The organism is Flavobacterium sp. GW823-FHT06G12 (genome assembly GCF_058794775.1).
Genome location: NZ_JBXAHE010000001.1, coordinates 807,762 through 865,432, shown reverse-complemented (window position 1 = coordinate 865,432; position 57,671 = coordinate 807,762). Strand labels below are relative to the sequence as shown.

Annotated in this window: 55 protein-coding genes (2 of these 55 cut by a window edge); 18 read left to right on the top strand and 37 right to left on the bottom strand. The window is 33.0% G+C overall.

From position 1 onward, the window contains the following. The 10 genes from argH to AC1Q5Z_RS03750 all read right to left on the bottom strand — a co-directional run. Positions 1-1,123: the 5' portion of an argininosuccinate lyase gene (argH, locus tag AC1Q5Z_RS03795; RefSeq protein WP_492443843.1), read on the bottom strand. It extends 158 nt beyond the left edge of the window; the window shows 1,123 of its 1,281 coding nt (coding positions 1-1,123); it begins with the start codon at positions 1,121-1,123; its stop codon lies beyond the left edge, outside the window. Positions 1,124-1,184: 61 nt separating this feature from the next. Then, positions 1,185-2,255 carry a M20 family metallo-hydrolase gene (locus AC1Q5Z_RS03790; RefSeq protein WP_343585686.1) on the bottom strand — a complete coding sequence of 357 codons (1,071 nt, stop codon included), beginning with the start codon at positions 2,253-2,255 and terminating at the stop codon, positions 1,185-1,187. 277 nt (positions 2,256-2,532) lie between these two features. After that, on the bottom strand, positions 2,533-3,309 hold the full coding sequence (gene argB, locus AC1Q5Z_RS03785) for an acetylglutamate kinase (protein WP_198856065.1): 777 nt from the start codon (positions 3,307-3,309) through the stop codon (positions 2,533-2,535). Positions 3,310-3,402: 93 nt separating this feature from the next. Then, positions 3,403-4,356: an N-acetylornithine carbamoyltransferase gene (locus tag AC1Q5Z_RS03780; RefSeq protein WP_492443842.1), complete on the bottom strand. Its 954-nt coding sequence runs from the start codon at positions 4,354-4,356 to the stop codon at positions 3,403-3,405. 87 nt (positions 4,357-4,443) lie between these two features. Further along, complete coding sequence (gene proB / locus AC1Q5Z_RS03775) at positions 4,444-5,205, bottom strand: glutamate 5-kinase (protein WP_343585679.1); 762 nt, start codon at positions 5,203-5,205, stop codon at positions 4,444-4,446. 98 nt (positions 5,206-5,303) lie between these two features. Beyond that, the gene (locus tag AC1Q5Z_RS03770) at positions 5,304-6,497 is read right to left on the bottom strand and encodes a glutamate-5-semialdehyde dehydrogenase (protein ID WP_492443841.1); all 1,194 of its coding nucleotides are present in this window, start codon (positions 6,495-6,497) and stop codon (positions 5,304-5,306) included. A 105-nt stretch (positions 6,498-6,602) separates the two neighbouring features. After that, on the bottom strand, positions 6,603-7,742 hold the full coding sequence (locus AC1Q5Z_RS03765; protein ID WP_343585677.1) for an aspartate aminotransferase family protein: 1,140 nt from the start codon (positions 7,740-7,742) through the stop codon (positions 6,603-6,605). Between the two features lie 79 nt (positions 7,743-7,821). Then, on the bottom strand, positions 7,822-8,799 hold the full coding sequence (gene argC, locus AC1Q5Z_RS03760; RefSeq protein WP_492443840.1) for an N-acetyl-gamma-glutamyl-phosphate reductase: 978 nt from the start codon (positions 8,797-8,799) through the stop codon (positions 7,822-7,824). Continuing rightward, positions 8,792-9,985 (bottom strand): argininosuccinate synthase, encoded by a 1,194-nt coding sequence (locus AC1Q5Z_RS03755; RefSeq protein WP_073409232.1) that lies wholly within the window; start codon positions 9,983-9,985, stop codon positions 8,792-8,794. The genes argC and AC1Q5Z_RS03755 overlap by 8 nt, the downstream gene beginning before the upstream one ends. A gap of 64 nt (positions 9,986-10,049) precedes the next feature. Then, entirely contained in the window at positions 10,050-10,685 is a 636-nt protein-coding gene (locus AC1Q5Z_RS03750) for a GNAT family N-acetyltransferase (RefSeq protein ID WP_008463114.1), read from the bottom strand. A 201-nt stretch (positions 10,686-10,886) separates the two neighbouring features. Between AC1Q5Z_RS03750 and AC1Q5Z_RS03745 the strand changes: the two genes are divergently transcribed. Next, a complete protein-coding gene (locus AC1Q5Z_RS03745; protein WP_492443839.1) occupies positions 10,887-11,150 on the top strand; it encodes a hypothetical protein in 264 nt (87 codons plus the stop codon). Between the two features lie 2 nt (positions 11,151-11,152). Here AC1Q5Z_RS03745 and AC1Q5Z_RS03740 read toward each other — a convergent pair whose 3' ends face one another. Further along, a complete protein-coding gene (locus tag AC1Q5Z_RS03740) occupies positions 11,153-13,423 on the bottom strand; it encodes a M1 family metallopeptidase (RefSeq protein ID WP_492443838.1) in 2,271 nt (756 codons plus the stop codon). Between the two features lie 185 nt (positions 13,424-13,608). Here AC1Q5Z_RS03740 and AC1Q5Z_RS03735 point away from each other — a divergent pair, with 185 nt between their 5' ends. The 3 genes from AC1Q5Z_RS03735 to AC1Q5Z_RS03725 all read left to right on the top strand — a co-directional run bounded on the left by AC1Q5Z_RS03735 (position 13,609) and on the right by AC1Q5Z_RS03725 (position 15,679). Continuing rightward, on the top strand, positions 13,609-14,460 hold the full coding sequence (locus tag AC1Q5Z_RS03735; protein ID WP_492443837.1) for an aldose 1-epimerase family protein: 852 nt from the start codon (positions 13,609-13,611) through the stop codon (positions 14,458-14,460). Between the two features lie 8 nt (positions 14,461-14,468). Beyond that, positions 14,469-15,017 (top strand): GNAT family N-acetyltransferase, encoded by a 549-nt coding sequence (locus AC1Q5Z_RS03730; RefSeq protein WP_343588890.1) that lies wholly within the window; start codon positions 14,469-14,471, stop codon positions 15,015-15,017. A 107-nt stretch (positions 15,018-15,124) separates the two neighbouring features. Next, positions 15,125-15,679, top strand: a complete 555-nt coding sequence (locus AC1Q5Z_RS03725) for a DUF3575 domain-containing protein (protein WP_343588889.1) — start codon at positions 15,125-15,127, stop codon at positions 15,677-15,679. Between the two features lie 3 nt (positions 15,680-15,682). Here the strand turns inward: AC1Q5Z_RS03725 and AC1Q5Z_RS03720 are convergent, their stop codons facing one another. Beyond that, the gene (locus tag AC1Q5Z_RS03720) at positions 15,683-15,907 is read right to left on the bottom strand and encodes a VF530 family protein (RefSeq protein ID WP_278022034.1); all 225 of its coding nucleotides are present in this window, start codon (positions 15,905-15,907) and stop codon (positions 15,683-15,685) included. A 106-nt stretch (positions 15,908-16,013) separates the two neighbouring features. Next, positions 16,014-16,652: a hypothetical protein gene (locus tag AC1Q5Z_RS03715; RefSeq protein ID WP_343588888.1), complete on the bottom strand. Its 639-nt coding sequence runs from the start codon at positions 16,650-16,652 to the stop codon at positions 16,014-16,016. Between the two features lie 140 nt (positions 16,653-16,792). On the opposite strand from AC1Q5Z_RS03715, the gene smpB reads away from it, so the two are divergent. The 3 genes from smpB to AC1Q5Z_RS03700 all read left to right on the top strand — a co-directional run bounded on the left by smpB (position 16,793) and on the right by AC1Q5Z_RS03700 (position 19,062). Continuing rightward, positions 16,793-17,248 (top strand): SsrA-binding protein SmpB, encoded by a 456-nt coding sequence (smpB, locus tag AC1Q5Z_RS03710; RefSeq protein WP_095927676.1) that lies wholly within the window; start codon positions 16,793-16,795, stop codon positions 17,246-17,248. An 80-nt stretch (positions 17,249-17,328) separates the two neighbouring features. After that, entirely contained in the window at positions 17,329-17,967 is a 639-nt protein-coding gene (locus AC1Q5Z_RS03705; RefSeq protein WP_492443836.1) for a hypothetical protein, read from the top strand. An 87-nt stretch (positions 17,968-18,054) separates the two neighbouring features. Then, positions 18,055-19,062 (top strand): helix-turn-helix domain-containing protein, encoded by a 1,008-nt coding sequence (locus tag AC1Q5Z_RS03700; RefSeq protein WP_343588886.1) that lies wholly within the window; start codon positions 18,055-18,057, stop codon positions 19,060-19,062. Positions 19,063-19,092: 30 nt separating this feature from the next. On the opposite strand, the gene AC1Q5Z_RS03695 is transcribed toward AC1Q5Z_RS03700, so the two are convergent. Then, positions 19,093-19,734, bottom strand: a complete 642-nt coding sequence (locus AC1Q5Z_RS03695; RefSeq protein WP_177209989.1) for a protein-L-isoaspartate(D-aspartate) O-methyltransferase — start codon at positions 19,732-19,734, stop codon at positions 19,093-19,095. A gap of 120 nt (positions 19,735-19,854) precedes the next feature. Between AC1Q5Z_RS03695 and AC1Q5Z_RS03690 the strand changes: the two genes are divergently transcribed. The 9 genes from AC1Q5Z_RS03690 to AC1Q5Z_RS03650 all read left to right on the top strand — a co-directional run bounded on the left by AC1Q5Z_RS03690 (position 19,855) and on the right by AC1Q5Z_RS03650 (position 28,336). Further along, positions 19,855-20,856, top strand: coding sequence for an RDD family protein (locus tag AC1Q5Z_RS03690; RefSeq protein ID WP_343588885.1), 1,002 nt, complete (start codon positions 19,855-19,857; stop codon positions 20,854-20,856). Between the two features lie 110 nt (positions 20,857-20,966). After that, complete coding sequence (locus AC1Q5Z_RS03685; protein WP_095927680.1) at positions 20,967-21,932, top strand: Gfo/Idh/MocA family protein; 966 nt, start codon at positions 20,967-20,969, stop codon at positions 21,930-21,932. Positions 21,933-22,024: 92 nt separating this feature from the next. Next, positions 22,025-22,912, top strand: coding sequence for a 3-hydroxyacyl-CoA dehydrogenase family protein (locus tag AC1Q5Z_RS03680; protein WP_095927681.1), 888 nt, complete (start codon positions 22,025-22,027; stop codon positions 22,910-22,912). Positions 22,913-22,961: 49 nt separating this feature from the next. Next, a complete protein-coding gene (locus tag AC1Q5Z_RS03675) occupies positions 22,962-23,558 on the top strand; it encodes a hypothetical protein (RefSeq protein WP_492443835.1) in 597 nt (198 codons plus the stop codon). Then, positions 23,555-24,211 carry a YggS family pyridoxal phosphate-dependent enzyme gene (locus AC1Q5Z_RS03670; RefSeq protein WP_492443834.1) on the top strand — a complete coding sequence of 219 codons (657 nt, stop codon included), beginning with the start codon at positions 23,555-23,557 and terminating at the stop codon, positions 24,209-24,211. The genes AC1Q5Z_RS03675 and AC1Q5Z_RS03670 overlap by 4 nt, the downstream gene beginning before the upstream one ends. A gap of 51 nt (positions 24,212-24,262) precedes the next feature. Next, entirely contained in the window at positions 24,263-25,624 is a 1,362-nt protein-coding gene (locus tag AC1Q5Z_RS03665) for an exonuclease domain-containing protein (protein WP_492443833.1), read from the top strand. A 28-nt stretch (positions 25,625-25,652) separates the two neighbouring features. Continuing rightward, positions 25,653-26,492, top strand: a complete 840-nt coding sequence (locus AC1Q5Z_RS03660) for an ion transporter (RefSeq protein ID WP_343588881.1) — start codon at positions 25,653-25,655, stop codon at positions 26,490-26,492. Between the two features lie 152 nt (positions 26,493-26,644). After that, positions 26,645-27,574, top strand: coding sequence for a tRNA (adenosine(37)-N6)-dimethylallyltransferase MiaA (miaA, locus tag AC1Q5Z_RS03655; protein ID WP_343588880.1), 930 nt, complete (start codon positions 26,645-26,647; stop codon positions 27,572-27,574). A 15-nt stretch (positions 27,575-27,589) separates the two neighbouring features. After that, entirely contained in the window at positions 27,590-28,336 is a 747-nt protein-coding gene (locus tag AC1Q5Z_RS03650) for an acyl-[acyl-carrier-protein] thioesterase (RefSeq protein WP_492443832.1), read from the top strand. A 193-nt stretch (positions 28,337-28,529) separates the two neighbouring features. Here AC1Q5Z_RS03650 and AC1Q5Z_RS03645 read toward each other — a convergent pair whose 3' ends face one another. The 18 genes from AC1Q5Z_RS03645 to AC1Q5Z_RS03560 form a co-directional block, all read right to left on the bottom strand. After that, on the bottom strand, positions 28,530-29,060 hold the full coding sequence (locus tag AC1Q5Z_RS03645; protein ID WP_343588878.1) for a hypothetical protein: 531 nt from the start codon (positions 29,058-29,060) through the stop codon (positions 28,530-28,532). Continuing rightward, complete coding sequence (gene prfH / locus AC1Q5Z_RS03640; protein WP_492443831.1) at positions 29,047-29,736, bottom strand: peptide chain release factor H; 690 nt, start codon at positions 29,734-29,736, stop codon at positions 29,047-29,049. The genes AC1Q5Z_RS03645 and prfH overlap by 14 nt, the downstream gene beginning before the upstream one ends. Then, positions 29,724-30,335, bottom strand: a complete 612-nt coding sequence (locus AC1Q5Z_RS03635) for a hypothetical protein (RefSeq protein WP_343588876.1) — start codon at positions 30,333-30,335, stop codon at positions 29,724-29,726. Before AC1Q5Z_RS03635 ends, prfH begins: the two co-directional genes overlap by 13 nt. A gap of 15 nt (positions 30,336-30,350) precedes the next feature. Further along, positions 30,351-31,742: an RtcB family protein gene (locus AC1Q5Z_RS03630; RefSeq protein WP_343588875.1), complete on the bottom strand. Its 1,392-nt coding sequence runs from the start codon at positions 31,740-31,742 to the stop codon at positions 30,351-30,353. Continuing rightward, positions 31,732-32,493 (bottom strand): hypothetical protein, encoded by a 762-nt coding sequence (locus tag AC1Q5Z_RS03625; RefSeq protein WP_343588874.1) that lies wholly within the window; start codon positions 32,491-32,493, stop codon positions 31,732-31,734. The genes AC1Q5Z_RS03630 and AC1Q5Z_RS03625 overlap by 11 nt, the downstream gene beginning before the upstream one ends. 511 nt (positions 32,494-33,004) lie before the next feature. After that, entirely contained in the window at positions 33,005-33,721 is a 717-nt protein-coding gene (locus AC1Q5Z_RS03620; RefSeq protein ID WP_095927693.1) for a response regulator transcription factor, read from the bottom strand. Between the two features lie 3 nt (positions 33,722-33,724). Next, a complete protein-coding gene (locus tag AC1Q5Z_RS03615) occupies positions 33,725-35,311 on the bottom strand; it encodes a sensor histidine kinase (RefSeq protein WP_198856091.1) in 1,587 nt (528 codons plus the stop codon). Between the two features lie 59 nt (positions 35,312-35,370). Then, a complete protein-coding gene (coaE, locus tag AC1Q5Z_RS03610) occupies positions 35,371-35,967 on the bottom strand; it encodes a dephospho-CoA kinase (protein WP_286966082.1) in 597 nt (198 codons plus the stop codon). 2 nt (positions 35,968-35,969) lie between these two features. After that, positions 35,970-36,968: a glycosyltransferase family 2 protein gene (locus AC1Q5Z_RS03605; RefSeq protein ID WP_343588873.1), complete on the bottom strand. Its 999-nt coding sequence runs from the start codon at positions 36,966-36,968 to the stop codon at positions 35,970-35,972. Between the two features lie 126 nt (positions 36,969-37,094). Continuing rightward, positions 37,095-38,285, bottom strand: coding sequence for an enoyl-ACP reductase FabV (gene fabV, locus AC1Q5Z_RS03600; protein WP_492443830.1), 1,191 nt, complete (start codon positions 38,283-38,285; stop codon positions 37,095-37,097). A gap of 21 nt (positions 38,286-38,306) precedes the next feature. Continuing rightward, the gene (locus tag AC1Q5Z_RS03595) at positions 38,307-38,828 is read right to left on the bottom strand and encodes a tetratricopeptide repeat protein (protein ID WP_198856095.1); all 522 of its coding nucleotides are present in this window, start codon (positions 38,826-38,828) and stop codon (positions 38,307-38,309) included. A gap of 9 nt (positions 38,829-38,837) precedes the next feature. Continuing rightward, positions 38,838-40,490, bottom strand: a complete 1,653-nt coding sequence (gene recN, locus AC1Q5Z_RS03590; RefSeq protein ID WP_492443829.1) for a DNA repair protein RecN — start codon at positions 40,488-40,490, stop codon at positions 38,838-38,840. Positions 40,491-40,548: 58 nt separating this feature from the next. Beyond that, positions 40,549-41,433, bottom strand: coding sequence for a type IX secretion system protein PorD (porD, locus tag AC1Q5Z_RS03585; RefSeq protein WP_278022050.1), 885 nt, complete (start codon positions 41,431-41,433; stop codon positions 40,549-40,551). Positions 41,434-41,505: 72 nt separating this feature from the next. Next, positions 41,506-42,720 (bottom strand): bifunctional phosphopantothenoylcysteine decarboxylase/phosphopantothenate--cysteine ligase CoaBC, encoded by a 1,215-nt coding sequence (gene coaBC, locus AC1Q5Z_RS03580; protein WP_492443828.1) that lies wholly within the window; start codon positions 42,718-42,720, stop codon positions 41,506-41,508. A 7-nt stretch (positions 42,721-42,727) separates the two neighbouring features. Continuing rightward, the gene (locus AC1Q5Z_RS03575) at positions 42,728-43,045 is read right to left on the bottom strand and encodes a DNA-directed RNA polymerase subunit omega (protein WP_008463064.1); all 318 of its coding nucleotides are present in this window, start codon (positions 43,043-43,045) and stop codon (positions 42,728-42,730) included. A gap of 9 nt (positions 43,046-43,054) precedes the next feature. Then, positions 43,055-43,849, bottom strand: a complete 795-nt coding sequence (locus AC1Q5Z_RS03570; protein ID WP_198856099.1) for an outer membrane protein assembly factor BamD — start codon at positions 43,847-43,849, stop codon at positions 43,055-43,057. Between the two features lie 139 nt (positions 43,850-43,988). Then, positions 43,989-44,870, bottom strand: coding sequence for a 4-hydroxy-tetrahydrodipicolinate synthase (dapA, locus tag AC1Q5Z_RS03565; RefSeq protein ID WP_343588870.1), 882 nt, complete (start codon positions 44,868-44,870; stop codon positions 43,989-43,991). A 13-nt stretch (positions 44,871-44,883) separates the two neighbouring features. Next, a complete protein-coding gene (locus tag AC1Q5Z_RS03560) occupies positions 44,884-45,396 on the bottom strand; it encodes a DUF6913 domain-containing protein (RefSeq protein WP_492443827.1) in 513 nt (170 codons plus the stop codon). Positions 45,397-45,443: 47 nt separating this feature from the next. On the opposite strand from AC1Q5Z_RS03560, the gene AC1Q5Z_RS03555 reads away from it, so the two are divergent. Together AC1Q5Z_RS03555 and AC1Q5Z_RS03550 are read left to right on the top strand one after the other, a co-directional pair. Further along, on the top strand, positions 45,444-46,223 hold the full coding sequence (locus tag AC1Q5Z_RS03555; RefSeq protein WP_198856102.1) for a 5'-nucleotidase C-terminal domain-containing protein: 780 nt from the start codon (positions 45,444-45,446) through the stop codon (positions 46,221-46,223). Between the two features lie 91 nt (positions 46,224-46,314). Further along, positions 46,315-47,226: a bifunctional metallophosphatase/5'-nucleotidase gene (locus AC1Q5Z_RS03550; RefSeq protein WP_198856103.1), complete on the top strand. Its 912-nt coding sequence runs from the start codon at positions 46,315-46,317 to the stop codon at positions 47,224-47,226. Here the strand turns inward: AC1Q5Z_RS03550 and AC1Q5Z_RS03545 are convergent. The 5 genes from AC1Q5Z_RS03545 to AC1Q5Z_RS03525 all read right to left on the bottom strand — a co-directional run. Beyond that, positions 47,213-47,905 (bottom strand): lysoplasmalogenase family protein, encoded by a 693-nt coding sequence (locus AC1Q5Z_RS03545; protein ID WP_198856104.1) that lies wholly within the window; start codon positions 47,903-47,905, stop codon positions 47,213-47,215. The genes AC1Q5Z_RS03550 and AC1Q5Z_RS03545 overlap by 14 nt on opposite strands. Further along, entirely contained in the window at positions 47,895-49,898 is a 2,004-nt protein-coding gene (ligA, locus tag AC1Q5Z_RS03540) for an NAD-dependent DNA ligase LigA (RefSeq protein ID WP_198856105.1), read from the bottom strand. The genes AC1Q5Z_RS03545 and ligA overlap by 11 nt, the downstream gene beginning before the upstream one ends. A 243-nt stretch (positions 49,899-50,141) precedes the next feature. Next, complete coding sequence (locus AC1Q5Z_RS03535) at positions 50,142-52,079, bottom strand: OmpA family protein (protein WP_492443826.1); 1,938 nt, start codon at positions 52,077-52,079, stop codon at positions 50,142-50,144. A gap of 11 nt (positions 52,080-52,090) precedes the next feature. Beyond that, positions 52,091-53,023, bottom strand: coding sequence for a PorP/SprF family type IX secretion system membrane protein (locus AC1Q5Z_RS03530; protein ID WP_198856107.1), 933 nt, complete (start codon positions 53,021-53,023; stop codon positions 52,091-52,093). 47 nt (positions 53,024-53,070) lie between these two features. Then, on the bottom strand, positions 53,071-57,671 hold the end of the coding sequence (locus AC1Q5Z_RS03525) for an Ig-like domain-containing protein (protein WP_492443825.1). It continues 6,505 nt past the right edge of the window; the window shows 4,601 of its 11,106 coding nt (coding positions 6,506-11,106); the start codon falls outside the window, past its right edge; its stop codon occupies positions 53,071-53,073.

Here is a 57,671-nt window from a genome sequence, read left to right as displayed (position 1 = left end):
CAACCATTTCGTTTAAAGTATCTACAGTAAACAAATAATCGTATTTTTTATCTTCTAAAATATGATCTTTTACAGTGATATCTTTTATCGAGAAAATTGCAATATCCAGACAAGATTTCAAAGTTTGAATCGTTGGAAATAAACCTTCTTTTAAAAGCTGTAAATCTCTGTGATACCCGCTTGGAAGATTATTGGTAATTAAAGTAATTTCGTACGGAAGAGCCTGAATCTTGTTGCATTTTCCTCTGATTAATTCGAAAACATCCGGATTCTTTTTGTGAGGCATAATGCTAGAACCTGTTGTAAGATGCGCCGGCAAACCGATAAAATCAAAGTTCTGACTCATATACAAACAAACGTCCATCGCAAATTTTGATAATGTTCCTGCAACGCTTGTCATGGCAAAAGCAACAGTTTTCTCAGCTTTTCCACGACTCATTTGTGCGGCAACAGCATTGTATTTTAAAGTTTCAAAACCTAATTCTTTTGTTGTAAATGTTCTATTGATTGGAAATGAACTTCCATAACCAGCAGCAGAACCTAATGGATTTTGATCTACAATTTTAGAAGCTGCGTTCAACATAGTTACATCATCAATTAAGCTTTCAGCATAAGCAGAAAACCACATTCCAAATGAAGAAGGCATTGCGATTTGTAAATGTGTATAACCTGGCAATAATACGTTTTGATGTTTTTCTGCCGATTCCATCAATAAGTCAAACAAGGTCTTTACTTGTTCTTTTATCGCTTTTAATTCATCTTTTAAATACAAATGAACATCTACTAAAACCTGATCGTTACGAGAACGTGCCGTATGGATTTTCTTTCCTGCATCGCCTAGTTTTACTGTTAAAAGATATTCGATTTTAGAATGCACATCTTCGAAACTATCTTCGATTTCGAAATTTCCAACTACGATATCAGCGATGATTTCGTTTAATGCATCAACTAAAGATGTTGTTTCTTCTTGAGTCAATAAACCGATCTGTCCCAACATTTTGGCGTGTGCGATTGAACCTAAAGCATCGTATTTTGCTAAAACCAAATCCAATTCTCTGTCGTTTCCGACTGTAAATTGTTCGATTTGTTTATCTGTTGGTATTCCTTTTTCCCAAAGTTTCATAGGTCATATTTTTACAAACCCGACAGGTTTTAAAAAACTGTCGGGTTTAATTTCATTTCAATTATAATTTAAAGAAATCAGTTAGTATTTTGATATACAAATCGACTCCTTCTTCAATTTCATTTACAAAAATAAATTCGTCTGCTGAGTGCGAACGCAACGTTTCTCCTGGCCCTAATTTTAAAGACTGACAACTTAAAACCGACTGATCTGAAAGTGTTGGCGAACCGTAAGTTGTTCTTCCTAATGCGATTCCTGCTTGAACCAAACCGTGCGAAACCGGAATAGAAGAAGCATTTAAGTGCATTGATCTTGGTGTTACTTCTGCGTTTACATTTGCTTTAACCACTTCTAGAATTTCAGCGTTTGTATAACGATCTGTTACGCGAATATCTACAACCAAATCACATTCTGACGGCACTACATTATGCTGCTTTCCTGCATTAATCTGCGTTACTGTCATTTTTACAGGACCTAAAACATCTGAAATTTTGTCGAATTTATAGTTTTTAAACCATTCCATTACTGGAATTGATTTGTATAAAGCGTTATCGTCATTTTGATGTGCGGCATGGCTTGCAGTTCCTTTTACTTTTACATCAAGAACTAATAACCCTTTTTCTGCAACTGCCAATTGCATTAAAGTTGGTTCTCCAACAATCGCGCAATCTAGTTCTGGTAAGCTTTTTAAAACGCTGTTCAAACCATTTTTCCCGCTGCTTTCTTCTTCTGCAGAAGCTACAATTACAATATTATGAGAAAGGTTTTGATTTTCATAGAAATGGACAAATGTTGCTAGCAATGAAACTAAACATCCTCCTGCGTCATTACTTCCTAAACCGAATAGCTTTCCATCTTTTTCAATCGCTTTAAATGGATCGTTGGTGTAAGCTTGATTTGGGCGTACAGTATCGTGATGTGAGTTTAGTAAAAGTGTTGGTTTGTTTTCGTCGAAATATTTGTTGAAAGCCCACACATTGTTGTTTTCTCTCTTGAAAGGAATTTCATTCTGATTGAACCAATTTTCGATTAAAAGAGCCGTCTGGTCTTCTTCACTTGAAAATGAAGGGGTTTCGATTAGACTTTTTAATAAACTAATTGCTTCCTGGGTAAGCGTATCTATATTTTTCATTTTGTTGTGCTCTTGCCACAAAGGCGCTAAGTCGCTAAGTTTTTTTAAGCTTTTACTTTCTTAACTAAATAATATGCGACATTTTTAATTTGCGCAAATTTCCAAAATTAAATTTTAAAAGTACTGCGCAACTCTGTTTTTTTGCCACTAATTACACGAATTTTCGCAAATTATTTTTTTGTTTTAGATTTAAAATCAAAATGATTTTTTTAATATTCATCTAAAATTATTTTCTCTTTTAACAGATAAAATTAGTGTCAATTCTTGGCGACAATTTTTATAATGTAATCGTTGTATGCGGAATATCTGAGTTTTGAAGCATTTTATGATGCCCAATTTTGATTTTCTGTACGCCTCTTGATAAACTATTGAAACAGTTGTCCAATTTTGGAATCATTCCAGAATGGATTACTTTTTCTTCTTTTAGTTTATTGTATAATGGCTCGTTGATTTCTGTTATTACAGATGAATCGTCTTCTGAATCTTGTAAAACGCCTTGTTTTTCAAAACAATATGTTAGCGTCACATCAAAAACTTCAGATAAAGCAATTGATAATTCACTTGCAATCGTATCAGCATTGGTGTTTAATAATTGTCCATTTTTGTCGTGTGTAATCGCACAGAAAACGGGAACAACTCCAGCTTCCAATAAAGTTGCAAGTAATTTGGTATTAACTTGTTTTACATCGCCTACAAATCCGTAATCAATTGTTGGGTGATTCCTTTTTGTTGACTGAATTAAATTTCCGTCAGCTCCAGAAAAACCAATTGCGTTATTGTCTTTTGCCTGCAATTGCGCCACAATATGTTTATTGATTTGTCCAGCGTAGATCATCACTACAACATCAAGCATTGGAGCATCTGTAATTCGGCGTCCGTCAATCATTTGCGGAACTAAACCAATACTCTGTGCCATTTTTGTAGCCGATTTTCCTCCGCCGTGAACTAAAACTTTATAGCCTTCAATTTTAGAAAAATCGGTTAAAAATTGTTCTAATTCTGTTGGATTATCGATGATGTTTCCACCTATTTTTATTACGGTAACTTTCTTCATGAGGTTCTAAGTTGCTAAGGTTCTAAGGGACTAAGGTTTTTGCTCATGGTTTCTTAGCATCTTAGAAACTTAGAACCTTAGCACCTCAAAAAACTATATTTTTTTAAGAATCTTTTGTAAAACTAATTGTGCTGAATACGTTCTGTTATTCGCTTGTTCGATTACGATTGAATTTTCTCCGTCTAAAACTTCGTCGCTTACAATTACGTTACGACGAACTGGAAGACAGTGCATGAATTTTCCATTATTGGTTAGAGCCATTTTTTCGGCCGTAACTGTCCAGTTTGGATCGCTGTTGGTTACTTTTCCGTAATCGTTGAAGTTGCTCCAGTTTTTTACGTAAACGAAATCGGCATTTTCGAAAGCTTTATCTTGATCGTATTCGATTTTGCAATCTTGTGTGATTTCTGGGCTTAACTCGTAACCTTTTGGATGTGTGATTACAAAATCCATATCTTTTTGCATCTGCATCATTTCTACAAATGAATTAGCAACTGCCTGCGGCAAAGCTTTGGGATGCGGCGCCCAAGAAAGAACTACTTTTGGTTTGTCTTTGTGTCTAGGTTTGAATTCTTCCATTGTAATCGCGTCAGCCAACGACTGTAATGGGTGACGAATAGCACTTTCCATATTTACGATTGGCACAGTAGCATATTTCAAAAATCCTGAAATTACAGTTTCCTGATAATCTTTTTCTTTATCAACCAAACCTGCGAAAGCACGGATTGCAATAATATCACAATATTGAGAAACTACTTCTGCTGCTTCTTTGATATGCTCTGAAGCACCAGAATTCATCACAGCTCCGTCTTCAAATTCTAATGTCCATCCTTCGTTGGTAAAGTTCATTACCATAACGTTCATTCCTAAGTTCATTGCCGCTTTTTGAGTACTCAAACGCGTTCTTAAACTCGGATTGAAGAATAACATTCCCAAAGTTTTATTCTTTCCTAAACTCTGATTTTTAAGCGGATTCTTTTTGATTTTGATCGCTTGTTTTACCCATTTTGATAATGAGTTGATGTCTTTTATTGAGATATAGTTCATGTCTTTTTTAATTAATTTAGATAATGTGATAATTAGAAAATTTGATAATTGTGCATTATCTAATTAACTAATTTTCTAATTGACTCATTAGATTATTTTTGTAAAAGGAATTTCGTCTTTTAATGCCTTTAAAATAAAATTATCATTTAATCCATTTACAATCCAGGTTTCGATATTTGCTGCTTTTGAAATGGCAGCTGCTTCTATTTTAGATTGCATTCCTCCTGTTCCGTGTGATGATTTTGATTCCCCGATTTCTTTTTCGAGTGATTTTAAATCATTTACCAATTTAATTGTTTGAGGAACTTCATCATTAATGGATTCTTTTGTATAAATTCCATTTGTATTGGTCGCAATAATCAGAATATCAACATTTAAAAGAACTGCTGTCAACGCAGCTAATTTATCATTATCTCCAAACCGAATCTCATCTGTAGCAACGGTATCATTTTCATTGATAATCGGAATGTAATTATTTTTAACTAATACATTAATGGTGTTTACGATATTCTTCTTAGTTTGCTCTTTTTCGAAATCAGAATAAGAAAGTAAACACTGCGAAGTATTTAGTCCTAAATCCTTAAAATTTTCATTGTAAATCCGCATTAAATGAGGCTGTCCAATTGAAGCTAAAGCCTGTTTTACAAAAACATCTTTATCTTGATTATCCAGCTTTACAAACTGCTTTGCCGCTGCAATTGCTCCTGAACTTACTATGATAAATTCATATTCGTTGTTTAAAGCTGCAATCTGTATTCCTAGATCTTCAATCTTTCCCCGCGAAATATGATTGGTTTCTTTGGTTAAAGTGTTACTTCCTATTTTTAATAAAATCCGTTTTTTTGTCATTTTATTTAAAGATACTGAGGTTCTAAGATGCTGAGATTCTAAGTTTTTTTTTAGAATTTTCTAATTATCTAATTGCCTCAATTTTCATATTCTCTCAATTACCTAATTTGCCCTTCTCCGTAAACGTACCATTTATTGGTTACGAGATGTTGTAGACCAATTGGACCACGTTGGTGCAATTTATCGGTGCTTATTGCTAATTCTCCACCAAGACCAAATTGTCCGCCGTCTGTGAAACGGGTTGAAGCATTTTGGTAAACTGCTGCAGCATCTATCGATTCCATAAATTGCTGTGCAACTTCGTTATCTCTTGTAATAATTGCTGCGGAATGACCTCCACAGTACTTATTAATCATATCAATGGCATGTTCCTGAGAATCTATAGTTCCAATTACGATTTTATAATCTAGAAACTCTTCATACCAAATATCTTCGTTTAAGATAGTTTTAGTATTTTCGAAATTCTCTAACGATTTATCTACAATAACTTCTACTCTTGATTCAATTAAAGCTTCTATTAACATTGCAACGAAACCTTCAAAGTTTGGCAATTTGGAATCAATTAAAACTTTATCTAAAGCATTACAAGCCGATATTTTAGCTGTTTTAGCATTTAAAATTACTTTTAAAGCCAAATCTGTATCTGCTTTTTCATGAACGTAAACGAAATTATTTCCTCGTCCGCTTACGATTACTGGGCAAGTTGCGTGTGCTTTTACAAATTCAATAAGTTTTTCTCCACCTCTTGGAACAATTAAATCAACTTTTTGAGTTGGTTTTTCTAGAAAAGCTTGAGTTTCTGTTCTGTTATAATTTAAATATTCTACCCAGTTTTTTGAAACTCCGTTTTCTTCTAGAGCTTTATGCCAAAGACTTACGATTTTTAAATTTGATTTTAAAGATTCTTTTCCTCCCTTTAATAAAATTTTATTTCCGGATTTAAAAGCAATTCCGCCCGCTTCGATTGTAACATCAGGACGAGATTCGTAAATAATTAAAATCGTTCCAAAAGCCGCCGTTTTATTCACCACTTTTATTCCATTATCATGAGTAAAATGAAAACGCTCAACGCCAACTGGATCTTCCTGGGAAGCTAGTTGGTTTAACGACAAAATCATCTCGTCGACTTTTTTATCATCTACTTTCAGGCGTTCTTCCATCGCTAAATCTGAACCGTCGTAATCCGCAAGATCTTCCTGATTAGTCAAGATTATCTCATTCCGCTCCTGCTCAACCAGCTTTGCCATAGTCCGCAAAACCGCATTGCGTGTTTCAATTGATAATGGTTTCATAATTTCAAGTGGGTTGGTTGTTTTTTGGTTGTTTCTTTTTTTGTAGAAACTTATATTTTAAACCTGACAGGTTTTTAAAACCCGTCAGGTTTAAGTTTACGTGTATTAATTTTTAAGTTCGTCTAAACTTTCTTTTAAAGCTTTTACAAACGTATCGATATCAGCTTTTTTCACAGTCAGCGGCGGTAAAATTCTTAATAGATTTTTATTGTTCGCGCTACCTGTAAAAATGTGTTTTTCGATGATTAGTTTCTTTCTTAAAGCCGCAACATCAAAATCAAATTCAACTCCAAGCATTAATCCTTTTCCTTTTACTTGTTTGATTCCGTCAACTTCTTTGATTTTTTCTAAGAAATATTCATAAACTTCATTTACATTTTTCTGTAAATCAAGTTTTTCAATTACATCCAAAACTGCAATTCCTGCTGCACAAGATAAATGACTTCCACCGAAAGTAGTTCCTAATAATCCGAAACTTGCTTCAAATTTTGGAGAAATTAAGATCGCTCCAACAGGAAAACCGTTCCCCATTCCTTTTGCAACTGAAATAATATCAGCGTTGATTCCGTGATGTTGGAAAGCGAAGAATTTTCCGCTTCTTCCGTATCCTGATTGTACTTCATCTAAAATCAAAATAACGTCATGTTTTTTACACGCTTTTTCTAACGCTTGAAAAAATTCTGTTGTTCCTTGATCTAAACCTCCAACTCCTTGAATTCCTTCGATAATTACTGCTGTAACATCGCCTTTAGCTAATTCAGCTTCAACTAATTCAATTTGGTTTAGTGGCAAAAACGTTACTTCTTGCTGTGCATTTATTGGCGCAACAATTTTTTTGTTATCTGTAACGGCGACTGCTGCAGAAGTTCTTCCGTGGAAAGAGTTATGAAAAGCCACTACTCTAGATTTTCCGTTATGGAAAGAAGCTAATTTCAAAGCATTTTCATTGGCTTCAGCACCAGAACTGCATAAAAACAATTCGTAATCTTCAAGACCAGAAAGCTTTCCTAATTTCTGAGCCAATTCTACCTGCAAAGGATTCTGAATGGCATTCGAATAAAAACCTAAATTATCTATCTGATTTTTAAGTTTAGCTACATAATCCGGCTGTGTGTGTCCAATAGAAATCACGCCGTGACCGCTGTATAAATCTAAATATTCTACTCCTTTGTCGTCAATAATTGTACAATCTACTGCTTTTACTGGAGTTATGTCGTATAATGGGTAAACGTTGAATAAGTTCATTTTTTTGAAAAGTTAAATGTTATTTGTAAAATGTTAGAAGTTTTAGTGTAGACGTTTAACATCTAACATTTTACTTTTATTAAAATCCACTTGGTTTCAAATGTAAACCTGTGGTTTCTTCTAATCCGAACATTAAATTCATGTTTTGAATTGCTTGTCCTGAAGCACCTTTGGTTAAGTTATCGATAATTGATGTTATGAGAACCCGGTTTCCTTTTTTCAATAAACTAATAATACATTTATTCGTTTGCACCACCTGTTTCATGTTAATGTTGGTTGTAGTAACGGTTACGAAAGGCTCGTTTTTATAGAAATCCTCGTATTTAGCAACCAATTGTTCCAAACTGTCATCACATAATGTATAAAGCGTTGCAAAAATTCCTCTTGGAAAATCTCCTCTGTTCGGAATAAAAAGTAATTCGCTGTCAAAATCGTCTTGCAACTGAACTAAGCTTTCTCCGATTTCTCCCAAATGTTGATGCTCAAAAGCTTTATAATGTGACATATTGTTATTTCTCCAACTGAAATGAGAAGTTTCTGAAAGACTCACTCCTGCTCCTGTGCTTCCAGTTGTTGCATTAATATGAACATCATTATTTAGCAAATTATGCTCGGCTAAAGGCAATAATGCCAACTGAATAGCCGTTGCAAAACAACCCGGATTTGCAATATAATTTGTCTTTTTGATTTCGGCTTTATTGATTTCAGGCAATCCGTAAACAAAATCTTTTCCTTCGAAATGGGCATCTTTATTCAGCCTGAAATCATTTCCTAAATCAATGATTTTAGTGTGACTTGCAAACTGATTTTCTTTTAAAAATGAAATCGATTTTCCGTGACCTAAACATAAGAAAACAACATTCACATTCGGATTGATTTCATCTGTGAAATTCATTTCAATATCACCCATCAAATCTTGGTGTGCTACAGAAAGTGGCTTTCCAGCATTTGTTGTACTGTAAACAAAATCGATGTTTACTTTGGGATGATACATTAAAATTCTGATGAGTTCTCCAGCCGTGTAGCCCGAACCACCAATAATTCCGACATTAATCATGATCTAATTTGTTTACAGATGAGAATATGTTTTGTGCATTTCCTAAAATCTTGATAAATCCTTTTGCATCGTCAGATGTCCAAGCATTGTTCATTTCTCCGTATTGACCGAAACCTGTGTTCATTAAATCATTTTCAGATTCGATTCCGTCAAGTGAGAAATGGTATGGTTTTAATGAAACTGTAACCGTTCCGTTTACTGTTTTTTGTGTGTCTTGCAAGAAAGTTTCGATGTTTCTCATTACAGGATCCAAAAACTGACCTTCGTGAAACAACATTCCGTACCAGTTTCCTAATTGCTCTTTCCAGTATTGCTGCCATTTTCCAAGAGTATGTTTCTCTAACAAATGGTGCGCTTTGATAATAATTAACGGAGCAGCAGCTTCAAAACCAACTCTTCCTTTAATTCCGATAATCGTATCACCTACGTGAATATCTCTACCAATTGCATAAGCACTTGCTAGTTTTTCAAGAGCCACAATATTATTTGAAGGTTTATCTGTTTTTCCGTTTAAACCAACTAATTCTCCTTGCTCGAAATGAAGTGTTACTTTTTCTTCTCCTTCTTTTTGTAATTGAGAAGGATAAGCTTCACTTGGCAATGGCTGACTTGAAGTTAAAGTTTCTTTTCCTCCAACGCTTGTTCCCCAAAGTCCTTTATTGATAGAATATTGTGCTTTTTCCCAAGAATAGTGAACTCCGTTTTGAGCTAAATAATCTACTTCTTCTTGTCTTGAAAGTTTTAAATCTCTAATTGGAGTAATGATTTCAATTTCTGGAGCAATAGTTTGGAAAATCAAATCGAAACGAATTTGGTCGTTTCCTGCACCAGTACTTCCGTGAGCGATTGCAGTAGCTCCTACTTTTTTCGCATATTTTATAGCTTCAATTGCTTGAAAAACACGTTCAGCACTTACTGATAATGGATATGTGTTATTTTTTAATACGTTTCCAAAAATCAAGTATTTGATAGCTTTATCGTAATATTTATCTAAAATTGTTAAGTTGGCGTGTTGTGCACTTCCTAACTCGTAAGCTCTTTTTTCAATAGCTGTTAATTCTTCAGCAGAAAATCCTCCTGTGTCAACAAGAACAGTATGAACTTCGTATCCTTTTTCATTTTTTAAATATTTCAAACAATACGAGGTATCTAATCCTCCGCTATAAGCTAATACTACTTTTTTCATTTTTTATAATTTTGGCTAATACTTTCGTATTTAGCAGTTTGAGATTTTTTCTAGTTAATTTGACTTAGACAAATAATGACAAGATTTTGTTTAAGAATAATGCCTGTTTAATTTTTTTAAGTCTGCTTAAAACAGCCTCGTTAAAAGGATGTCTTGGTGGCGTTTTTTGTTTTTCTTTTGGGTCGTATAACATTCCTGTACAAAGGCACATTTTGTTTTCTTTGCTTTGTAAAATTGGGAAGTTAGTACAGGTTTTACAACCCGCCCAAAAACTTGGATCGGTTGTTAATTCTGAGAACGGAACTGGTTTATAACCTAATTCAGAGTTAATTTTCATAACTGCCAAACCAGTTGTAATACCAAAGATTTTAGCATCTGGAAATCTCTTTAAAGAATAATCAAAAACTTTCGATTTTATCTTTTTTGCCAAACCATGACTTCTATAATCAGGATGTACAATTAATCCAGAATGAGCAACAAATTTTCCGTGCTGCCAGCTTTCTATATAGCAAAAACCTGCAAATTTTCCGTCAGCCAAAGCAATCATTGCATCACCATTTGCCATTTTTTTCTGAATGTACTCAGGAGTTCTTTTAGCAATCCCCGTACCTCTTAATAAGGCAGATGATTCTATCGTATCGCAGATTTCCTGCGCATACTTAAAATGTTCTTCTTGAGTTACAACAATAGAGATCTTCATTTCAATTATTGAAGTTAGAGTTAAAAATTAAAGCATATTGATTCGCTTGAAATCCAGAATTGAATCCAATAAAATTAAGCATAAAAGAAGTAACATTCTCAAAATCAAAACATTGATTAATAAAATTTACAAAATAATAAATACTTTTAGGATGTGTTTGTCCAATGGACAAATTATGTGATTTCAAAATGAAAAATGGATATGAATAAATATACGGCTATAAAACTCAGTGAACACTATAGAGATAGTGTCCGTACTTCGGGAGAAGTAATCGGTGAGTTTGTCCGTGACAAAGAAGTTATATGTAAACTTATTTTATTCATCGGTGCAAAAGTACATTATTTTTTTATTTCCAAAACAAAAAATTTAAATTCTAACATTTTTTTTACGTTTTGTGAATATACAGAAAAACAAAACCCGATAATTATTCCTAATTATCGGGTTTTAAATATTTTACAAAAGTGAAATTACTTTTTCGTAAACTGCATAACCTGACCGTTTCCTAAGATCGTCATGTCGAAACCAGTTTTAGCTTCGTTAAATTTAAATTTTAATCCAGCTCTAGGCGATTCAAAAGTATCTTTTTCATTTGGAACAGGATCTAAAGAAAAATTCGGATAATTTGGAAGTTCAGCTGTTAAAACACTATTTCTGTCAACCAAATTAATAGTTAAAGGAGATTTAGCCGTAACATAATTACCTAAATAACCATCTATGATAATCGCTTTTTCTACTTTACCCGTGCCCGCAGTCCAAACATTATTAGATTCATTATTATCAGGAAAAGCATGATCAGGATCCAAAACAATACTTTCAATTTCTTCTGTAGAATTATGTTTAAATGACCAGCTGTTATTACGTTGCCAGATTTCTACTGGTAGATTAACTCTCGTCACTTTTCCGCTTTTTGTTTTCACATCTAAAACAATTGGCATTGGCATTTTATCAAAATTCTCAACTGTAATAATCACTCCTTTTGAAGGGTCATTTTTTACATATTTAATTGAATTGATTCCTTGATCGAATCTCCAATTATTTACATACCAGCTTCTCCAGAACCAGCTTAAATCTTCACCAGCAACATTTTCCATCGTTCTAAAGAAATCATCAGGTTGAGGATGTTTATAAGCCCAACGCTCAATATAAGTTCTAAAAGCAGTATCGAAACGTTCTTTTCCTAAAACCTGCTCTCTTAAAAGAACAAGACCAGCACTTGGCTTAAAATAACACAACATGCCAATATTCTTTTCTTTCATGTTATCAGGAGAACTCATGATAGTCTCTAAATCTGGACGCGTGAAAGATTCTGCTTCTTGGTGTAAATCTGTTGGCTGTTCTTTGTACTCACCGTTATTAAATGCAGCAGTACTTAATGAATTAATAAATGTGTTGAATCCTTCGTCCATCCAAGCAAATAATCTTTCATTTGAACCCACAATCATTGGAAACCAGATATGTCCAAATTCGTGATCTGTAACTCCCCAAAGATCTTGTCCTTTAGATTTCCATCCGCAGAAAACAATTCCAGGATATTCCATTCCTCCTTCATTTCCAGCTACGTTTGTAGCTGCTGGATAAGGATATTCAAACCATTGTTTAGAATAGTGCTCAATTGAAGCTTTTACATATTCTGTAGAACGGCCATAAGCACCTTGCCCATCGCTTTCAACAGGATAAGCTGATAATGCTAAAGATTTTTTACCGCTTGGAAGGTTAATTTTTGCACCATCCAAAATGAACGCAGGAGATGATGCCCAAGAAAAATCACGTGCATTTTTAATTTTATAATGCCATGTTTTTTCACTTCCTGAATTATTGTTTGCTGTTGCATTAACCTCGTCAGCTGTACGAATCATAACTGTTTTGTCGCTATTAGCTGCATCTTTATATCTTTTTAATTGTTCGGCAGAAAACACTTCCTGACCGTTCAATAATTCTCCTGAAGCTATAACATAATGATTTGCTGGTACAGTAAGTTTCACATCAAAATCACCATATTCTAAATAAAACTCAGAAGCGCCTAAATACGGAGCAGTATTCCAACCTCTCACATCATCGTACACACACATACGTGGGTACCATTGTGCAATTGTGAAGATTTTTCCGTTTTTAGTTTCTAAAACCCCCATTCTATCAGATCCTTCGAAAGGCGCGATGAAAGAGAATTCGATCTTAATTTTTACAGAACCTCCTTTTGCCGCTAATTCCTGAGGAAGAAAAACCTGCATTCTTGTATCTGTAACTATGTATTTAGCAATTGTCTCTGTTTTAGTTTTTCCTCCAGAAATCACTTTTACAGATTTAATTTTGTTTCCGCCATCAAAAACTTGTCCTTGCGCTCCGTTACGGCTTCCTGTCAAAGGCACAACAGCGTTTCCTCTAGAATCGTCTTTAAATAAGTTTTGATCTAAATTCAGCCAAAGAAACCCCAGTTTTTCGGGACTATTATTAGTATAAGTAATTTCATCTGTACCTACAATCTCGTTTGTAGTTGCATTTAATTTTGCCGTAATCTGATAATCGGCTCTGTTCTGCCAATATTCTGCTCCTGGTTGACCGCTAGCAGTACGAGTTGTCGTACCATTTTTTGTATAAAAATGAGGACCAAAGGCATCATGATAATTATAATTGTTTACCGGATTTGTTGTTGTCGCCTGCGTAGTTTGCTGCGCCCAAACTGAAGAAATCCCAAAAAATAAAGCCGCGGTTAAAATGGCTTTTGCAGATTGCTTTTTCATATTTTTTAGCTGTTTATGTAGCAAATTAATGAAAAAAAAAGCTATTTACAGAGGAATTTTAAAACATAAATTTAATTTTAGCAAAATTTTATCAATAAAATAATTTAAGCCTTTTTCTTAAAAAACTAGATTTTATAAAATATATTTACATCTCTAGAAAAATCATTCATTTTATATTCAACATTGTGACTACAACTATTTCAAATTCAATATTAAAAGCTTCAATCAATCATGCTGGAGCTGAATTATTCTCTTTAAAGGACAAACAAAGCAATGAATATATCTGGGAAGGCAATCCAGATTTTTGGGGTAAACACTCTCCTGTTCTTTTTCCAATTGTAGGAACTTTAAAAAACAATACTTATAAAATCAACGGAAAAGAATATCATTTACCTCGTCATGGCTTTGCAAGAGATATGGAATTTTCTTTAATTGAAAAAACTGAAAACAAGGCAATTTTCTCTCTTAAATCTTCCGAAGAAACATTAGAAAAATATCCTTTTGAATTTGAATTACAGCTTATTTATACACTTAAGGAAAGCGCATTAGAACTAGAATACAAAGTAATCAATTACTGCAAAGAAAAAATGCCTTTTTCGATTGGTGCACATCCTGCAATTGCACTTCCAAACAATTTTGAAGATTATGCTTTTCAATTCGAAAAAGAAGAAAACTTAAAATACTATCTTCTTGAAAACGATTTGATTTCATCTAAAACTAAAGTTTTAGAAACAAAAAACAATTTAGTTGCTTTAAATTATGAGCTGTTTAAAAATGATGCTTTGATATTTAAAACTTTAGAATCAAAATCGCTAACTATTTTCAATAATTCAAAAGCTTATATAAAAGTTGATTATAAAGATTTTCCAAGCTTAGGAATCTGGACAAAAGAAAATGCACCATTTATCTGTATTGAACCTTGGTTAGGCTATTCTGATACTGAGGAAAACACTGGTGATTTATACAAAAAAGAAGGAATTTTGACATTGGATACAAATAAAGATTTCAGTGCAAAATTTAGTATTACCATATTATAATAAACAAAATGTTAGATTTTAACTTTACGCCATTTCCAATAATAGAAACTGAGCGTATAATTCTAGATAGAATTACCGACAAAGATGTAGAAGAAGTTTTTGAACTGCGTTCTAATCCTGAAACCATGAAATATATTCCGAGACCTTTAGTAAAAAATCACGAAGATGCCTTGGAACATATCCAAATGATTAATGAAAAAATTGAAAGCAATATTGGAATAAATTGGGGGATCAGACTTAAAGACGATCCTAAATTATTAGGAATTATTGGTTATTACAGAATACAACCCGAAAATTACCGAGCTGAAATAGGCTATATGCTTTCACCAGATCATCATGGAAAAGGAATTATACCAGAAGCCGTTAATCGACTTATAAAATATGGATTTGAAGATCTAAAACTCCACTCAATAGAAGCTGTTATTGATCCAGAAAATTATGCATCTGAAAAGGTCTTACAAAAATGTGGTTTTGTTAAAGAAGCTCATTTAAAAGAGTCAGAATTTTGGGAAGGAAAATTTCTTGACAAGGTAATTTACTCATTATTAGAAAAGTAGAATTTATTCTTGTTAAAATAATCTTACACACAATAGTTATAAAGCATTATACGTTATATTTGCGCTCGAAATTAGCTACAGTAGCTATTTTGAATTCCAAAAACTTTATGAAAAAAATACCTGCCCTACTTGTTCTTTTAGTCAGCATTCAATTACAAAGCCAGACATTTGTAAAATTTAACGGAGCAACTGCATTACTTGCAATTCCAAATATTGGTATAGAAACCAGTATTGGAGAAAAAACCACTTTTAGCGCCGATGTAATGGCTTCTTTCTGGGAATCATTCAACGGAAATAACCCGATGAAATTTGTTACTATTACTCCAGAAATCCGTTATCATTTTAAAGAAAAATATAATGGTTTTTATGCTGGAGCACATATTGGAGCCGATAAATACGAATTACAAAAATGGAATTATTGGGATACTAATAAGTACGAAGATGGTTTCGGTTATAGAATTGGAGCTACAGTTGGTTACAATTTAAAACTAAGTGATAAATTTTTACTTGACTTTTTTGTTGGCGGTGGATGGCACCAAGGATTTTATAAAGGATACTATAACGACGGAACTCCTGGAAGATACGAAAAAGCACCAAATTACAACAAAAGTGGAGAATGGCTTCCATACCGCGGAGGTGTAATGATTTCTTATAAATTATAAAACTCAGCTTAATTTAGGAAGTGTTTTAATGTAAAGTTCTTCTACTTTTTTACGAGCCCAATCTGTTTTTCTTAAAAAAGTAAGACTTGATTTCACACTCGGATTTGAGGTAAAGCATTTAACAGGTATTAATTCTCCTAAAGTATCAAAACCATAATAATCTACTAGAGTTTCGACAATTTTTTGAAGTGTAATTCCGTGTAAAGGATCTTTAGATTGATTTTGCATCTTATACTTTTTAAATAATATCAAAAGACCGTACTTCAAAAAAGTACGGTCTTCTTTTTTTGCAAAATTACTAAAAGAATTTTACGTTAATCAAATAAAGAATAAATTAGAATATAAATTTAAAACCTACAGAAACAGGAGAAGTCAAGTTTGGATTACTTCCTGCCAAAGCAGTATTATAAAATGGGTCAACATTAGCAACATGTGCCAATCCAAAATTGGTAACCGTTGTTTTTTCTCCATCCTGAGCTTTTAATGTTGTAGAAGTAAAATTAGCCAAATCATAAGAGAATTCTACAGAGAAGTTTTTCGTAACAAAATAATCTAAACCTCCTGATACTGACAATCCAACTTGATTAACTTTCAACTCACTTTCTTTCTCTTTTCCAGTAATAACTGGAATTGCTGCTTGTCCGAAGAAATATAATGAACCTGCTACGTTCCAATATTTTCTAATTAAAGGCTGAACAACAATTAAATCTGTCTTTGCAGCTGTTCCTGCATCTGTCTGAGCTTTGATATTAATATATCCAACACCTGCCCCAACAGCAACTGATGGAGTAACAAACGTACCTACAACTGGGATTACAGATAAATTTGTGTTTTTATCACCCTCATTTTTAGTCTGCTGATACCCAAACTGAGAAGTGGCAAACCAAGCTCCTTTTAACCCTTGAGACGAATCTTGAGCTTTAGCAGTTAAACCGATTAACACCATACTCACTAATGTTACAATCTTTTTCATTTTATTTTGTTTTTTTAAATTACAAGGCAAACTTATGGGTAAGTTTTTTCCTTAATACTGATTAAAATCATAGATTAAAAAAAATCTTTAATTATCTTTAACTGCTACATTATTTTCAATTTTGTTTTACATTTGCAACTATGATAAAATCAGTCAATATACTTAACAAAAGAGCCCGATTCGATTACGAAATAATCGATACCTATACTGCTGGAATTGTTTTGGCAGGAACAGAAATTAAATCTATACGTCTAGGAAAAGCAAACATTACCGAAAGCTTCTGCGAGTTCAGCGGGATGGAACTTTTTGCTATTAATACATATATTGAAGAATATTCTTTTGGAAATCAATTCAATCATAAATCGAGAAGCGAAAGAAAATTACTTTTAAATAAAAAAGAATTAAAAACACTTCATAAAAGTGTACAAGCAAAAGGACTAACTATTATTCCTTTGAAACTATTTACAAATGAAAAAGGGTTAGCCAAATTGCAGATTGGCCTTTGCAAAGGAAAGAAGAACTACGACAAGCGTGAATCTCTAAAAGAGCAAGATACTAAGAGAGACTTAGACCGTATTAAAAAAGCTTATAATTAAAAGAAATTTAATTTCCTTATAATGACCTTTTTATAATATTTTATCGTTATTTTTATTACAAAATAATTTAACTGTAAAATATGAAAAAGTACTTCGTTTTGTTTTTCGCTATTTTGGCATTTTCAAGTTGTGGCAGTAATACTTCTATTGTAAACAGCTGGAGAGATCCTGATGTAACCATCACTCAGGAACATTTCAAGAAAGTTTTGGTTGTAGCTTTGGTCAAGGACGAAGCTTCGAGACGAATTACAGAAAATAGAATTGCAGCAAGCAATCCAATATTTAAGACCTCTTACCAATACTTAGATGCAACTTCACAATTATCACAAGAACAGAAACTAAAGGTTTTACAAGATGAAGGTTTTGATGGCGTAATCAGTATGCGATTAGTCAGCAAAGAAAAAGAAGTTAATTATGTCCCTGGAACTTACACTGGAATGTATTATGGTGGATTTGACGGAATGTATACAGGAATGTATGGTTATGGATTTGGGAATTGGTACGGAATGTACTCGCCTAATTTCTACGATCCTGGATATTATCAAGAAACTACATCTTATATGGTAGAAACCAATGTATTTTCATTAAAACAAAACAAATTAATCTGGACAGGAACTACAGAATCACAATATGTAACTGATTTAGGGCAAACAGTAGACGCAATTATGCAAACAGTGGTAAAAGAAATGAGAAAAGACGGCTCTTTGCCTCCAAAATAGAATAAAAAGTAAAGCAACTTCAAAATGTTGCTTTTTTTATACTTAAATTTATGACTAATTTTGTCAAGACTATAATTTTCATCAAAAATGAAATCACTTTTAAAAAATGCACGAGAACAAAAAGGTTTTAAAACCCGTGAATTGGCACAATTAGCAGGAATAGATCAAGCGTTAATCAGTAAATTTGAATCGGGAACACGAAAACCAACAAAAGAACAGATTTTAAAACTAGCTCAGCTTTTAGAAATTGATTACGAAACTTTAATGATTGCTTGGCTTAAAGAAAAAATTCTTTATGAAATTGGCGATGAAGAATTTGCATTAAAAGCCTTAATTTTAGCTGAACAAGAAATTCAAAACAATAAAAAAGAAATCAACTCAGCATTAATATTTTCTATTCAAAATATCTTGGATGAGATTGAAATCTTAAAAAATAAAATCCATTCTTTTAATCATTTTGAGTTCCGTCAAATTTCAAAAACTTTGGAATTAGAATTTATATTTAAAAGTATTCATTTAAACAAAAATCCATTAACATTTGAAGAAACTAAACTAGTTTTAAATGAAGGATTGACCATTTCTGGAAAAAGCATGCAAAATCATCTTGAAGCTATTAATTTTCAAGAAGCAACATTCTACATTAAAGATCTAATTCAAAAGAAAACGGCATTAAATGAAAAAGATTTTCTTTTGCTTCACACTTTTCTTTTTAAAGGATTTGAATCTGAAAGTTCTGGAAAATATACCAATGATGCACTTATTATACGTGAAATGAATTTATTTTTTAATTGGTATGAATCACAAAAAAACAATCTGCATCCCATAATTCTCGCTTCTGAAGCTCATCTAAAAATAGCTGAAATTAGGCCTTTTGAAAATGGAAATCTGCAAATGGCAAACTTAGCATTGAACTGGATTTTAATCCAACATAATTATACATACGTCACAATTGACGAAAATCAAAAGAGTATCGATGAATATTTCTCCATTTTGGAGGAAAGTCAGATTCAGAATGACAAATCAATTTTTATTAATTATATCATTCGAATTGAAAAAGAAAACTTAAAAAGCGCGATACAATTAATCGAAAAATAAAAAAGCCCAGCTAAAAACTGGGCTTTCTTATTAATTTTTATCTTCTAATAGAGGAACAAATCTAAATTCTCCAAATTCATGTTTTTCGAATTGAGTTTCATTTTTCCTGATTAATAAGGTCATAATCTGAACATCTTCTCCAAGTGGAATAACAAGTCTTCCTCCTATTTTTAATTGAGCCATTAACGGCTGAGGAATAAATGGTGCACCCGCCGTAACTATAATACTGTCAAACGGAGCAAAATTTGGAAGCCCTTTATATCCATCTCCAAAAGTAACATGCTTTGGACGAATATTTAATTTTGGAAAAAGATTCGATGTTGTCTTAAATAATTCACTTTGCCTTTCAACTGTATAAACTTTAGCGCCAAGCATAAACAAAACAGCCGTTTGGTAACCAGAACCAGTCCCGATTTCTAAAACTTTGTGATCTCTTTTTACTTCTAATAGCTGGGATTGAAAAGCAACCGTATACGGCTGCGAGATAGTTTGACCCGCTCCAATAGGAAAAGCCTTATCTTGATAAGCATAATCTTCAAAACTTGAATTCAAAAAAAGGTGTCTCGGGATTTTTTTTATCGCATCAAGCACTGCTTTATCAGTAATTCCTTTTTGCTCTAAAGTAGTTACTAATTGATTACGAAGTCCTTGATGTTTGGCAGTATCTTTCAAAATGAGTAGGTTTTATTTTCGCAAAAATAAGAAAACAAATGATCAAAAGTCAACTACTTTTTTTATGATTTAATTTCTATTTTTGATTAAAACCATAAACATAACAAACACAACCATTTTATGAAAAAAATTATACTCGGATTATCTTTACTGTTTTCATTATTGGGGATTTTAAAATCCTTTTTTTTTGTCTTTTATGATTTTGAAGATGTTACAGCATTTTTAAATTTTATACTATTAGATATTCAGCCATATGGCTTCGCAGGAATGGATATTTATATCCCTAGACACGTAATTCATGGTGATCCAGGCGGCACTATTTCACTGGGACTTGTAAATTTCTTTTTTATTTTAACTTTCCTTTCTGGCACTTTAATTTATTATTTTTCAAAATACAAAGAAACCAAACTCTTAGCTTTCAATTATTGTCTAGTTTTTTTAGATTCTATAACAAAAATAATCTCTTTTATTATTCTTTTTAATTTGGAAAAACTAAATATTTACAGTGTTTCTTATATCACAATAACGCTATTGTACATTTTCATCTCTTATCATTTCCTAACCAAAGAGCTAAATCCTAAAGGAATTGAAGATGATATTCAAACAACCGAAAATGAGCTTGAAAACGCATCAAACACAAAACGCTTTTTAAACTTATTCATTGATTCTTTCATTATACTTGCAATTGTATTTGGATATATTGAATACGCCGATCGACGTAATGACATAATGACTTTTTTCGGCTATTTCAAAAGTGCTTTTGGTGAACAATTTGCAGGAATAGCATTCTTTTGGACCGTTAAATTTATATATTATTTATTATTTGAATCTATTTTTAAAACTACACCTGCAAAATTTATAACATCATGTTATATAACAGACGAAGAAGGAAATTCACCAAATTTTCAAATGATTTTGAAACGAACATTACTTCGATTTGTTCCGTTTGAAAGTTTCTCATTTTTGCTTGGAAAAAATTTACACGACGATTATTCAGACACTTATGTTGTCAATAAAAAAACAGATCGCAAAATTGAAGATCGATATACACAATTTTTAGTAATCTCATTCGGAATACTTTTAGTTGTATACTTCACTATGTTTAAGAGAGATTTTTATTAATTAATAAAAACATAAGTGAGATTGATTTAAATTATCAAATCACGAAATCTTTGTAGCATTCATTTTCACGTTCAACAAATAAATTATATTTTTGTTTAAAATACATTCTCATGTTAAAAGTAGGAGTTTTAGGTGCTGGTCATCTTGGTAAAATACATTTACGCTTATTACAACAATCTGACAAATACGAATTAGTTGGATTTTACGACGAAAATCAAGAAAATGCCGAAAGAATCTCAAAAGAGTTTGGCTATAAAAACTTCAGCACAATTGCAAAACTTATTCACGCTGTCGACGTGATTGATATTGTAACTCCAACACTTTCACACTACAAATGTGCAAAGGTTGCGATCAAATCTGGAAAACATATCTTTATCGAAAAACCAATTGCCAATACTGTAGAAGAAGCTGAAGAAATTATTGCTTTAGCAAAAGAATACAATGTAAAAGGACAAGTTGGTCACGTAGAGCGCTTTAATCCCGCTTTTATTGCTACAAAAAACATGATCGAAAATCCGATGTTTATTGAAACACATCGTTTGGCCGAATTTAATCCGCGTGGTACAGACGTTCCTGTGGTTTTAGATTTAATGATTCATGATATAGATGCAATTTTAAGTGTAGTTAATTCAAAAGTAAAAGACATTCATGCAAGTGGAGTTTCTGTAATTAGCGATACTCCAGATATTGCCAACGCTAGAATCGAATTCGAAAATGGATGCGTTGCCAATTTAACTGCCAGTAGAATTTCATTAAAAAACATGCGTAAGTCACGTTTCTTTCAAAAAGATGCTTACATTTCTGTTGACTTTTTAGAAAAGAAATGCGAAGTAGTTCGTATGAAAGATGCGCCAGAAGTTCCTGGAGATTTTGATATGATTCTTCAAAATGCTGAAGGTGTTAAAAAACAAATTTATTTCACTAATCCAGATGTAGAACAAAACAATGCAATTCTGGACGAATTAGAATCTTTTGCAAATGCAATCAATACAGATACTACACCAGTTGTAACATTGGAGCAAGCGACAGATGCATTGCGAGTGGCGTATCAAATTATTGACTGTTTCGACAAATAATTTAAAGAATTTTAAAAATAAAATTAGCCACGAAATTCGCGATAACATTGTGAATTCGTGGCTAAATCGTAAAATATAATATCAAAAGTAATATGAAAACAATAGCTGTAATTGGAGCAGGGACAATGGGTAACGGAATTGCGCATACTTTTGCGCAAAGCGGATTTACTGTAAAATTAATCGATGTTTCTGAAAAATCATTAGATAAAGGAATGGCAACTATTGCTGCTAACTTAGATCGCATGCTTTCTAAAGGAACAATTACGCAAGAAGATGTTGCTAAAACAATCACCAATATTATTACTTATACAGATATAAAAGACGGTGTTGTTGGTGTTGATTTAGTAGTTGAAGCTGCAACTGAAAATGTTGAATTAAAACTAAACATCTTCAAACAATTAAACGAATATTGCTCTCACAATACAATCTTAGCTACCAATACTTCTTCAATTTCAATTACACAAATTGGAGCTGTTGTAGCACATCCAGAACGTGTTATCGGAATGCATTTCATGAATCCGGTGCCGATTATGAAATTGGTTGAAATCATCCGCGGATATAATACAAGCGATGAAGTAACTAAAATTATCATGACTTTATCTGAAAAATTAGGTAAAGTTCCTGTTGAAGTAAACGATTATCCAGGTTTTGTAGCAAACAGAATTTTAATGCCTATGCTAAACGAAGCAATCGAAACGTTATACAATAAAGTGGCTGGAGTTTATGAAATTGACACGGTAATGAAATTAGGAATGGGGCATCCAATGGGACCACTTCAATTAGCTGATTTTATTGGACTTGATGTTTGCCTTGCCATTCTAAATGTAATGTACGACGGATTTAAAAATCCAAAATATGCTCCTTGCCCACTTTTAGTAAATATGGTTAGAGCCGGAAAATTGGGAGTCAAATCTGGTGAAGGTTTTTACGATTACAGCGAAAGCAAAAAAGCAGAGAAAATCTCGAAGCAGTTTTTATAATCTCCATCTTTATATGTAAAACCTAATTTAAAGAAATATAAATTCTTTGATGAAAAGAAATCTAGTTTTAATTCTTTTATTGTTCACAACAGTTTGCATTTCGCAAAATGATCGATTAACATTAAAAAACCGTGAGTTTTCAATTTATCAAATTGACAGTATTTGCGAAGTTAAGGACTACAAGATTATATCTGAAGGTCTAACTGGAGCTGAAATGAAAATTGAGAGTCCTGGCAAAACAACAGAAGTAATACTTGGAAAAGGTACGTTTTCGTACACCATTCATCTTTTCCATTTTGATGAATCTTATTACAATAGTTTAACAAGGAAAGAGCAAAACAAATATAATTTTAGTAAAAACAGGAGGCTTTTAAAAGGTGAATACAATTCAAGTCTGTTTTACGAAAATTCATTTGGAGAAATAATCAATAGTGAATTTTATTATTTTAATGATGTCTTATTTCATGCAAAAATCAAACTTGTTAGGAGAGACAAAAACAAAAAAGATACTATTCAGGAATTCGATTTAAGCATTGCAGAATTAAACCAATCTAAAACAATTGAGAATATTTTGTCGATGAACTTAAAAGACTGGATAACTGAACAAAACGATAAAATAATTAAGACCTACAAAGATTTAAGATGAACACCATAAAACAAAATCTTACCTCTATAAAATCAACACTACCTGAACACGTAACCCTCGTTGCCGTTTCAAAAACAAAACCTGTTTCAGACTTGATGCAGGCTTATGAAGCAGGTCAGCGCATTTTTGGAGAAAACAAAATTCAGGAAATGACTGAAAAATGGGAACAAATGCCAAAAGACATTCAATGGCATATGATTGGTCATGTTCAGTCAAATAAAGTCAAATTTATGGCGCCATATGTCACTTTGATTCATGGTGTGGACAGTTTGAAATTATTACAAGAAATAAATAAACAAGCTTTAAAAAACAATAGAATTATAGATTGTCTTCTTCAAATTTATATTGCAGAAGAAGAATCTAAGTTTGGCTTGGACGAAAATGAATTAAATGAACTTTTAACTTCTTCAGAGTTCAAAGAGTTGAAAAATATTCGTATCTTAGGTTTAATGGGAATGGCCACTTTCACCGAAGACCAAAACCAAATAAAAAAAGAATTCACACATTTAAAATCTATTTTTGATTCCATCCAAAAACTGCAGATTGTTGATTTAAAAACAATTTCAATGGGAATGTCTGGAGATTATCAATTAGCCATAGAATGCGGAAGCACAATGGTAAGAATTGGAAGCAGCATTTTTGGCGGACGCTAAACATAAATCATAGATTTAACTGATTACTAAAACTGAGACTGAGCAATTAATTTGTACGCAATACTTGACATAGAGACCACTGGAGGACAATTTAATGAAGAGGGAATTACTGAAATCGCCATCTATAAATTTGATGGACATGAAGTAGTAGACCAATTCATCAGTCTTGTTAATCCCGAAATTCCGATTCAGCCGTTTGTAGTAAAACTGACTGGAATTAATAACGCTATGTTACAGTCGGCACCAAAGTTCTATGAAGTTGCCAAACGTATTATTGAAATTACTTCAGATTGCGTAATTGTGGCTCACAACGCTTCTTTTGACTACAGAATCCTTCGTACTGAATTCCGTCGTTTAGGCTACGATTTCGAGGCTAAAACACTTTGCACAGTAGAATTAGCTAAAAAACTAATTCCAGAACAGCCTTCTTACAGTTTAGGCAAATTGGTGCGTGCTCTTGGAATTCCAATGGCAGATAGACATCGTGCGAGCGGAGATGCTATGGCAACAACAAAGCTGTTCAAAATGCTTTTAGAAAAAGACACAGAGAAAACAATCGTAAAAGATTTTATAAAACTCGAAGTCGAAAAAGGGATTTCTCCTAAATTTTTAGACATATTAAATCAGATGCCAACCAAAACTGGGGTTTATTATATTTATAATGAAAGTGGTACTTTGATTTATATCGGCAAAAGCCAAAATATCAAAAAGAGAGTCAATCAGCATTTTACAGGAGTTACAACTAAAAGCAAAAAAATCCAGGCAGAAGTTTTTACTATAACTTATGAGGAAACCGGAAGCGAGCTAGTTGCGCTTTTAAAAGAAAGCCAGGAAGTAAAAATAAATCGTCCGAAATACAATCGTTCGCAAAAGAAAACTGTTTTTCCTTTCGCCTTATATGCAGAAAAAGATGCAAACGGATATATAAACCTAAAACTTGAAAAAGCAGACGGACGTAAAAAAGAAATTACATCTTTTGCCTCTTTGCAAGAAGGCAAAAATGCCCTTTTTAGATTTACGGCAAAATACCATTTATGCCAGAAATTGACAGGTTTATACCAAACCAAAAAAGAGTGTTTTCAATATAAAATAAAAGAGTGTGACGGCGCTTGTATTGGCGAAGTGACGCCAGAAGTCTACAATTTAAGAGTACAGCAGTTTATTTCAGAAAACAGTTTCGAAAATAAAAGCATGATCATAATCGACAGAGGTCGAAATGTAAACGAAAGAAGTGCTATTTTGATAGAAAATGGAATATATCAAGGTTATGCTTATTACGATTTGAACTATCAAATCACAAATATTGATATTCTTAAAAACATTCTAATCCCAATGCAGCATAATCGTGACGTAAAAAATATTATTCAGAGCTACATTCGCAAAAGCAAGTCATTAAAAATTATGCATTTTTAATACGATAAACTTTACGTATCTTAGTGATATGACAAAATACAAATCAAAATACGAGATTTTTAGAGAAAAAATCAAAATCATTCTCTACGGAACAAATACCATTTTGGGCAGAATGTTCGATTTGGTTCTCTTGGGACTCATATTATTAAGCGTATTATTGGTAATGCTCGATACAGTAGAAGGCATTAATCATAAATACCATCATCAACTCCTTATCTGCGAATGGATTATTACCGTTTTCTTTACCATAGAATATATTTTAAGGATTATTGCTATACAAAAACCTATAAAATATGTTTTTAGCTTTTACGGAATTATAGATTTGATGGCGATTCTACCAATGTATTTGTCAATCTTTTTTCCTGCAACAAATGTTTTGACAATTGTCCGTATACTGCGTTTTTTCAGATTATTCAAAATTCTGCATATTCCGCAAATTTCGCATCAATCTTACCAGTTAAAAGAAGCATTGCAAGCTAGCAAAGAAAAAATACTCGTTTTTATATATTTTGTAATCATCAGTGCCATTATTATAGGTGCTTTAATGTACGTTGTCGAAGGCAAAGAAAGTGGTTTTACCAGTATTCCTGTCAGTATTTATTGGTCAATTGTAACACTTACTACAGTAGGTTATGGAGATATTTCTCCAATAACACCGCTTGGGCAATTTCTCGCATCACTTGTTATGATTATGGGTTACGGAATTATAGCAGTTCCTACAGGTATTGTAACAGCAGAATTTGCCAAAGCTAGTTTCCGAAACAACTCAGTAAATGGAAAAAGAACCTGCTCGCAATGCAATGCCCAACTGCATTTTGATAATGCAAAATATTGTTATCAATGCGGAAAAACATTGCCTAATAATTAATTTATGAAGCTAATCTAGCTGTACATTACAACTCCTCCTTATCTTTGTTGTTTTTTAAAGTTATAAAAATTGCTTCCGTTGGCCGCTCTTTTATTCCCTAAAAACTAACAAATATAAGTCTGAGGTTTCCATTACCATCTGGGCTAAAAAATATGAAATACCTAATAACAATCGTCGGACCAACAGCTATCGGGAAAACAGCCCTAAGCATCGCCTTGGCACAACATTTTAAATGCGAAATTGTTTCGTGTGACAGCCGTCAGTTTTTTAAAGAAATGACGATCGGAACTGCCGTTCCAAATCAGGAAGAATTAAAGGCTGCCAAGCATCATTTCATTCAAAACAAATCGATTTTCGAAAATTACACCGTTGGCGATTACGAAAAAGAGGCGCTTTTAAAACTAGAAGAATTATATCAAAATAATGATTTTGCAATTTTAATTGGCGGATCAGGTTTATATGTAGATGCCGTTTTAAAAGGTTTTGACGAATTTCCAGAAATCGATCCAGAAGTACGCACAGAAGTAAATTCAAACTACGAAAAACTCGGAATCGAATATCTTCAGGAACAATTACAAAATCTCGATCCAGATTACTATCAGAAAATAACAATCGAAAATCCGCAGACCTTACAAAATCCACAGAGGATGATGCGTTTTGTGGAAGTTTGCATTGGATCGCAAAAACCATATTCTTCATTTTTAAATTTGAAGAAAAACAACCGAAACTTCACTCCTATTTTAATTGGTTTAGATGCAGATAGAGAAGTAATTTACAGCCGAATTAACCAGCGTGTTGACATCATGATGAATGAAGGTTTGCTAAAAGAAGCAGAAACCCTTTATCCTAACAAAGAGTTAAATGCTTTACAAACGGTCGGTTATAGAGAATTATTTAGTTATTTTGACGGAGAATTCACTCTGCCATTCGCAATTGAAGAAATAAAAAAGAACACCCGCAGATTTTCGAAAAGACAATTAACGTGGTTTAAACGAAATGAAAATACCAAATGGTTTGATTATTCGACCGATAGAAATGAGATTATTCATTACATCGAAGAAAATCTAAAATCATCAATCTAAAATCTAAAATTAGCAATGCCAATATCTCCAAATTTCACATCAGTTTTAAGTAAAGACTGGGAAATTAATTTTACACAATGTACGCCAAACGGCTACTTAAAATATACTGATTTATGCAATCTTTTACAGCTTACCGCTGCAGCTCATTCAGAAGTAGGCGGAATCAGTTTTACAGATATGCAGGAATTTGATCAGGCGTGGGTTTTGAGCCGCATGCGTGTAGAAATAACTACTTTACCAAAATGGCAAGATGTTGTCACTGTAAAAACTTGGATTAATAGCCTTGAAAATTCACGTTCTGTTCGTGCACTTGAGATGTATGTAAACGGAAAAAAGATTGTTGGAAGCGAAACCTATTGGGCTGTTTTCAACACCAAAGCACGTCGTCCAGAAGCCTTGGCTTTACCTTTTGAACATTTCGAACTTTACCCAGATAACAGAGCTACTGTTGAAGGATTTTCCCGAATCAACATTAATCCTGAAAAAGAATCGGTTTTCGAAAAAACAGTTTATTTATCTGATTTAGATATTGTAAATCATGCTAATAATGTAAAATATTTAGAATGGTGCCTAGATCATGTCGATGCCAAAAGAATTCTAAAACAAGAAGTTAAAAGCTTTGAAATGAATTTTCTAAAAGAACTTTCTCTAAACGATCAAGTTATTATTCATGAAAATGACAACGAAGATCATTCAGCAACAACATTCAGCATTACAAAAGGCGATAAAAATTGTTTTGCATTAGAATTACACTGGAAATAAAATTCTCTTCTATCTATTCCCACAATCTTGTCATTTCGACGAAGGAGAAATCTCCACGAGTAGCTCCGCATCGAGAATCCAATCTTTATGGAGTTACTTGCGAAGATTTCTCCTTCGTCGAAATGACAAACTTTGTGTATTTATCACTTGAAAACAAAAAACGATGCAAAATTGCATCGTTTTTTGTTTAAAATCATTTCGATTTCTTTTTAGATTTTTTCTTTTCTTTAGGTTTCTTCTTTTCCAACAAATCAATTTTATCTTTAATTCGTTTTTCTACTTCACTAATTCCAGAATCATAATCATGTTGAATAGAATATAATTTTGCCTGTTTAATTTCTTTTAATGCATCTTTGAATTTATGCTGCACTTCCAACAAAACAGCTTTCCTTACAAAAATCATCGCTTTATTTATTCCCTTAATTGTCAAAGCAAAGTCAATTAATTTTTGAGCTTCTTCATAATCTCCATTCACAATCAACGTTTGCAAATAATACGGATAAACTTCAAGAGCATGAATATTAATAGCTAAAGCTTCCTGAAAATACGATTTTGCTTCCTCGTAATTCATAAGTTGCTCTGCCTGAATTCTTCCGTATAAACACAAAACCATTGTATTTTTTGAATCATAAGAAAAAGCGTAATCTAAAGATTCTATGGTTTCTTCAAGCGAATAAGGATAATTATCTAAAGCTTGAAATAGGTATTTATCAATTGTTTTCATTTCGTAAATCGTTTTTTAGTTTCTGACGAGTTCCTTTATAACTTTTCTCTACTTTATTCTTTTTAAAATCACTTCCAGTAAAAACTCTAACAGGATTTCCACGTTGTACATTCAGCTGGTTTTCCCATTGTTTTCCTACGTGATTTTTTAGTTGAAGCCATTTCTCGTCTTCTAATTTTTTAATTAATCGTTCTGTTGCCAGTTTTTTATTCTGATGCTGCGATCGGCTGTCCATTGACACGACGGCAATTCCTGTTGGAATATGAGTCGCTCTAATTGCAGAACTTACTTTATTTACATGCTGTCCTCCTGCTCCAGAGCTTCTCATGGCTTGATACTGAATATCATTTTCAGAAAACAAATTATTTTTCTGTTGTTCAATTTCAAAAATGCCGATAAACCAGTTTTTGCGTTTATGCATTTTCCTAAACTGACTTTGGCCAATCCATTGAATTGTTCCTATCCAAGAATCCACAAACTGATCTGCATTTTTTCCTCTTACGGCAATCGATGCCGTTTCTACAGTTCCATTTTCACTGCCCGCTTCTCGCTGAAGCAAAACAGTTTCTAAATTTTGATCCTGCGCTTCTTCTAAAACTTTTTTAAGCACTTGGGCAACAACCCAAGTGCATTCTGCAGGTCCCCGACCCCCTGTTATTTGAATTATTCTTTCCATTTTTCTAATACTTTAAGAAGCTTTTCTCTATTTTTTGCTTCTTTAATAAATTTTGGAAGCCTTGAAACCATTGTTCCATTGCCGCTTCCGTTATTATTTCTTTCTCGTAAATCTGCTTTAATGTATCTCTCCAAATAAGCAATATGCTCCTGATTGTAAGCCCATAAAACGTTTTTACAAACTCCTTTTTGAAACCAAAGTGGTAAATTATACCAATGATCTCTTACTAAACCATTGTCCAATTTAGATTCTACTTTAACCCTATAAGTTTTAGTTTTCCATTCTTCTTGAAAATTACAATGAGGGCATTTCGTCTTATACGTTAAAGGCTTTTCTTTTAATGGCTGGGATTGGTATTCAAATTTTTCGTGGCAATTATTACAATATTCTTTGCCAAAAGCAATGTATTGATATACAGGTTCGTTTATTTTATAAAAGCAATTTTTGCATTCAAAAACCATATTATGGCATCTTCCACATTCACATTTTTCCTTTAATTCTTCTTTCACACTCGCTTTCGATTCACATTTTGGACATTTAACCAAAATCTCATTGTAAAAACTTCCCAACCATTTATTTTCGTCTTGAAATCTTTCCATAATCTTTACTTTTTTTTAGCGATCCATTCTAACAATTCTAGGTGTAAATGTTCCTAAAACTTCGACTAAATCCGTTTGGTTTGCCATTACTTTTTCGATGTCTTTGTAAGCCATTGGAGCTTCGTCAATATTACCGCCAATCAAAGTCACAGCATGTTTCTTCAACTCTTTATTAATCTGACTTTGCGTAAAACTGCTTTTGCATTTTGCTCTCGAAAACAAACGTCCAGCACCGTGTGAAGCTGAGTTTAAACTCTCTGCATTTCCTTTGCCTTTTACAATAAAACCTGGCGCTGTCATTGAACCTGGAATAATTCCCAACTGACCTTTTCCTGCAGGAGTTGCTCCTTTTCTATGTACAATACATTCCTGATCATTTACTGTTTCTTTCCATGCAAAATTGTGATGGTTTTCAATGGTTACTACAACTCTTTTCCCAATCGCTTTAGCAATTCTTCTATGAATATCATCATGACAAGCTTTTGCATATTCTCCAGCTAAATTCATTGCCAACCAATATTCCTGACCATCGTGCGTATTCAAATTTAACCAAGCTAAATGCTGTACATTCTTTGGTAACGGACATTGTTTTGTTGCCAAATAAGTATAATGTTTTGCAATGTTAGCACCCAAGCCGCGAGAACCACTATGTGACAACACAGCAAAATATTCTCCTTTTTCAAGCTTCCACTCGTTTTCTGGATTATCAATTTTTGCAATTCCGAATTCTACAAAATGATTTCCTCCCCCCGAACTTCCCAATTGCTTGTAAGCTTTTGGCAAAAGATTCTTTAACAAAGGAATATCTTGAAATTCGCTTTTATAAAAAACCTCATGATCGACTCTTGAAGCATGTGTTTCATACATTCCGAATTTTGTATTGTCTTTGAGAATAGCTTCTAATTGATGCTCTCTACCTTTGAAATGAGACGCTGGTAAATCAAAGATTGAAAGGCTCATTCTACATCCAATATCAACTCCAACTCCATATGGAATAATTGCATTATTAGTTGCTAATACGCCACCAATTGGCAGTCCATAACCAGAATGTGCATCTGGCATTAAAGCACCTGCAACCGAAACTGGTAATTTCAATGAATCGTATAATTGAAATTTTGCTTGCTGATCGATTTCATTCTCTCCAAAAATGGTAAAAGGCGATCTTGTTGTTTTAAGCTGATGCATTCTTACTTGAACGGGTTTTATCAAACCTTCCGCAACTTTGCCCCATGTTCCGTTTCCTTCATATTTTTCAGGATTTAACAATACATCTTTCGCTTCCGTTAGAATAGATTCTTTTTTTTCTCTTTTTCTATATCTGTTTATCTGCCCTAAGGCAATGTTTATTGAATTGTTCTTTGGAAAACCTAATTTAATCAGGTCTTTTCCAGATAATTTATTTCCCATGATTTTCTATCATATCATCTGCATATTGCTGATACAATGCATGCAGACTTTTATTTTTAATTGGACTTATCTCTTTTGGATTTTCTTTTTCATAGTAACTCCATTTACGAGAACTGCCGTGTATTAATCTGTTTATTTTATCTCTCAGATCGTGATTAACAATATAATTATCAATAAGCTGAATTTGGCTTTCTAAATCTGAATCGACCATTTTTGTATGCGTTATCATATAAGGGCTAACGCGAAGAACATATCGCCAAGGTTCATTAAATACATAATGAATTTTGTATCGTTTGCAATTGCTGCACCACCTTTCCCTTTTATAAAAATGAGTTTTTTCTTTTTCGGTCAATTCTAATTTTGAACTTTTCCATTCCCATTCCGAAAATTCTTTTACTGTTTGGAATTTTTCAACATAAACATTTCTTCTTTTTCTCTTTTTCTTTCGTTTAAAAGATTTTTCGGGAGAAAACCGCCATGTATTTATTTTTTCCAATAATTCTCTGTAAAATGAAGCATCACTAGATCTCGCAATATCATCTCTTAATTTAAAATTACGTTGCCAGCCTTTTTGATAATGAATTTCTAAAGGAACTAATGGTAAGTCTCTTCGCTTTTTCCAGAGTTCAATTTCAAGCTTTCTTAATTGAATTAATTGTTTTTCAAAATCTTCTTTTACTAATCTTTTCTTTTTTCTTTTGCTTTTAAAACGGGTACATAAAGCATACTCGTCTTCCGCATAATTTTCCATAAAAAATTATCGTGCATTAAATTAACAGCCAAAAAGGCTAAACCATTTATCCTGACAGATAAATTCTAAAAATCGATTTTCGGGAAAATTTTGAAGAGTCTAGAATAAAAAAAAGCCCGAAACTTATTGTCTTCGGGCTTTTTTATATATCAAAAATTGTATTTCTAAGATTGAAATAAGCCACGAAGAACTGCTTCACCAAATCTGTTTGGTGTAAAGCTTTGAGATGTCAATGTAAGTACAAACATTTTTTCTTCGTTTTTAAAGGGTTATTAATTTTTTCGTGTGCAAATATTCATAATACTTTTTTGATTTTCCAAATTTATTTAAAGAAAATTCTTCAAAATAAATACAACAACTATTTTTAGAACCTAAAATACACTTTCTAAATATCTAAAATTCAAACAATTAAAACAAAACTCATATCGCAGAAATAAATCCAAAATATTCTAATTTAATGCACAAAAAAAGCCCCGATTTCTCAGGGCTTTAAATTTTGTTGGTGAATTAATTATTCAGAAACTTTGCTTTTTATCACTAATCTGAAACCTTCTCCGTGAATGTTTAAGATTTCAACATCTTCATCTGCTTTTAGATATTTTCTTAATTTAGCGATGTAAACGTCCATACTTCTTGATGTAAAGTAGTTGTCGTCTCTCCAGATTTTTGTTAAAGCTAATTCTCTCGGCATTAAATCATTTTCATGAAGAATAAGCATTTTAAGCAATTCATTTTCTTTTGGAGATAACTTAATTGGTTCTTCATCTTGGAAAGTCAAGAATCTTAATTTCGAATTTAAGTGGAATTTACCAATATTAAATTCAAACTGAACTTGTTCCGCTTTTGTATCAGCCGATTTTCTTTGAATGATTGCTTTAATTTTCATTAAAAGAACTTCAGAATCAAAAGGTTTATTTAAATAGTCATCTGCACCAGCTTTATAACCTTTTAACACATCTTCTTTCATAGATTTTGCTGTTAAAAAGATAATTGGCACTTCACTGTTCTTCTCTCTAATTTCTTTGGCCAAAGTGTAACCATCTTTATAAGGCATCATTACATCAAGAATACACAAATCATACACATCCTTCTTGAATTTTTCGAAACCTTCCATACCGTTTTTAGCTAAAGTAACTTCAAAGTCATTTAACATTAGATAATCTTTAAGAACTGCCCCAAAATTTAGGTCATCTTCTACTAAAAGTATTCTTTTGTTAGTATTTTCCATATTTTAATTTATTAATGGTATTTTTATTATAAAGGTGCTACCCTTTCCTTTTTCACTTTCTACATATACTTGACCATTGTGATCCTCTACTATTCTTTTTACGTAAGCAAGCCCTAATCCGTGTCCTTTTACATTATGAAGATCACCTGTGTGTTCTCTGTAAAATTTCTCAAACACTCGTTTTTGAGCTATCTTACTCATTCCCAACCCATGATCTCTCACTTTTATCAAAATCATATCTTTAATATTTTCAGTAAAGATTTCAATCTCTGGTTCATCTGGAGAATATTTTATGGCATTTTCCAAAATATTAACCAGCACGTTTGTAAAGTGAACTTCGTTTATCAAACAGGTTGTTCTTGCTGCATTATAATGCTTTACTACAGTACCTTTTCTATCTTCTAGGATAAGATTTACGTGCTCAATAGCATCGTCAATTATATCTGTCACAACAGTAGGTTCTTTGGTTATGTCTAGTTCTCTTTTTTCTAATTTTGAAATACGAAGAACGTTCTCAACCTGCGCATGCATTCTTTTATTTTCGTCTCGAATCATTTGAAGATAACGATAAACCTTTTCTTTATCTTCAATAACTTTCGGACTTCTTATAGCATCTAATGCTAGATTTATAGTTGCAATTGGAGTTTTAAACTCATGCGTCATATTATTTATAAAATCGGTCTTGATTTCAGAAATATGCTTCTGACGCAATAATTGATTTAACGCACTTGTGTATGCAACTATTATAATTAATGTAAAAACTATCGATAAAATAGTAATACTTAATAATTCAGATAATAAGAATTTCTTTTTATGCGGGAAAGTAACTGATAATTCGTATCTGCTATTTCCTTCATTATCTGTATAAATTGGAATATTATATGTAGATTCTTTATCAAAATGAAATCCGTCGGACTTAATCTTTGTTGGAACTCCACTGCTGTATATTCCGAATTCAAATTTGGTTTTCACACCATATTCTTCTAGTTCTTTTTTCAATAATTTAAAGAGCTTGTCTTTTGTAATTCTCCCTTCAATAGGAGTTAATGAAGCAATATCTTTATATTGAATTTGCTGTTGAACTTTATTTAAAATGTCTAAGCTTCCTGACTTTTCTATTTTAAGATCAGGAATAATACTCTGTCCTAAACTATTATTGTCAATTCCGCTATTGTTATTGTAAACTTCTGTTACTCTCTTAGAACTAAAATTCTTAAAACGTTCACTACTGAATTTTTTGTTAAAAACAGAACCATTGATATCATAATCTTCAGATGTCAATGTATTTGAATAAACGATTGTTTTATTCGTTTTCGTGTTTCTCTGTACGTAAAGTACTTCTAGTAAATCTTCTTTTTTTGGAATTTTACCCGTACTATCTTTTATACGGTTGTATTTGTCGTAGAAACTGTACTCTTCTTGTTGTTCCAGTTTATCTGCAACATTTCCAATTACTTGAGTAACGTGGTATTTAAATTGTTCTTCATTATTTTTGAACGAAGAATTGAACCAAAATACTTGTACCAGAATAATCCCTATTAAGGACAAACTCATCAGTAAAACAAGTATTCTAAAAAATAATTTATTCATCGAAACAAAATTAATATTTTAACAATATACTAAATAATACATTAACCAAATATTAACATTTAAGACTGTTTTTGTTTTATATTTAAAATTTTAAGAATTTTAACAACTTCTTCTTTAGCATTTTTAAGATTATTGTTATTAATCACGAAATTGCTCTTAGAAATTCGTTTTTCGTCATTCCATTGCATTTTCATTCTACTTAAAACTTGTTCTCGGGTAGTTTTATCTCGTTTTATAACTCGTTCAATTCTCACTTCTTCAGGAGCTGTCACTGTTATAATTACGTCACAATCTTTATATCGTCCACTTTCAAATAGAATAGCGGCTTCATACATTACATAATCATAATTTTTGTGTTCTTTTACCCATTGCTCAAAATCTAATTTCACTGCCGGATGAACAATTCCATTTAATTTTGCCAACTGTTCCTTATCGTTAAAAACAACTTGCGCTAATTTGGCACGATTTAAAACTTCATCATCAAAAATACTGCCACCAAAAGCAGATTTAACCTCTGCGAGAATATTTTTTGACTGCATTACTCTTTTCGCACCGTCATCAGCAATATAAACAGGAACTCCCATTTCTTGAAAATAGTTTGCAACAGTAGTTTTTCCACTGCCTATTCCTCCTGTAAGACCAATAACTTTTGTCATTCTTATATTTTAAAAAACATACGCGGAAAAGCCTCTTGTGGTTTTTTCTTTAGTAAAATTACTTTCACATATGATTTTAAAAATCCTGTTCCATAACCATAAAACTGTTTCCACACTGCTATTACAGATAGATATCCAATTTTGATACTTTTATTTTGAACACTAGCTGTAAGAAAAATTATAACGAAATATACAAAATATAATTGTAATAAAATATCGATATTGAAAATTAACAATAAAAAAGCTAATAATAAACCAAGAATAAAAAACGTCGGAAAGAAAAAAGTTAGCTTATTATGTTCTGGATACCAACTATTTAAAATTGGTCTAGCTATTCCAAATTTGTTTACTTGAATAGAGAATTTTTCCCAATCAATTCTTCTTTTATGGTACACATAAGCTTCTTTAAACAGTCTGGTTTCAAAGCCTAAATTCCACAAACGAATTGATAAGTCAGGATCTTCACCTGGATGTATATTTCCAAAACCTTTTGAAGCTTCAAAAGCTTTTTTAGAAATACCCATATTAAAACTACGTGGCTGAAACTTGTTTATCTTCTCAGAACCACCTCTAATTCCTCCTGTAGTCAAGAAAGAAGTCATGGCAAAATTGATCGCTTTTTGAATATCCGAAAAGCTATCTAAAGCTTTGTCCGGACCTCCAAAACAGTCTACATACTTTTCATCTAGTTCTTTGCGAACTTCTGTTAAATATTGCGAAGGAATGATACAATCTGAATCAAAAATGATAAAATAGTCTCCTCTAGCCCTCTGCATTCCGAAATTTCTAGAATCTCCTGGCCCTGAATTTTCTTTAAAATAATATGATATATTTAATTTTCCTTGATAATTCATCACCACATCTCTACATGGAATGGATGATCCATCTTCGACAAGAACAATTTCAAAAGCTTCATTATAATCAGATTTTGAGAGACTTTCCAAAAGCTCATCAACTTCATCTGGACGATTATACACGGGTATAATTAAAGAAAAAATCATAGCAGAATGCACGTTATTAAAGGGTAAATTTTTATTGTTTTAAAATTTTAACAAAGATATGGTATATCCACAAAAAAACCATCAACTTTTGGTTGATGGTTTTTGGTTTTACTTAGTAAAAATGTATTATTTGATGCTTTCTATATTAACAACTTCGTTAGTATCTGCATTGTAATCAACACCAGCCACTTCGAATCCGAATAAATTCAAGAAATCGCTTCTATAGCCAGCTAAATCACCAATTTCTGGCAATGTTTCAGTTGTAGCTTCTAACCAAAGTTTTGCTACTTTTTCCTGAACATCTTCACGCATTTCCCAATCATCAATTCTGATTCTTCCTTTTTCATCAACAGGAACTTCAGAACCAGTGAATAATCTGTCTTGGAATAAACGCTGAATTTGCTCAATACAACCTTCGTGAATTCCTTCTTCTTTCATGATTTTGTACAAAAGAGAAATGTATAATGGAATTACTGGAATTGCAGAACTTGCTTGTGTAACTAATGCTTTATTTACAGAAACATACGCTTTTCCTCCTATAGACTCTAAAGAATCTGAAATAGTAAACGCCGTAGCCTCTAAGTGATCTTTTGCACGACCAATAGTTCCTTTTCTGTAAACTGCTTCAGTTAATGATGGCCCAATATAAGAATAAGCAACAGTTGTAGCACCTTCAGCTAATAAATTTTCAGCTTTTAAAGCGTCAATCCACATTGCCCAGTCTTCTCCACCCATAACGGCAACAGTGTTTTCAATATCTTCCTCGTTTGCAGGAGCAATAGAAACATCTGAAACTTTTCCTGTATGGAAATCAACTGTTTTATTTGTAAATGTTTGTCCAATTGGTTTTAAAACTGAACGATGTGTAACTCCTGTATTTGGATTTGTACGTACTGGAGAAGCTAAACTATAAATTACAAGATCTACTTGTCCTAAATCTGCTTTAATTAAATCTAGAGTTTCTCTTTTGATTTCGTTTGAGAACGCATCACCGTTGATACTTTTTGCATATAAACCTGCTTTATGAGCTTCTTTTTCGAATGCTGCAGAATTATACCATCCTGGAGAAGCGGTTTTTCCTTCAACTGGCGGTTTTTCGAAAAACACTCCAATTGTTGATGCACCAGAACCAAAAGCACTAGTAATTCTTGAAGCTAATCCGAAACCTGTAGAAGCACCAATAACTAAAACTTTTTTAGCACCAGCGATTTCGCCTTTAGATTTTACGTATTCGATTTGATTTTTTACATTTTGTTCAGCTCCCGTTGGGTGGGCGGTCAAACAAATAAATCCTCTCATTCTAGGTTCTATAATCATCTTGCAATTATTTTTTTTGTATTATTTCAATTTCAGTTTTAATTTTTCAAAAATAGACATTTTATCCTTAACCCTTTTCATATTAGCCTTCATATTGTCAATAAAATTTGGGTTTAATGCATTTTTCTTAGCCTCTTTATAATAGCAATAAGCTGCCGTATATTGGTTTTCGTACTCCGCCATCCTTCCTAATTCACTGTTATATGAAGAGTTATCTGCCGTTTCTAAATTTGCTATTGTAAATGCAATATGCTCTTTTGCTTCGGCATAACGGCCAATATCAATGAGTAAATAAGTGTAATTTAAGTATGGAGCTGAATATTTAGGATCAAATTTAATAGCTAATTTATAGTGAAAAATTCCTTTTTCGTAATCACTTAGTTTATTATAATAAATCCATCCCAAATGATTGTGTGCTTTACCAAAATCAGGATATTGCGATAAAATTTCTTCTAGTAATTCTTTTGCTTCTGCTGAATTTCCTTCAGAAATTAACGAATCTGCTTTTATAAACTGATTTTCGTAAAAACTCAAACTCTCCATTTCTATATTTTAATTCAATAATTCTTTGGCGTGGTTTAAAGCCGAATCAGAAATATTTGCTCCTGATAGCATTTGAGCAATTTCTATAATTCGATTTTCTTGCGATAAAAGCTTCAATTCAGATAATGTATCATCACCAACTGTAGATTTAGAAACTTTAAAATGAGAATCTCCTTTTGCTGCAATTTGCGGTAAATGTGTAATTGCAAATATTTGCATTGTCGAACTCATTTCTTTCATGATCTCTCCCATTCTAATGGCAATTTCTCCAGAAACTCCTGTGTCAATTTCGTCAAAAATCAACGTTGGCAATTTTGAATATTTTGCCAAAATCGCTTTCACCGCCAACATAATACGAGACATCTCTCCTCCTGAAGCCACTTTCTTTAACAAACCAAAATCGGTTCCTTTATTGGCAGAAAATAAAAATTGCAATTCATCTTTTCCGTTTTGGAAATAAGTTTCAGACGACTGCAATTCCATATTAAAACGAGCATTCGGCATTCCTAATGTTTCTAAAATCGACACTAACTGCGCTGATAATTTCGGAATCGCATTTACTCTATTTTCATGTATTTTTGAAGCATGAATATCTAATTCTGTCGCTTTTTCTTCAATACTTTTAGTCAATAAAGCTATTTCTTCATCCATATTATCCAGTTCCAGCAAAGAATTTCCTAAATCTGATTGAATTTGAAGCAACTCATCGACAGAACTTACCTGATGTTTTTTCTGCAAATTATAAATCGACTGCAGTTTTTGATTGATTAATTCTAATTGTGCTGGATCATTCAATAATTTCTCCGAACAATTTTCTAATTCTTTAGAAACATCATCAAACTCAATAGTTAAGCTTGTTATTCTTTCAAACAATTTTTGATACTCTACAGAGAAAGGCGCGACTTTCTGCAATGCATTTTTAATTTCATTTAAATTATGAAAAACACCAAATTGCTCTTCATTTGCGATTGCCAAAGATTTATCTAGAGATTCTTTAATAATTTCAACATTATTCAGCTTTTCATAATCTGCTTCTAATTCTTCCTGTTCACCAGATTTTAACTGAGCTGCAAACAATTCATTCAATAAAAATGTATGATATTCTTGCTCTTTTCCTGCATCACTTTGCTTTTTAAGCAAAGCATTTAATTTCGATCTATCTGATTTATATAATTTCAGCAGTTTTTGATATTCAGCAATTACTTCCGCATTGTCTGCAATGGCATCAATAATTTTAAACTGAACATTTTCATCTGATAATTCTTGAGTTTGCTGTTGCGAATGAATATCAATCAAATACAAACTCAAATCTTGCAGTTCCTGAAGATTTACGGGACTGTCATTTATAAAAGCACGAGATTTGCCAGAAGGCAAAATTTCTCTTCTAATAATCGTTTCATCTTCATAATCTAGATCGTTAGCTTCAAAAAATTCTCTTAAATTGTATTTTCCAATTTCGAATTGCGCCTCAATAACACATTTTTCTTCTTTATTTTTTAATGAGGTAAGATCTGCTCTTTTACCCAAAACAAGACCAATAGCTCCTAAAATAATAGATTTTCCTGCGCCTGTCTCACCTGTAATTATAGAAAAACCTTTAGAGAAATCTATGGCTAGTTTTTCGATAAGAGCATAATTTTTAATTGACAGTGATGTAATCATAGGGCAGTTTTTGTAAAATGTAAAAAAGTTAACAAAGATAGAAAAATGAAAAACGAGATTAATATTTAATCTGCGACCATTTTGTGGAATTTAACGGAGAAACTTTATTTAAGACATCGGTTAAATCTGTAATTGTAATACTTGGCCCTCCAGAAAAAATCGAAACAATTTCATCTGATTTTGCATCAAAGAAAACTCGAGTTATAAAAGCATTTGGTTTAACTGAGTTTAATTTACCAATAAGCATTAATGCATTTTTGATTTTTTCTTTAGCTGCTTTAGTATCCAATGTCATTGCATCCAATCCTGTGTGATAGGCATAAGTAACCTGACGCAAATCACTATAAGTCGGCGCAATCATATCATTGATTAAGTAGTAGCGATTCTGAAGTCCGTCAGATTGATTCCATCCTTTAAAACCTCCTTGTTGTGCAACATTGGCAATATTCTGTGCAGTTTGAAGATAAGGATTTCCTGCGCCCATTTGAAAAGTATCGGCATCCATTCCTAAAATCACGTAACAGTAAAAAGATATAACAGAAACCAAATTTGAATCGTAAGTACTTGGATTAAAAAGCAATGGTTCGTATTCTGTATATCTGAAATTAAAATCTTTATCGTTGTAATTTAAAACTGGCGAAGAATATGTAGAATTAAAAATCAATCTCGAAGATTGGACTTGAATTGTTCCAGTAAATTGATCTGAACTATTAGATGATAATGTAATATACATCGAACAGTTTATTCTCTCGTTTTGTTTTAAAACAGAACCTGTCCAGTCTGTTTTATTAACAAACTCAGCCAAAGAAGTCTGAAGTGTTTTAAAAACCTGATTATTTGGATTTGTTAGACGTTCTGTATTAATAGTTACTGTACAATTTAGCTGTTGAGCTTGTACAAAACCAAAGCTTAAAAAAACTAATAGCATAACTATCTTATTCATAATCGTCTAGATATTTAATTTTACAAAACATAAAATGGCTTCCAAATTATGCTTTCGGCGTATATTTTAAATTTATGATTTTGAAAAATGCAAAATAACTTTATTCAAAATATCAGCCGCAACAGATTCTTTTGACTTTAATTCCATTGGTTCAATTTCAAAATTTTTATCAATAAAAGTTACTTTATTGGTTTCTTTTTTAAAACCTGCACCTTGATCTTGTAAGGAATTTAAAACAATCAAATCTAAGTTTTTTTTCTGAATTTTCAGCTTAGCATTTTCAATTTCATTTTCAGTTTCTAATGCAAATCCAATCAAAAACTGATTTTTTTTGATAGCTCCTAAAGAAGATAGTATATCTTTTGTTTTCTCGAGTTCTATCGAAAATTCTACAGTGTTTTTCTTAATCTTCTGATCTGCAACAAATTTAGGCCTGTAATCTGCAACGGCAGCTGCTGCGATTGCCGCATCAACTTCATTGAAATACACATGGCAGGCATCGTACATTTCTTGAGCTGAAATCACATCTACCACTTTTATAAGACTGTTTTTAGCTTTCAAATGAGTTGGTCCAGCAATTAAGAATACTTCTGCTCCTAAGCTTGCCGCTTCATTCGCAATATCAAATCCCATTTTTCCTGACGAATGATTTCCAATAAAACGCACAGGGTCTATTGCTTCGTATGTCGGTCCTGCTGTAACAAGTATTTTTTTTCCTTTTAAAGGTAGTTTACTTTCCAAATCAGCTTCTAGAAATGCAACAATATTCTCAGGTTCAGCCATTCGACCTTCACCAGACAAACCACTTGCCAATTCTCCGCTTTCAGCAGGAATCATAATGTTTCCGTACTGTTTTAATGCAGCAAAGCTCGATAAAGTCGATGAGTGTTTGTACATATCCAAATCCATTGCAGGCGCAAAATAGACTGGACATTTTGCCGATAAATATGCCGCAATTAAAAGATTATCACAGTTTCCTGTCGCCATTTTAGACAACGTATTTGCAGTAGCAGGCGCAACCAGCATTAAATCGGCCCAAAGCCCTAATTCAACGTGATTGTTCCAAACTTCATCTTCGTCATCTTGATTAAAGAAACTTGAATGTACAGGATTTTTTGATAAGGTTGATAATGTAAGTGGGGTTACAAAATCCTTAGAAGCAGGTGTCATTATCACTTGGACATGTGCACCTGCTTTTATAAAAAGTCGTACTAAAGTGGCTGTTTTATACGCTGCGATTCCACCAGAAACACCTAGTAAAATCTTTTTCCCGTTTAAAACTGACATTGTACTATTATTTGTTTGAACTTCTGTGGTAAGTTTTACCGTCTAACCATTCTTGAACAGCTAAAGCGTGTGGTTTTGGTAATTTTTCGTAAAATTTAGAAACTTCAATTTGTTCTTTATTTTCAAAAACTTCTTCTAGACTATCATTGTAAGTCGCAAACTCTTCTAATTTTTCAGTCAATTCTTTTTTAATCTCTGAATTAATTTGATTTGCTCTTTTAGCCATAATGGTAATTGCCTCATACACATTTCCTGTTGGCTCTTCAATAACTGTTTTATTATAAGTTATTGTGTTTACAGGAGCATTCGTCTTTTTTAAATCCATGACTTTATTTTATTTAGTAAATTTTTGTAAATCTGTTTCAACTCTGGCATTCATTTCGTCTGCCTCTTTCTTATATTTTGTATCGCTTTTAAACTTCACTAAATTAGCATAGCATGTTTGCGCAACCTTTAAACGCTCTTCCATTTTTGCAGGAATACTGTTAATTGCCAATTTGTATGCTGAATCGTATTTATAAAACAATGCATCTTCTTTAAAAGGCGTTCCAGGAAAATCAGCAATAAAGTTATCAAAAGCGATCAAAGCCGATTTATAATCTGAAATTGTATTGTATCCTTTAGCATTTTCGTATGCTTTTTTCTCTAATTTACCATTTAACTTCTGAACAGCCTCATTTGCTTGAGGAATATATTCAGAGTTTGGATAATTATCAATAAACGTTTGCAATTTTTCTAATGCTTTTACAGTATCAGATTGGTCTAAACTGTAAACTGGCGATAATTTAGAATAGCTATATGCTCCTAAAAAAGCAGCTTCTTGAACTTTTTCACTTCGTGGATATCCTGAAACAAAAGCTTCAAACTGATAACCAGCTAAATAATATTGCTTTGTTTTATAATATGACTGCGAAAACATATAAAACAGTTTTTCTGCCTGAGGTTTACCTCTATATGAAGTTGCTAATTGCTCAAAAAGACGAATCGCTTTTGTGTATTTACCAGCATCATACATTTTTGTTGCCATTTCAAATTTTGCTGCAACATCTTCATTTTTCAACGCTTTTTGATATTCTCCACAAGAATAAAAAAGAGTTACAACAATTAAAAGCAATAGTGTTTTTTTCATTTTCTTACTGTTATTACAATCTCTCAGACAATTTTATGCCAAAGTGAAATTGCACCGAAGTTTCGGTGGCAAATTTAGTTATTAATTTAGCTACTGCAAAATAATTTTTTAGTATCTTAAAATACTAGCACTTTAACAATTATTTAATGCTGTTTTTTACAAAGTCATTTAGTCTTGTTGCTAACGAATCATCAACAGAAACTAATGGAAGACGAACTGTATTCTCAGCAATTCCAAGGGCTTGAAAGATTTGTTTGATTCCGGCTGGATTTCCCTGCTCAAAAATCATATCGATACTGTCTGATAAAAAATAATGTGTTTTAAACGCGTCAAATGCTTTTTTATTTAATCCTAAACGAATCATTTCCGAAAATTCTTTCGGAAAACCTTGTCCAATTACAGAAATAACTCCTGCTCCACCTGCCAAAACGATTGGCAATGCCAACATATCATCTCCAGAAATTACCAAGAAATCTTTTGGTGCATTTTTAATAATTTGCATTGCCTGAGCCATATCTCCAGCAGCTTCTTTAATGGCTACAACATTTTTAAAATCGTTAGCCAATCGCACTACTGTAGAAGGAAGCATGTTGCTTGAAGTTCTTCCTGGAACATTATATAGAATTACAGGAACCGGAGAAGCCTCAGCGATTGCTTTAAAATGCTGATAAATTCCTTCCTGAGTTGGTTTGTTATAATATGGAGAAACAGATAATATCGCTTCAAAAGCAGAAAAATCTCTTGTTTTTAATTCCTCAACAATCTGCATAGTATTATTACCTCCAACTCCTAAAACTAGAGGCAATCTTCCTTTGTTTACATCGATTACAGTCTTTATAACCAACTCTTTCTCATCTGTTGTAAGGGTCGCATTTTCTGCTGTTGTTCCCATCACAACAAGATATTCCACTCCACCATCTATAGAGAAGTTTACGATTCGCTGTAAAGCTTCAATATCAACTGAAAAATCTTTTTTAAATGGCGTCACAAGTGCAACACCAGTTCCTATCAATGATTGCATATTATTAATTAATTTATTTTATATTTTTTAAATACCTAAACAATTCTGAAACGAAAAGTTTATAGTTTCCTAATTCTGTACTAATCATCAAGCGATTTAATCTTTGATCTACAGCAGAAAATCCGATTTTGAATTTAGCTTTTGACTTGCTCGTAATTAACATCAAAATATTGTTTTCGACATTGTAATAACTTAGCAAAAGATCAAATTTTGAATTCACAAACTCATTTAAAAAAGCTTCCGTTATTTCTCCCTTCCAATTGATGTGTTTTTTACTAAAAGTCGGGTGAGAATAGACTTCTTTTTCCTTGAATTTTCCTTTGTATGCAACAACTTTTATATTTTCTGAAGCTATTCCGTGGAGTGTCAACTCCTTTATTAGTGCTTCTGAATATTCAAAATTGCTCTCATCTATCAATAAACCAATCGTTTGAACGTTTTTAGTAAATACTTCGCTTTTTTCATTATTTAAATTAACATTTAATGATTTTTTTACAAAAAACTCCTTTATATAATTCAAAAACATAGTACTTTTACCAGATTACAAAATTAATTATTTAAGTTGCATTTAAAATGGTAAAACTAAAAAAGTATAACGGATTTTTAAAACTTTTTGTTATATTCTTAACACTTTTTTTAATCTCTTCATGTAGTAAGAATAACTACAATTTAACAAAAATTGAAGGGAAACAGGTTCCAGTTACTGAAAACGCTGGAGAAACTTCTGAAATTGAAAACTTCATTAAACCTTATCGCGATCATATCAATCAGGATTTGGATAATGTTTTGGCTTATTGTCCTGAAACACTTGACAAAAGCACAGGGAAATGGCAAACTGGCATTGGAAGCTTGATGGCAGATGTTTGTGTTCAAAGAGGAAACATTGTTTTTAATGCAAGAGAAAAGAAAGATATTGACCTATGTCTTTTAAATCATGGTGGTATTCGCGCTATTCTTCCAAAAGGAAATGTTACAACAAGATCGGCTTTCGAAATTATGCCTTTTGAAAACAGCTTGGTTGTTATGGCTTTAAAAGGCGAACAAATATTAGAAATTGCGGCTTATATTATTAAGGAGAAAAAACCTCAACCATTGTCTGGAATGACTTTTACAATTACAAAAGACAACAAGGCAAAAAATATCATGATACAAGGCAAGCCATTAGACCTAAACAAAACGTATTACGTTGCCACAAACGATTATTTGGCAAATGGAGGAGACAGCATGACTTTCTTTGCAAAAAGCACTCAAAAGTTTGACTTAAATTACAAACTTAGAGATGTACTAATTGATTATTTTAAAGAAGTAGACACGGTTGTTGCTCCAAAAAATATCAGAATTACAGAAGAATAAAAAGGGTTCGCCACGAATTACACAAATTCGCACAAATTAAAAAATTTCTTAAAAAAATAAACTACATAGCCTCTGGCAAAAAATATATAAAATGAAAAGAAGAGAGTTTATCGAAAAAACAGCAGCAAGTACTGCCCTATTGAGTTTAGGATTGTCTTTGAGCAGTTTTGAAAGTAACGATATTAAACATTTAACTATTCTACATACTAATGATGTGCATAGTCACATTGACCCTTTTCCTGCTGATGATCCACGTAATCCTAACAAAGGCGGGGTGTCTCGTCGTGCGGCATTGATTGAAACGATTCGAAGAGAAAATCCGAATGTACTCTTATTGGATGCTGGAGATATTTTTCAGGGAACTCCATATTTTAATTATTATGGAGGTGAGTTGGAGTTCAAATTAATGAGTATGATGAAATATGATGCTTCTACAATTGGAAACCACGATTTTGATAATGGTCTTGACGGATTATATGCTCAGCTTCCGCATGCAACGTTCGACTTTATCAACTCTAACTACGATTTTAAAAATACGGTTATGGACGGACATGTAAAACCGTACAAAATCTTTAACAAAAACGGAATTAAAATTGGCGTTTTTGGTGTTGGAATCGAATTGCAAGGTTTAGTAGACAAAAAATTATACTTAGAAACAGTTTACAACAACCCGGTAGAAGTTGCTCAAGATATGACAAAGCTTTTGAAAAAGGAGCAAAAATGTGATTTGGTAATTTGCCTTTCGCATTTAGGTTATAAATACAAAGATGATCCAACAAAAATTAGCGATTTGACATTTGCTGAACAAACACAAGATATTGACTTAATTATTGGAGGACATACTCACACTTTCTTAGACAAACCTACAATTGTAAAAAATAAGGATGGTAAAGATGTTTTGGTAAATCAAGTTGGATGCTACGGAATTAATTTAGGCCGTATCGATTTCTATTTTGACAAAAACAAAGCACATACCAACCAAAGTGCAACTATTGTTGTATAGTCTTTCTTTGAATTCTAGCTTTTTCTAAAAAGTATTCTACCATAAAGAAATAAGCTAGAATTTGAGTTGTATCTCGTATTAAAACTAAGACAACCGAATACGAGAAATATTCATTAAAAATATAAAAGATATCGGAAAAAATGTAGCTTATTGCCATAAGGGACATTAGCAATGCTATGTGTGTTCCTTTGGTAATATAACTAACAAAGCAGAAATAGCTTAGTAAACTCAGAACGATTCCGTATACGGTGTATATCATTATAAATTTTCTCATGCTGTCGAGCTGCAGGCTCAAAACAGAGATTAATAAATAAACGATAAAAACAACTACAATAGAAATAGGCAGAATATCTCTTCTGGTTAACTTTATTCGTTCGTGTTCCCGAATAAATATTACGACGATTAAAATGTAAACGATTAAAAAGCTGAGAACACCTCCAATTTCGGAACTTTCAACATCCATTAAATCATAAACTTGTCCAACAAAACAAAAGAAGAAAATTAAACTTTCTATTTTTCCGATTTTGAACTCACTGCTAATTAAATAATAGATAAAAATAGCAGGGAGAACAATCGCTTTTGCATATGTTGCAAAAAAGTCTTGTTCTGTCCAATCAAAAATGATTGTACACAACAAGCCAAAAAAGAACAAAATTAATGACGGTTTGTTAGGCTTCATTTAATTTGTTTATAAAATCTTCTTCTGATAATATGGTAATGTTCAACTTTGTTGCTTTCTCCAATTTTGCTGGTCCCATATTATCTCCCGCCACTACAAAATCTGTTTTTGCAGAAATTGAGCTTCCTACTTTTCCTCCGTTATCTTCAATAGTTTTCTTTAATTCGTCTCTAGAAAATTGACTAAAGACACCAGAAACTACAAAAGTTTTCCCAACAAATTTATCAGTAGCATTTGGGTTTATTTTTTCTTCAATTTCAAATTGAATTCCATAACTTTTTAAACGTTCAATAATTTTTCTATTCTCCTCGTTTTCGAAAAATTCGATAACACTTTTAGCAATTCTTTCTCCAATCTCATCAACCAAAATTAAATCCATTAAAGAAGCTTGAGCCAAAGCATCTATATTTTTATAATGTTTTGCCAGTTTTTTGGCAACTGTTTCTCCAACAAAACGAATTCCTAATGCAAATAATACGCTTTCGAACGGAATTTCTTTTGATTTCTGAACTCCATTTACCAGATTCTCAGCTGATTTTTGAGCCATTCTTTCTAAATGCAGAATATCTTCTACTTTTAATTCATACAAATCGGCATAATTATGAACTAAATTATTTTTGAAAAGCAGCGCCACTGTTTCTCCTCCAAGTCCTTCAATATCCATTGCTTTTCTTGAAATATAATGTTGAATTCTTCCAATAATCTGCGGGGGACATCCATAAAAATTAGGACAATAATGATTCGCTTCTCCTTCGTTTCTAACCAATTCGGTTTGACATTCTGGGCAATGTGTAATATAATGTGTCTTTTCTGAATCTTCTGGTCGTTTCTCTAAATCTACTGCAATGATTTTTGGAATAATTTCTCCTCCTTTTTCAACAAAAACAGTGTCATTTATTCTAATGTCTAATTTTTCAATTTGATCGGCATTATGAAGAGAAGCTCTTTTTACAATTGTTCCAGCTAACTGAACAGGTTCTAAATTGGCAACAGGCGTTATTGCTCCAGTTCTTCCAACTTGATATGAAATTGATTTTAATTTGGTCGAAACTTGTTCTGATTTAAATTTGTATGCAATTGCCCAACGTGGCGATTTTGCTGTATAACCTAATTCTTCCTGATGCTGAATACTGTTAACTTTTACAACAACGCCATCAGTTTCATAAGGCAAATTATGACGGTGCACATCCCAATAATCAATAAAGTCAAAAACTTCGTGCATGCTGTTGACTAATTTTGCTTCTTTAGGAACTTTGAATCCCCAGCTTCTAGCAGATTCTAATCCTTCATATTGAGTTTTGAATGGAAGATTGTTTCCTATTACAAAATAAAGCAAGCATTCTAGCGGACGTTTGGCAACCTCAGCGCTATCTTGCAACTTTAAACTTCCTGAAGCTGTATTTCTTGGATTTGAATATGGAGTTTCTCCAATTTCTATTAATTCTTGGTTCATTTTTTCAAAACCAGCGAATGGAAGAATAATTTCTCCACGAATATCAAATTTATCAGGATAATTTCCTTTTAAATGCAACGGAACTGATTTTATAGTTTTGATATTACTTGTTACTTCATCACCTTGAAAACCGTCTCCGCGTGTTAGGGCTTGAACTAGTTTTCCGTTTTCGTACGTAATGCTTATTGAGGCTCCATCGTATTTTAATTCGCAAGTGTATTGCAAGTTTACGTTTCCTAAAACTTTTTGAATGCGGTTTTCCCAATCTAAAAGATCTTCTTTAGAATAAGAATTATCCAAAGAATACATTCTGTATTGGTGTGCGATTGTTTTGAAATTTTTAGTAACGGTTCCTCCTACTCTTTGGGTTGGTGAATTTTCGTCAAAAAACTCTGGGTGTTTATTCTCTAAATCTTGAAGTTCTTTCAATTTAATGTCAAAATCATAATCTGAAATTGTAGCATTGTCTAACACATAATAATTATAGTTGTGCTGATTAAGTTCATTTCGTAATGTTTGAATGGTCTCTTGAATGCTCATAAATAGTAAAATATTGCAGATTATAATAATGAAAAACTGAATATCAAAATTAGAATTTATTTTTGTTCAAATGCAGAAAAAATAAAAGTTTTAGAAAATCAAAAATCAGACTGCAAATTCATGCAGTCTGATTCTCTCCTTGTCCATTATTCTTAAAAAAGAATTTAAAAAACCAACTTCCAAATGGTTTCGACGTTTTATATTTTAAACTGAAAATCAATACTTTACAGCGAAAATATAAAATTATTTTTGAATAATGATAAAATCTGAACGTCTATTTTGCGCATGCTCTTCTTCAGAACATTTTACACCATTTTTACATCTATTGACTAATCGAGTTTCTCCATACCCAATTGCGCTTTCGATTCTAGATGCATCTATACCTTGCGAAAGAATATAATCACGAGTTGATTTTGCTCTATTGTCTGAAAGTTTTAAATTATATGCATCTTTTCCACGTGAATCTGTATGAGATTCAATTTTGATTCTAATGTTTGGAAATTTCTGCATGACAAAGACAACTTTAGACAATTCTTCAACTGCTTTTGGAGTGATATTGTACTTGTTATAATCAAAATAAATTGGATTTACATCGACTTTTTCAACTCCTTGTTTTTTAACAACCAAATCATCATAATTGCTCAATTCAAAATTTACATCTTTTATTTCGCCACCATTTTCTGAAGTGGTTTCTACAGTTTTATCGTCACTGCTGTAATTTGGTTTTGCCGCAATCATTTTGACAACTTTGTTGCAAGGCACTTCGATAGCATATTTTCCATCAAAATTTGTTTTGGTTTCACCTAAAATTTCGCTAAAAGAATTGTAAGCCATTATTGTAACATCTGTTAAAGGCTTTTTCGATTTGTGATCTATAGCCATTCCAGAAATACTTTGATTGCAAACAGGTTTTCCTTTTACAAAAGAATAAATGTCATCATCACCTTTTCCTCCTTCTCTATTTGAAGAAAAATAGCCGTAAGAATCTGTCTTATCAATTATAAAAGAAAAGTCGTCTTTATTACTATTTACAGGTGCTCCAAGGTTTTTTGGTGTAGAAAAAGTTCCATCTGGCAGAAGTTTACTTTCGTAAACATCCAAATCTCCCCATCCATAATGTCCATCAGAAGAAAAATATAAGACTCCGTTTTGGAAGAATGGAAAAACCTCATTACCAATGGTGTTAATATTTGCTCCTAGATTCTGAGGCGAGCTCATTGTACCATCTGCTGCGATTTTTACCATATAAAGATCGGTTTCGCCTTGTCCTCCTGGCATATCTGAAGCAAAGAAGAGAAATTGTCCATCTTCGCTTAATGCAGGATGTCCAACAGAGTAATCGTTGCTGTCAAAAAATACTTTCTGCGGATTTTCTAGTTTATTGTTAACAATTGATCCTTTGATAATTTGAAAATTATTGACTTTTGCTTCATCAACGACTAGTTTGTTTTTCTTAACAATATTGGTTGAATAATACATTGTTTTTCCTTCGCTATCAAAACTGGCTGTTGCCTCATGGTATTTAGTCATGACGTTTGGAATAAAAACTGTTTCGTTAAATAAGCTTCCATCTGCTGGATTTCTCTCAGCAACGTACAAATTAAGAAATGGCTGATTGTTCCAAGTATACAATTTTTCGCTGAACTTTGTCGTGTCTCGCGCAGATGTAAATACTATATTGTCTTTAAAAAATGTAGCTCCAAAATCTGATTTACTGGTATTAATATCGAGATTTTTAATCGTATAAAGAGGTTTTGCTTTTGCAACGCTGTCCATATATTTTTTTTGGGCAACGTATCTATTAATCTCTGCTTTATCGCCTTTTTTATCTAAATATTCTTTTGTGATTTTATCGGCTTCGTCATAATCCATAACGGCTTTCATAGATTGAATATAGCGTAGGTAATAAATATCAGTCAGATTATTTCCTTGAACTTCATACAATTTTCTATACCATTTAAGGGCATTTCTAGAATCAGAAATAAAATAATAGGAATCTGCCGCATTCTTCAAAGTCTGTGCTGATGGAGCTTTTATATTTTGCAAACATTCTTCGTAAGCTTTTGAGGCGTCTAAGTACGAGAAGTTTCTAAACAAAGCATCAGCTTTCTTCAAATTAGTTTTTTGAGCGAAACTAAATGTAACGCTCAAAATTAAACATAGGATATATAGTTTTCTCATAAGTTTTGTTTTTAGAAGAATCGAGGAGATTTAATTTTGCTTTGGTTTTTCACAAATTGATAACGCAAGATGAATTCATGCGAACCATCATTGTATTTGTTCAATTGGCTTACAGTATAATCAAAAGCATATCCAAGATAGAAACTTGGTGATATTTGAAAACCTGCCAATATGCTTATCGAATCATCTGTTCGATATGCTCCTCCTATAACAAACTTTTCCTGAATCATGAAATTTGCTGATATATCTGCGGTAAGTGGTGCTCCGCTGACTGCTTTAACTAAAAATGCTGGTTTAAATTTCAAATTTGGATTCAAATCAAAAACATAACCTCCCATTAAATAGTAGTGCAAACGATCATAATCTATAGATTCTTTTACATCGTCATAGTAATCATTCTGAATAAAACTCGGAATAGAGAATCCAACATACCATTTTTGTGTGTAATAGTAAACACCTGCCCCTACTGCTAATTTCATCTGATTGTTAATGTTCTGATTTAACAAAACATCGTCATCATCATAGTATCTTCCTTTGGACCAATCGATGTTTAACACTCTCGTACCGGCTTTTATACCAAAAGCCAATCTTTTTTCATACCCAAGAGGGATTGAATAAGAGAAATTTCCATCAAGATACAATTCGTTGGAAGGTCCAATTTTATCATTAACAACACTCAAACCTAATCCTAATTTTTCATTTCTAAGAGGAGAATGAATCGAGAAAGATTGTGTTTCTGGCGCACCTGGCATTCCTACCCATTGAGAACGATATAAAAGAGCAGCTTCTATGGTTCCGGTAGACCCAGCATAAGCTGGGTTTACCGCCATAGTATTATACATATACTGGGTATATTCGGGATCTTGTTGTGCCGAAGCACAAACCGTGATAAAAGAACATATTAAAATTAAATACGTTTCTAATGATTTTATATATAGTTTCATAACGATACTTATTTAGTTTAATTAATTAGATGATTAATAGAAGTGGATTATCTCATAATAGATAACCAGCCTTTTTTAACCGTTCCATCTCCAATGGTTATCACATAAAAATAAGTACCTGTTGGCAACATATCTCCTCTATTAACAACTCCGGATACATTTGCTGTACCATCCCAATCATTCTCATAGTGTGTTTTACTATACACTAACGCTCCATATCTATTAAACACTTTAAGTTCGTTGTTTGGATGAGACTCGATACAATCAATTCTGAACAAATCATTTTTACCATCATTATTCGGAGTAAACTCATTGTAAACTGTCAAACAAATTGGCACTAATGTTACTGAAGCTGAGTTGTTTGATGTATCAACATCTAAAGGAGTCGAAATTTCGATGTTTGCGACACTTGTATAGTTTCCGCTTGGCAACACTTCTGCAACCACTGTTAGTACTACACTTTGTCCAGCATTTAATGATGGAATTGTCCAAACCTGTGTTGCTGGATCGTATGTTCCTGCTGTTGCAGATGAACTTACTAATTGCAGACCACTTGGAAGTAAATCACTAACGATCGTATTTATAAAATCGCCTTCGCCCACATTATTTACCGTTATAGTAAATGTTACCTGATCTCCAAAATTCGGAGTTGGATTATCTACAGTGTGAGTAATTGTTAAATCTGAACAACTAGCAACAGTAACATTTAAAGTCTTAATTGTTCTTTCGTCACAATTATTAACATAAGCTACCGTTACTGTTCCAGGACCAATATCTGACCAAGAAACTGTTACAGATCCGTCGTTTGTACCTCCACCTGAAATAATTGTACCACCGTTAATCGTCCATACGTAATTAGACTTACCATTTGCAATTGAATAAGTTACACCTTTGAAAACACATGGAGTATCATCTGTAGATGTGATCTGAACTGCAGCATCATTTTCGAATGCAATTGTAACACCTAATCTCGGTCCGTTATCACAGCCATTAAACGTGTTAGCCAATGCTCCCGCATAATAAGTTGTCGCAGTAAGCGGAGTAGTATTTGCTAATGGTGTTCCTCCAGTCGCAGAGGCATACCAAACTACATTTGCTTCATTTACAAAAATATTCGCTAAAGTTGGTATAGCAGATAAACAGAATGTTTGCGTTGTTCTTGGTGTTGTTATTACACTTGGAGAATTCACATTTACAATTACTGCTAATCTTACAGGATTCTCACAACCATTAGCGCTTGAAACTGCACCATAGTAAGTACCTGTTGCTAAAGCTGTTGTTGGTGGAATTGCTGTTCCGCCTGTTGCTGTACTATACCACACAACATTTGCTTCATTAACTTGGATATTTGCAACTGTTGGCGAATTTAATGTACAGAAGTTTTGAGTTGTATCATTTGTAGTTGGCGTTGAACTAGGATTATTTACAGTAACCGTTACTTGTAAACGAGTTGAGCTTTCACAACCTGACGGATCAACAATATTTCCGTAATAAATTCCAGAAGCAAGTAATGTGCCTGCTGGTATTGCCGTTCCTCCTGTTGCAGCAGTAAACCATGTTACATTGCTTTCGTTAACTTGTATACTTTCAACAGTTGGCCCATTTACAGAACAGAAAGTTTGTGCTGTATTATTTGTTGTTGGATTTAATGTATTACCAACTGTTACAGCTACTTGTAATCTTACACTGCTTTCACATCCTGTTATTGGATCTTTTATTGCTCCAAAATAAGTTCTTGTAGTTAATGCATCTGTTGAAGCAAAAGCCGTTCCTCCAGTTTGTGTAGCATACCAAACTACATTGCTTTCATTCACTTGAATATTGGCAACTGTTGGATTTGTTCCTGTACAGAAAGTCTGCGCTGCAGCATTTGTCGTTGGCGTTGCAGGATCGGTAACATTGACTGCAACTGGAAGTCTTGTAGCACTTTCGCAGTTTGTAGCCGCGTCTTTAATAGCCGCATAATATGTACCAGTGGTTAAAGCCGTTGCAGATGGGATCAATGTTCCGCCCGTTAAAGCAGTGTACCAAACAATATTCGCCTCATTAAACTGAACGCTAGCAAATGTTGGCGCATTAACTGTACAGAAATTTTGCGTTCCCGCTGTCACCAATGTTGGAGTTCCCGGATCGTTTACATTTACTGTAACTGCCAATCTTACTGAACTTTCGCAGTCTGTAACCGGATCTTTAATTGCTCCATAATAGATTCTGCCTGTTAATGCATCTGTTGAAGCAAATGCATTTCCTCCTGTAGCTGCATCATACCAAATTACATTGCTTTCATTCACTTGGATATTGGCAACTGTTGCAGCAGAAGATAGACAGAAATTCTGAGTACTCTGTGTAGTTGTTGGCGTTGCTGGATCTGTTACAATAATATCAACTGGAAGTCTTGTCGCACTTTCGCAGTTTGTTGTAAGATCTTTAATTGCCGCATAATATGTACCGCTGGTTAAAGCCGTAGCAGAAGAAATCAATGTTCCGCCTGTTAGAGCTGTATACCATACAATATTCGATTCATTAAACTGAACACTTGCAAAAGTAGATCCATTAACCTTACAGAAGTTTTGTGTTCCAGTTGTAACTAAAGTCGGCGTTCCTGGATCGTTTAAGTTTACTGTCACTGCCAATCTCACTAAACTCTCACAGTCTGTAACCGGATCTTTAATTGCACCATAGTAGATTCTGCCTGTTAATAGATCTGTTGTAGCAAATGCTGTTCCTCCTGTAGCCGCATCATACCAAACCACATTGCTTTCATTCACTTGGATATTGGCAACTGTTGGTGCAGCAGACAAACAGAAATCCTGAGTAGTATCTGTCGTTGTTGGCGTTGCGGGATCAGTCACAATTACATCAACTGGAAGTCTTGTAGCGCTTTCGCAGTTTGTTGTAAGATCATTAATTGCCGCATAATATGTACCGCTGGTTAAAGCTGTTGTCGGAGCTATTAATGTTCCGCCTGTTGCAGCTGTATACCATACAATATTAGATTCGTTAAACTGAATGCTTGCAAAAGTTGGCGCGTTAACTGTACAGAAGTTTTGTGTTCCTGCAGTCACTAATGTTGGAGTTCCAGGATCGTTTACAATTACTGTAACTGCCAATCTCACTGAACTCTCGCATCCTGTAACTGGATCTTTTACTGCTCCATAATAGATTCTGCTTACCAATGCATCTGTTGATGCAAAAAGGTTTCCTGCCGTAGCCGCATCGTACCAAACCACATTGCTTTCATTCACCTGGATATTGGCAACTGTTGGTGCAGCAGACAGACAGAAATTTTGAGTGCTTTGTGTAGTTGTTGGAGTTGCAGGATCGGTAACATTGACTGCAACTGGAAGTCTTGTAGCGCTTTCGCAATTTGTTATAAGATCCTTAATTGCTGCATAATATGTACCGCTTGTTAAAGCCGTTGCAGATGGGATCAATGTTCCGCCCGTTAAAGCAGTGTACCAAACAATATTCGCCTCATTAAACTGAACGCTAGCAAATGTTGGCGCATTAACTGTACAGAAATTTTGTACTCCCGCAGTCACTAATGTTGGAGTTCCCGGATCGTTTACATTTACTGTAACCGCCAATCTTACTGAACTTTCGCAGTCTGTAACCGGATCTTTAATTGCTCCATAATAGATTCTGCCTGTTAATAGATCTGTTGAAGCAAATGCATTTCCTCCTGTAGCTGCATCATACCAAATTACATTGCTTTCATTCACTTGGATATTGGCAACTGTTGCAGCAGAAGATAGACAGAAATTCTGAGTACTCTGTGTAGTAGTTGGCGTTGCTGGATCTGTTACAATAATATCAACTGGAAGTCTTGTCGCACTTTCGCAGTTTGTTGTAAGATCTTTAATTGCCGCATAATATGTACCGCTGGTTAAAGCCGTAGCAGAAGAAATCAATGTTCCGCCTGTTAGAGCTGTATACCATACAATATTCGATTCATTAAACTGAACACTTGCAAAAGTAGGTCCATTAACCTTACAGAAGTTTTGTGTTCCAGTTGTAACTAAAGTCGGCGTTCCTGGATCGTTTAAGTTTACTGTCACTGCCAATCTCACTAGACTCTCACAGTCTGTAACCGGATCTTTAATTGCACCATAGTAGATTCTGCCTGTTAATAGATCTGTTGTAGCAAATGCTGTTCCTCCTGTAGCCGCATCATACCAAACCACATTGCTTTCATTCACTTGGATATTGGCAACTGTTGGTGCAGCAGACAGACAGAAATCCTGAGTAGTATCTGTCGTTGTTGGCGTTGCGGGATCAGTCACAATTACATCAACTGGAAGTCTTGTAGCGCTTTCGCAGTTTGTTGTAAGATCATTAATTGCCGCATAATATGTACCGCTGGTTAAAGCTGTTGTCGGAGCTATTAATGTTCCTCCTGTTGCAGCTGTATACCATACAATATTCGATTCATTAAACTGAATGCTTGCAAAAGTTGGCGCGTTAACTGTACAGAAGTTTTGTGTTCCTGCAGTCACTAATGTTGGAGTTCCAGGATCGTTTACAATTACTGTAACTTCTAATCTCACTGAACTCTCGCAGTCTGTAATTGGATCTTTAATTGCTCCATAGTAGATTCTGCTTACCAATGCATCTGTTGATGCAAAAAGGTTTCCTCCTGTATCCGCAT

Bases quoted from the DNA above. Each gene is read 5' to 3' on its own strand.
- AC1Q5Z_RS03615 (WP_198856091.1), bottom strand. From the start codon at position 35,311: ATGAATAAATTATTTTTTAGAATACTTGTTTTACTGATGAGTTTGTCC.
- coaBC (WP_492443828.1), bottom strand. From the start codon at position 42,720: ATGTCAGTTTTAAACGGGAAAAAGATTTTACTAGGTGTTTCTGGTGGA.
- AC1Q5Z_RS03570 (WP_198856099.1), bottom strand. From the start codon at position 43,849: ATGAAAAAAACACTATTGCTTTTAATTGTTGTAACTCTTTTTTATTCT.
- AC1Q5Z_RS03745 (WP_492443839.1), top strand. From the start codon at position 10,887: ATGAATAAATATACGGCTATAAAACTCAGTGAACACTATAGAGATAGT.
- prfH (WP_492443831.1), bottom strand. From the start codon at position 29,736: ATGGAAAGAATAATTCAAATAACAGGGGGTCGGGGACCTGCAGAATGC.
- AC1Q5Z_RS03685 (WP_095927680.1), top strand. From the start codon at position 20,967: ATGTTAAAAGTAGGAGTTTTAGGTGCTGGTCATCTTGGTAAAATACAT.
- AC1Q5Z_RS03690 (WP_343588885.1), top strand. From the start codon at position 19,855: ATGAAAAAAATTATACTCGGATTATCTTTACTGTTTTCATTATTGGGG.
- AC1Q5Z_RS03645 (WP_343588878.1), bottom strand. From the start codon at position 29,060: ATGAAAACAATTGATAAATACCTATTTCAAGCTTTAGATAATTATCCT.
- AC1Q5Z_RS03770 (WP_492443841.1), bottom strand. From the start codon at position 6,497: ATGAAACCATTATCAATTGAAACACGCAATGCGGTTTTGCGGACTATG.
- AC1Q5Z_RS03765 (WP_343585677.1), bottom strand. From the start codon at position 7,742: ATGAACTTATTCAACGTTTACCCATTATACGACATAACTCCAGTAAAA.
- AC1Q5Z_RS03675 (WP_492443835.1), top strand. From the start codon at position 22,962: ATGAAAAGAAATCTAGTTTTAATTCTTTTATTGTTCACAACAGTTTGC.
- AC1Q5Z_RS03720 (WP_278022034.1), bottom strand. From the start codon at position 15,907: ATGCAAAATCAATCTAAAGATCCTTTACACGGAATTACACTTCAAAAA.
- recN (WP_492443829.1), bottom strand. From the start codon at position 40,490: ATGATTACATCACTGTCAATTAAAAATTATGCTCTTATCGAAAAACTA.
- AC1Q5Z_RS03725 (WP_343588889.1), top strand. From the start codon at position 15,125: ATGAAAAAAATACCTGCCCTACTTGTTCTTTTAGTCAGCATTCAATTA.
- AC1Q5Z_RS03620 (WP_095927693.1), bottom strand. From the start codon at position 33,721: ATGGAAAATACTAACAAAAGAATACTTTTAGTAGAAGATGACCTAAAT.
- AC1Q5Z_RS03555 (WP_198856102.1), top strand. From the start codon at position 45,444: ATGGTAAAACTAAAAAAGTATAACGGATTTTTAAAACTTTTTGTTATA.
- AC1Q5Z_RS03750 (WP_008463114.1), bottom strand. From the start codon at position 10,685: ATGAAGATCTCTATTGTTGTAACTCAAGAAGAACATTTTAAGTATGCG.
- AC1Q5Z_RS03715 (WP_343588888.1), bottom strand. From the start codon at position 16,652: ATGAAAAAGATTGTAACATTAGTGAGTATGGTGTTAATCGGTTTAACT.
- argB (WP_198856065.1), bottom strand. From the start codon at position 3,309: ATGAAGAAAGTTACCGTAATAAAAATAGGTGGAAACATCATCGATAAT.
- AC1Q5Z_RS03790 (WP_343585686.1), bottom strand. From the start codon at position 2,255: ATGAAAAATATAGATACGCTTACCCAGGAAGCAATTAGTTTATTAAAA.
- ligA (WP_198856105.1), bottom strand. From the start codon at position 49,898: ATGAGCATTCAAGAGACCATTCAAACATTACGAAATGAACTTAATCAG.
- AC1Q5Z_RS03670 (WP_492443834.1), top strand. From the start codon at position 23,555: ATGAACACCATAAAACAAAATCTTACCTCTATAAAATCAACACTACCT.
- AC1Q5Z_RS03780 (WP_492443842.1), bottom strand. From the start codon at position 4,356: ATGAACTATATCTCAATAAAAGACATCAACTCATTATCAAAATGGGTA.
- proB (WP_343585679.1), bottom strand. From the start codon at position 5,205: ATGACAAAAAAACGGATTTTATTAAAAATAGGAAGTAACACTTTAACC.
- AC1Q5Z_RS03545 (WP_198856104.1), bottom strand. From the start codon at position 47,905: ATGAAGCCTAACAAACCGTCATTAATTTTGTTCTTTTTTGGCTTGTTG.
- AC1Q5Z_RS03660 (WP_343588881.1), top strand. From the start codon at position 25,653: ATGACAAAATACAAATCAAAATACGAGATTTTTAGAGAAAAAATCAAA.
- dapA (WP_343588870.1), bottom strand. From the start codon at position 44,870: ATGCAATCATTGATAGGAACTGGTGTTGCACTTGTGACGCCATTTAAA.
- AC1Q5Z_RS03705 (WP_492443836.1), top strand. From the start codon at position 17,329: ATGAAAAAGTACTTCGTTTTGTTTTTCGCTATTTTGGCATTTTCAAGT.
- coaE (WP_286966082.1), bottom strand. From the start codon at position 35,967: ATGACAAAAGTTATTGGTCTTACAGGAGGAATAGGCAGTGGAAAAACT.
- AC1Q5Z_RS03730 (WP_343588890.1), top strand. From the start codon at position 14,469: ATGTTAGATTTTAACTTTACGCCATTTCCAATAATAGAAACTGAGCGT.
- AC1Q5Z_RS03550 (WP_198856103.1), top strand. From the start codon at position 46,315: ATGAAAAGAAGAGAGTTTATCGAAAAAACAGCAGCAAGTACTGCCCTA.
- AC1Q5Z_RS03635 (WP_343588876.1), bottom strand. From the start codon at position 30,335: ATGGAAAGATTTCAAGACGAAAATAAATGGTTGGGAAGTTTTTACAAT.
- miaA (WP_343588880.1), top strand. From the start codon at position 26,645: ATGAAATACCTAATAACAATCGTCGGACCAACAGCTATCGGGAAAACA.
- argC (WP_492443840.1), bottom strand. From the start codon at position 8,799: ATGATTAATGTCGGAATTATTGGTGGTTCGGGCTACACGGCTGGAGAA.
- AC1Q5Z_RS03595 (WP_198856095.1), bottom strand. From the start codon at position 38,828: ATGGAGAGTTTGAGTTTTTACGAAAATCAGTTTATAAAAGCAGATTCG.
- AC1Q5Z_RS03650 (WP_492443832.1), top strand. From the start codon at position 27,590: ATGCCAATATCTCCAAATTTCACATCAGTTTTAAGTAAAGACTGGGAA.
- AC1Q5Z_RS03740 (WP_492443838.1), bottom strand. From the start codon at position 13,423: ATGAAAAAGCAATCTGCAAAAGCCATTTTAACCGCGGCTTTATTTTTT.
- AC1Q5Z_RS03560 (WP_492443827.1), bottom strand. From the start codon at position 45,396: ATGTTTTTGAATTATATAAAGGAGTTTTTTGTAAAAAAATCATTAAAT.
- AC1Q5Z_RS03530 (WP_198856107.1), bottom strand. From the start codon at position 53,023: ATGAAACTATATATAAAATCATTAGAAACGTATTTAATTTTAATATGT.
- AC1Q5Z_RS03680 (WP_095927681.1), top strand. From the start codon at position 22,025: ATGAAAACAATAGCTGTAATTGGAGCAGGGACAATGGGTAACGGAATT.
- AC1Q5Z_RS03630 (WP_343588875.1), bottom strand. From the start codon at position 31,742: ATGGGAAATAAATTATCTGGAAAAGACCTGATTAAATTAGGTTTTCCA.
- AC1Q5Z_RS03535 (WP_492443826.1), bottom strand. From the start codon at position 52,079: ATGAGAAAACTATATATCCTATGTTTAATTTTGAGCGTTACATTTAGT.
- porD (WP_278022050.1), bottom strand. From the start codon at position 41,433: ATGAATAAGATAGTTATGCTATTAGTTTTTTTAAGCTTTGGTTTTGTA.
- AC1Q5Z_RS03755 (WP_073409232.1), bottom strand. From the start codon at position 9,985: ATGAAAAAAGTAGTATTAGCTTATAGCGGAGGATTAGATACCTCGTAT.
- fabV (WP_492443830.1), bottom strand. From the start codon at position 38,285: ATGATTATAGAACCTAGAATGAGAGGATTTATTTGTTTGACCGCCCAC.
- smpB (WP_095927676.1), top strand. From the start codon at position 16,793: ATGATAAAATCAGTCAATATACTTAACAAAAGAGCCCGATTCGATTAC.
- AC1Q5Z_RS03700 (WP_343588886.1), top strand. From the start codon at position 18,055: ATGAAATCACTTTTAAAAAATGCACGAGAACAAAAAGGTTTTAAAACC.
- AC1Q5Z_RS03605 (WP_343588873.1), bottom strand. From the start codon at position 36,968: ATGATTTTTTCTTTAATTATACCCGTGTATAATCGTCCAGATGAAGTT.
- AC1Q5Z_RS03575 (WP_008463064.1), bottom strand. From the start codon at position 43,045: ATGGATTTAAAAAAGACGAATGCTCCTGTAAACACAATAACTTATAAT.
- AC1Q5Z_RS03625 (WP_343588874.1), bottom strand. From the start codon at position 32,493: ATGGAAAATTATGCGGAAGACGAGTATGCTTTATGTACCCGTTTTAAA.